This window comes from Niveispirillum sp. SYP-B3756 (assembly GCF_009495745.1).
Classification (GTDB): domain Bacteria; phylum Pseudomonadota; class Alphaproteobacteria; order Azospirillales; family Azospirillaceae; genus Niveispirillum.
On record NZ_WIDQ01000009.1, the window covers coordinates 1 to 57671 of the forward strand.

Here is a 57671-nt window from a genome sequence, read left to right on the forward strand (position 1 = left end):
TCGAAGGCTACCATGGTGAGGCCAAGACCTGGCACGGACTGGGCCGCGCCGTCCGCCGCGGTCTCGACAACATGCAAATCCAGGCATACCTCGCCGCCGCTGCGGTCAACCTCAAGCGCCTGGCCGCTTATCTGCTGCTGATGCTGCGCTGTTTGCTCCTGCCAAACAGCGCTCTGAACACATTCACCATCTGAACAGACCGCAAATCCTCAGATCACCAATCGGATTTCTCAACAGGCCCGGTCATAATTAATGACCGTTGGTATTGCTGCGACCGCCGCCGCGCCGCTCATGCGGCGTAGCCAAGTCAGCGGATGCTGGCGCCGGCGATTGAGCGGCACGAAAGCGCGACCATCGGTCATGATTTCATGCCGCTGGTATAAGTCCCTGTTCAGCGAGCGGCTTCACACTCCAAAGCGATTCCGCTTTTCCGCGATTCGCCCTAGCCCGAATTATGCACCGTGGTCGTGATAGTGCCGGGCCGGCGTAGCGGTTGTTCTGGGAAGGGTTGTATGGACACCCCCCTCCCCGTGCCGCTGGTTGGCGAGTATCCGGATGGTGTTTTTGCGGTTGGCGGGACGGGTTCTGGCTGGGCACGCTGCCCTGTGTTTCAGGTGACGAGGCGTGTTGTCCTTGTCAGAACAATGGCGAGCACAGGCTGGACGGTGCAGGCGGTTGGCAGATGGACGCGCAGCCTGGTCTTCATCTCGACGACGCGGGCGGCAATTTTCAGCAGACGCAGGCGGATCGTGTCGAACTGGGCGGTGCGCCATGGGGAGATGAAATCCACGCCCGAGGTCCGGCCGAGGTCAAACACCTCCGGTGCTGCATAGTGGCTGTCGGCCCGAACCAGGATCTCCACCCGGGGCCAGTGGGCCCGGATCATCCGGACCAGGCAACGCAGGTGGAGGCTATCTCCCGACCGCTGGGGCGGCGGGCGGGCCGCAGGAGGGCTGCAACGAACCGGCCCTCTCCATCGAACACGATGATGGGCTGGAAGCCATATTCGTCGTAATGGGCGTTGAACAGCCACAACTGTTGGTGGTCATGCGTGGCGTCGAACGCGTCATCGATGTCCAGCACGATGCGCTGCGGCACCTGGCGGAAACTGGCACAGTAAAGCGCGATCACCGCCCGGCCCATGCGCAGCAGGGCACGGGCGTCCGGCCGGTTCTCCAGGCGCGAGATGGTGGATTGCGAACAGAGGTCCGCCGCCGACGGCAGCCGGCCGAGTGCCATCTTGAAAGCCGGATCGCCGTCATCGCTGTTGAGCATATTGACCTGTCTGTCATCCAACCTGCCCCCCTCCGGGAACCCTACGTGACGGTGTGATGGCAGGTCGCGGTCCGCCAATGACTCCCTTTTTTGGAGGATTTGGCGTCAAGTGAACGCTGTTCCCCCGTTGAGCCATAGCCATCATTTTATATTGTCGGCCAGGGCGGCGCGTTTGATGCCGACGGTGGGCTTCCCTTTGTCGTGTCAACGGGATGCGCTATGCTGTTGCAACCCGTTACCATTATCGCTTTAACCGTTTCTAACTTGTGGAAAAAGGGGAAACTTTCGTCAATAAGCCAGGGAATATTGGGTACCTTGGGGACATTGAATGATATCGCGCCTTAAGAATTGTTCTTTCATCGTTCTGATCGGCGGCATTTTTTTCATCGGACAGGGTCGGGCGGAAACCGGGGGTGACACGAGCTTTTCCATAGGTGAGATCATCGTCACCGGGGTCAAGGACCGCCCGCTGCGGAATATTCTCACCTCCGTCGACATTATGGGGGCAGATGTCGCCCAGCGGCAGAATGTCGATTCCACCTTCAAACTGCTGTCCCGGATGCCGGGTGTCCTGGTCACTGATTTTCACCAGGGCGGCACCAATGGTGCGGTGTCTTTCCGCGGCTTCAATGCCGAAGGCGGCATCATGGCGGTGAAACTGCTGATCGATGGCGTGCCCAGCAATGCCAATGATGGCTATATGTGGATGCTGGATGGTGTGCCCCCCATCGATATTGAACGGGTTGAAGTGGTGCGCGGCACCTCCGATGCACGCTATGGCCTCCATAATATTGCTGGCAATATTGCGATCTTCTCCCGCGTCGGTGGCACCTATCTTGATGCAAAGACGACGGTGGGGGCCTGGGGCACCTATGAAGGCCAGCTTGCCCTTGGCCGAGAGTCCGGTGCGTTCACGCAGAACTATTCCTTCGACTATCGGGAAAGCGACGGCTACCGTGATCGCGGCACCTTGCGGCGCAAGAACGCGGCGGGCAAATGGTTCTACAATGGCGATGATGTGCGCTTCGGTCTGATCGCGCGTTATTTCACATCAGATGGAAATGACAGCGGCTTCCTGTCGGGCGCAGATGCCGCGACCCGACCGCGCTATTCCCCGCCGCTCAACGCCGATGACGGACGGGATCGGGAAGGCTACTCCTTCACCCTTCAGGGAGAGGCAACGCTTACCGACGCGCTGACAACAAGCGGCAATATCTATATGACCCGCTTCGACGATACGCGTTTCTTCCGCATCGCCCCCACCGTATCCCAGCAGGAAAGACACCTGAACGAACAGCAGGAGGGTGCCAGCCTGACCCTGCATTATAATCCGGAGCAGAGTTTCCTTCACGACCTCCGGATCGAGAGCGGCGCCAATCTGGACCGGCAGGATAATCACCATCAGCGTTGGCTCGGCTCCGCCCGGGTCCGCAGCTCACGCGTGTTCGACCGTCGTTTCATCCTCGACGTCTATGGCGGTTATGTGCAGGCTGTCATCGAACCAACCCCATGGCTGAAGGTGACGCCCGCCTATCGCATTGACCGGGTTGACGGTCACTATCTCAATGTTGCCAATGACACGCGCTATCCCGTCAATGATTATGGCACGATTGAGCAACCGAAAATCAGCGCGGTTGTGACGCCGTTACCCGGGCTCAGCGTCTACGGCAATTATGGCCGGACATTCCAGATCGGTCTCGGTGTCGGCAGCTATATCGTGCCGCCCCAGGTGTCGAGCCTTTCCGCCTCGGTGAATGACGGCTGGGAAGCCGGCGTAAAATATAATCTGGGTTCACAGGTCGAGAGCCGGGTTGCCGTCTGGCAGCAGACGGCCTCGGATGAGATCGTGCTGCGCAATGCCACGGGCGATTTCATCAATCTGGGCCGAACCCGGCGCAGGGGTATCGACGCCCAGATCAACGTCCGGCCCTCGGCGCTGGTGAATGTCTGGGGGGCTTTTTCCTGGCAGAAGGGCATCATCGTGGTACCAGATCCGACGACACCCGGCTTTGCGGGCAACCGGATCGATCATGTCCCCGCCTATCTGGTGTCGGGGGGCATCGAATACCGCCCGATCGAACCGCTCCGTCTTGCGGCGACTTTCTATGGTCAGTCCAAATATGAACTGGATGCCTCCAACAGCCATGGCCGTTTCGGCGATGCCGCTCTTTTCAACATCGAAGCGGGATACCAGCTCACGGCGAATATTGAGGTGAGCGTGGAGGTCCGCAACGTTACCGACCATCGCACGGCCTATGTCTATTACGACCGGATAACGCAATCCCCGCTCCATTCCCCCAATGACGGGCGTGCGTTCTATGGCAGTCTCCGGCTGACCTACTGACCGGGACCGGGGGATTTGCCATGAAATTGGCGCCGGCCATGCCATAAAATGAAAGGGCGGAAGCGATGAAGGGTGGCTGCACACGGCGTGACATGCTGCTGGGCGCAGTTGGTCTGGGGGGGCTGCTTTGCGGCTGTTCCCCCGGCGAACAGACGGCTGATCGTGAATTCCTGATCGTTGAAGCCTCACACCCCACCAAACGCGAGCCGACCAGTGCCGGAAAATTCTATGCGCTGATGGGCATTGCGGAGACGTTGGTGAATGTTGACGACCGGGGCCATATCTCCACCGGCCTTGCCCTGCATTGGGAAATGTCCGCCGATGGGCTGGAATGGCGGTTTGATCTGCGCCCCGGGGCCCATTTTCATGATGGAACCCCCGTCACCGCGGAACCGGTCGTCCGGATGCTGGAGCGTGCCCGTAAGCGGCCGGGGGTGATGCATGTTGTTCCCATTGCCGCTATTGCCGCACATGAAGGGCGGGTGATCATCCGGCTGGCCACGCCGTCTGCGCTGCTGTTGCCCGTGCTGGCGCATGACAGCACCATCATCCTCGCCCCCGCCTCCTTCGATGCGGCAGATCAGGCGGTCCAGGTCATCGGCTCTGGCCCTTATCGCATAACCGGGATAACCGAGCAGGAGGTTGCTGTCGAAGCCTGGGAACGGTGGGGCGGTGTGCCCCCGGCAATCCATCGGGCACGCTACCTTTCCGCCGCTCGTCCGGAAACCCGCGCCTTACTCTCGGAAAGTGGGCAGGCGAACGCTGTCTTCGACCTTGATTGGCCGAGTGAGCGCCGGTTGCGCGACGCCGGCCATGTTCATATCGTCGATATTGCCAGCCCCCGCACGACCTTGCTCAAACTCAATGTCGGGCATCCATTTCTTGCCGATCTCCGTGCGCGCCAGGCACTCAGCCTTGCTGTTGACCGGCTTGCCATCGCCACCGGGCTTTTCGGCAATGCCGATCGCGCGGCGACGCAGTTGCTGCCGGAATTTTTCACAGACTGGCACGACAAGAACCTGCCCCGGCTCCACACCGATGTGGCACAGGCACAGCGCCTGCTGGCGGAACTGGGGTGGCAGCCGGGGGCAGATGGTATCCTTCTGCGGGGCGACGAGCGTTTTGCCCTGAAACTTCTGTCGCTGGCCACCCGCACAGATCAGCCGCTCATCACCGCCGCGCTCCAGCAGCAATTTCGGCGGATCGGTGTGGAAATCAGCGTCATCCCGTGCTCCCCGGCGGAGATCGTTGCGGCGCATCGTGATGGCACCCTGGAACTGGCGATGTTTGCCCGCAACCACATGATGGTTGCCAACCCGGTGGCCGTCCTGATGCAGGATTATGCAAAGGGCGGTGCGGACTGGGGCGCGATGGGCTGGAATAATCCAGACATGATTGCGGCGTTGCAGACATTGGCATCCGGCGCGGCACCGGAACGGGCCGCAGCCCTGCGCCAGCAGATCGTGCAGACCTTACAGGCGGAGTTGCCGGTCATTCCCCTTATCTTCAACAGGCGTATCGCAGCCTTTGACAAGCGGCTGGCCAATGTGCAGGTCGATGCACTTGAGCGCAGCTATAACATGGCCGCAATGCGGTGGGCTGACTGATGCGATCCATCGCCTCCCTTCTGGGTCGCAGGGTTCTGCAGGCTTTGCTTGCCGCCCTCTTCGTGTCGAGCCTGTGCTTCTTCATGGTACGTTTCCTGCCCGGCGACATCGCCTTCGACATTGCGAGTGGCCGCTATGGGCAGGAAATGACGACACAGGCTGCGGCGGCGGAGGTCCGGGCGGAACTGGGCCTTGATAAGCCCATGGCCGCCGCGTGGCTTTCCTCCGTCAGCGCCCTGGCGCGGTTCGACCTTGGCCGATCCTATACGCTGGGCAAGCCGGTCTGGGGGCTGATCCGGGAACAGCTTGGCCATACGCTGCAACTGTCAGGGTTGGCGATGTTGTTCTCCCTGCTCATCGGGCCGCCCATCGGCATCATCGCCGCACTGCGCCCGGGTGGCTTGGTTGATCGGCTCAACCTCCTTGGCTCGGCCCTCCTGCGTGCGTTACCGCCCTTTGCCACCGGTATTATCCTGATCATCATCTTTGCCGCCAGCCTGCACTGGCTGCCGGCGGCGGGGCATACGCAGCGGGGCACGATCATTCTACCCGCCCTCACGCTTGCCCTCGGGCTTGCCGCCGTTTCCAGCCGGGTCGTCCGCTCGGCGATGATCGATGTCGCGCGGTCGGCATATTTTCATTTCCCCCTGACAAAGGGATTGCCGCTCAGCACGGTCGTGCTGCGGCATGGTGTACGCAATATGGCAGTGCCGGTGATCGCGCATCTTGCCATGCAGTTTGTCTATCTGATTGAAGGGGCGATCGTCGTGGAGACGCTGTTCGCCTGGCCTGGCATCGGCCATGCCCTCAGTCATGCGGTACGGGAGCGCGACATCCCGCTGATACAAGGTGCCGTGCTTGTCATGGCGATCCTCTTCGTCCTTTTCAACATGGTCATTGACCTGGTGCTGGTTGCCCTCGACCCCCGGATGCGCGCAGGATGATGGGGGGCTGGCCACGCCGTATCGCTGCGGCATTGTTGATCGCCATTGCCGCCTTTGCGCTGGCCGGCCCGGTGCTGATCGGCCTTGATCCGGCGCAGCAAGACCTGGGCCGTACCCTGATGCCGCCCGGTGGCGGTGATTTGCTGGGCACGGACAATCTGGGACGGAGCCTGCTGGCGCGTCTGGCACAGGCGGCGCAGATATCCTTTCTGCTGGCACTGCTCTCCGTCTCATCTGCGGCGATTGCCGGTGTATCGACCGGTCTGGCGGCGGCGTGGTGGGGCGGCTGGATGGAGCGCATTCTTGTTGCCATTGCCGACATGATGCTGGCCATTCCCGGCCTGTTGCTGGTTTTCCTTCTCATCGCCTTTGCACCTGGCGAGGTATGGCTCATCTATGCCGCCATCTCGCTTACCCTTTGGATTGAGTATTTCCGCGTCGTCCGGGCGACAGCGCGACCGATCCTCGCCGGATCGGAGGTGCAGGCCGCCCGTCTGCTGGGTTTCGGCGCAACCTACATCATCCGGCGCCATGTGCTGCCAGAGGTGGCACCGCTGCTGCTGACGCTTATGGCTTACGGTGCCGCGACGACGGTGCTGGCTGTCGCATCCCTTGGCTATATCAATGTCGGTATTCATCCGCCAACCGCGGAACTGGGACAGATGATGTCGGAATATTTCCCGTATTATCGCGCCGCCCCCTGGCTGATCGCGGCGCCCATCACCCTTCTGGCAACGGGCCTGCTGTGCCTTGCCCTTCTGGCCTCCAGGGACAAGCCGCAATGAGCATGGCGTTGGTGGTCGATGGTCTTAATATCCGGTCGCGCCAGGCACATCTGGTGCGCCATGTTTCCTTCGCGGTGGAGCGCGGTCACAGCCTGACGATCCTGGGAGAGACGGGTTCGGGCAAGTCGCTGGTATCGCAGGCGATCATGGGCACGCTGGCCGCAGGATTGAATGCGACCGGCACCATCGTCATCGATGGTGTGGCGGGGCCCGCCACCACCCCGGACCGGCACCGCCTTTGGGGGCGTACCCTTGCCACGCTCCCCCAGGAGCCCTGGCGCTCACTGGACCCGACGATGAAGGCGGTCGATCAGGTGGCGGAGGGATACCGGAGCCTGTCCCGCCGCAACGCGCGTGGCGTGGCGGGTGACGCGCTGCGCCATCTTGGCCTTGGCGGAGCGGAGCGCCATTACCCCTTCATGCTGTCCGGCGGCATGGCACAACGGGTCGCCTTTGCCGCCGCCACCGCCGCCGGTGCGAACATTCTGCTTGTCGATGAACCGACAAAGGGTCTGGACATCGCGCTACGTGATGCCGTTGTCGCCCTGCTGCGGGCAGCCCTGGCGGAGGGGCGGACACTGGTTACCATCACCCATGACATCAATGTCGCCCGGGCCCTGGGCGGTGAGGTGATCATCATGCTGGATGGTGAAATCGTGGAGCAAGGCCCCGCCAGCACAATCCTGTCTGCACCGGCCCATGAATATACCAGGCGCCTGCTGGCCGCCGAACCCGCCGCCTGGCCGGCGCGCCGGCCTGCACGCACCGATGGCGCAGCGATCCTGACAGCGCATGGGCTGACCAAGCGCTATGGACACAAAACGCTGTTCAAGGACATCAACGTCGTCATCAAGGCAGGTGAATGCCGCGCCATCGTCGGCCCCAGCGGTTCCGGCAAGACGAGTTTTGGGGATGCCCTGCTTGGTTTGACCCCGGTGGACGCGGGTGAGGTCACCCGCGCACCTTGGATCGCCACAATGCGCTTTCAAAAACTGTATCAGCATCCAACCGCCGCTTTCGCGCCACGCATCCCCCTTGGGCAGGCGCTGAACGATCTGATCAGTTTACACCGCCTGGACCTCGGCAGAGTGGCGCCGATGATGGCCGGGCTGCGGCTGAACCCCGACCTTCTGCAGCGCCGTCCGGATCAGGTTTCGGGTGGCGAGCTTCAGCGCATCTCCCTGCTGCGGCTTCTGCTTCTCTCACCGGCCTTCATTTTTGCCGATGAGCCAACGTCGCAGTTGGACCCGATCACGCAGCAGGAGGTGATGGATTTGCTTATGCAGCATGTCGCAGAACATGACACCGCCCTGCTGCTGGTGACGCACGATCCCGCCATCGGTGCAAATGTGTCCGGTGGATTGCCACTGCTGCCCGATCATGGTCGCTCATTGCTGGCGGCCTCTGGTCAGAATTGATAGGTCACGGGCAGGCTCTTATGCCCGCTGACGAAGACGGACTGGATGAAGCTGGACCGCATCCCCCGCCGGGATGGTCTGCCCTGGCCATTGGTGATGGTGGAGATGATATCGCGCGCCGGATGCTGCCGGCGGTGAGCGGCCAGATCGTGGAAATAGGCGGCGAAATCCGCCACCACACCACCACCGCGCACCTTCACCTGACCATTCGCCCCCTGTTCAGCCCTGTGCGCCTTCAGCGATTTGTCGGCCGGGCTGAGCAGCCGTTGCGTCAGGCGCAAAACCTCCGCCTCATCCTCGCGCGGGCCCCCCATCAGGGTCAGGATGACGCGCAGGGGATACCAATAGGCGATGTCACCCGCGCAGTCACAGGCCCCGCCCTGATCCTTCATCCGATCCACGAATTCCTTGGCCGAAGCCGTCAACGGTCTCTACAAGGTGGAGGTCATCCACAGGCGAGGGCCATGGAATTAGTGGATCGGGGGGAGGTGCCGGTGCTGGAATAACCGGTCGCCGGCAACCAAGCCGCCGGCGACACCGTCCGGATACAAGGGAGATTGGTATTAGAACCGGGCCAGATAGACCAGCGGATAGGGCTTGCCGCAATGGTCCAGGTCGGTGCGCCCGACATAGCGGAAGCCCTGTGCCACATAGAAGGCAATGGCACCCGGATTCTGTTCGTTGACATCGACCAGCAGGTTCGGTTGCAAGCTGGCTGCATGGGCGATCAGCCGTTGCCCGACACCCTGGCGGTGAAAGCTGGGATCGACGAACAGGCAATCAATCCTCGGCCCGCCAAGTCCGATAAAGCCTGTTATCTTCCCCGCCGCATTGGTGGCCAGCCAGACCCTGAACCTGGGCAGATAGAGCGTGCGCAGCAGCTCTTCATAATAATCCAGATCCGCTGGACTGATGAAGCCATGCGTGGCATCGACCGAGGCGCGCCAGACATGATTGATCTCGGCTATATCGGCGTCGGTAGAAAGCCGGATCGGCGGCAGGGCAGTGGCTTGGTTCGGCATAGGCGCGATCCGAAGAAGAAAAGGGCCGGCGCATTTGTCGCCGGCCCTTGTTCATTTACCAGACCTTACAGGCCTTGTCGCCCCGGACCATCGGGTCGGTCGGCTTGCAGTTAAAGGCCGCCGCAAACTCCTTCATGTTGGAGACCGTGCCATTGACGCGGAATTCCGGCAGAGAATGCGGATCGGTCAACGCCTGCAGGCGCCGTGCTTCCGGCCGGCTCTGCGAGCACCAGATATGGGCCCAGCCATAGAAGGCCCGCTGTTCTGCCGTCAGCCCGCCGATCTTTTCCGGTACCTTCGGGCCCAGATGCTTCTTCAGGGCGGCCAGCGCGATGGACAGGCCGCCATTATCGGCGGTGTTTTCCCCCAACGTCTGCTTGCCGTTCAGGTTCACGCCTTCAACGGCGGTGTAACCGCCATACTGGTCGACCAGGCACTGGGCCTTATCCTCGAACTTCTTGCCGTCATCCTCTGTCCACCAGTTGGACAGGTTGCCATCGCCGGCATATTTGCGGCCCTGATCATCAAAACCATGGGTGATTTCGTGGCCGATCACGGCACCGATGGCGCCGTAATTATAGGCGTCATCGGCGGAGAAATCGAAGAAGGGTGGCTGGAGGATGCCGGCCGGAAAATTGATATTATTCTGTTGCGGGGAGTAATAGGCGTTCACCGTCGGCGGCGTCATGCCCCATTCGCTGGGGTCACGCGGCTTGCCGATATGGGACAGGCTGTCGCGCCGATCAAAGGCGGCAGCGCGGAACACATTGCCCAGCAGATCATCCGGCGCCACGGACAGCGCGGTGTAATCCTGCCATTTTTCCGGATAGCCGATCTTGGTGGCAATGGCGCCCAGCTTTTCGCGCGCCTTCACCTGGGTCGCCGACCCCATCCAATCCAGCGCGCCGAACCGGTCGGTGAAGGCATCCAGCAGGTCTTTCACCATGCCCTGCATCCGGGCCTTATGTTCCGGGCCAAAGGTTTTGGCGACGAAATACTTGCCCAGATCCTCCCCCAGGGCGCCGTCAGTGGCAGCCACGCAGCGCTTCCAGCGCGGGCGCTGCTCCTTGGTGCCGGACAGGGTGCGGCCATAGAAGTCAAAATTCTCTTCCGCCACCGCCTTGGGCAGCCAGGGGGCGGCGGCGCGCAGGGTTTGCCAGCGCAGATAGGTTTTCAACTCGTCCAGCGGCGTGCTTTTCAGCACCTGTTCCAGTGACTTGAAGAAGCCGGGATTGCCGACATTCATGTCGGTGAAGGCGGGCGCGCCGCTGGCCTTCACATAGGCAGCCCAGTCGAACCCTTCATGCTTCTTGGCAAAGGCCTTGAAGGTGGTGGGGTTGTTACGCTTGTTGGGATCGCGCCGTTCCACCCGCGTCATCGACGCGTCCGCCAGTTTGGTTTCCAGCACCATTACGGTATTGGCGCGGGCAGCGGCGGTGGTCGGCGTATCGCCGGCCAGGGTGAACATGCGGGTGATGTGCGCCAGATAGGCTGCCCGCTGTTCCTTGGATTTGGGGTCATCCTTGAAATAGAAATCACGGTCGGGCAGGCCCAACCCGCCTTGGTCGGCAACGGCGATGGTCTGCACCGCGTCGCTGAATTTCTGCATCCGACCGAAGCTGAAAAAGGCACCGACGCCCTGGTCATGCAGTGTGCCCACCAGAGCGCCCAGCTGCTGCTTGTTGCGCAGCGCGTCGATCCGGCTCAGTGTCGGCTGCAAGGGGGCCAGCCCCTTGGTCTCCACCGCCGCCTCATCTATGCAGGCGGCATAGAAGGCGGCGATCTTCGCCGTCTCCGGCTTTGGATTGGCGACCGCATCCTCCAGGATGGTGCGCAACACGCCCTGGTTCTGATCCGCCAGCCGCTGAAAGGTGCCCCAACGCGATTGATCCGCCGGGATCGGGTTTTCCTTCATCCAGATGCCGCAGGCGTGCAGATAGAAATTATCGCAAGGGGAGACAGTAGGGTCCAGCACCGGCAGACCGGGGGCCGGCGGCTGCGGCTTTGCGGGTGCCGGCGCTTCCGCCACCCGGGTTGGTTTCGATGTGCAGGCCGTCAGGCCCACCAACAATGCCAAACCGATCGCCCCCAAATGGGACGTGCCCCGCAAGCCTTTCAGCTTCATGTAAACCCCGACGGTCGCCGATGCTGGATGGTACGCGTATGGATGCCCGTTTTTTCGGGCTTTTAGCGTGGGCGCAGATTAGCACGAAGCCGTGCTGTAAAAGCTAAGTGCTTTTTGTAACGGATTGGTAACTGGTATCTCCCGCCTGCGGCCAACCGTTCCAAATGGGACGATTGGCCGCAGGCAACCCAGAGTTACCAGACCTTGCAGGCCTTGTCGCCACGCACCATCGGGTCCGTCGGCTTGCAATTAAAGGCCTGGGCGAACTCCGCCATGTTACCGACGGTGCCATTCACCCGGTGACGCGGGGCGGAATGCGGGTCGGTCTTGGCGCGCAGGCGTTCGGCTTCCGGCCGGGCAGAGGAGCACCAGACGCTGGCCCAGCCATAGAACAGCTTCTGTTCCGGCGTGTAACCATCGGCCCCCTTGGTGGTCAGGGCTTTGTCGCCGCCAACGCGCTGCTTCAGCGCCATCAGGGCCAGCCGCAACCCGCCATTATCGGCCGTATTCTCACCTAGGGTCAGCTTGCCATTCTGGTTGGTGTCACCGGCCACCTGATAGGAACCGTACTGATCCACCAGACACTGGGCCTTGGCTTCGAACTTCTTGGCGTCGTCGGCGGTCCACCAATCCTTCAGGTTGCCCTTGGCATCGAAGCCGCGGCCTTCATCATCGAAACCATGGGTCATCTCATGCCCGATCACGGCACCGATGGCTCCGTAATTCAAACCATCATCGGCCTGGAAGTCGAAGAAGGGCGGCTGCAGGATGCCGGCGGGGAAGTTGATGTTGTTCTGGCTGGGATCGTAATAGGCATTCACTGTCGGCGGGGTCATGAACCATTCGTTCTTGTCCACCTTCTTGCCGATCTTGGACAGGTGATAGCTGTTCTCGAACCCGGCGGAACGGAACTGGTTGCCCAGCAGATCATCCTTCTTCACGGTCAGGGCCGTGTAATCACGCCACTTTTCGGGGTAGCCGATCTTCTGTTCCATGGCGGCCAGCTTTTCCAGCGCCTTGGTCTTGGTTTCCGGACCCATCCAGTCCAGTTCCTTGATATCGGCGGCATAGGCGGTGCGCAGATCGTCCAGCATCACCAACATGCGCTTCTTGTGTTCCGGGCCAAAGGCCGTTTCCACGAAATGCTTGCCGAGATCTTCGCCCAATGCATTGTCGGCGGCATCGGTGCAGCGCTTCCAGCGCGGGCGCAGTTCCTGGGCACCCGACAGCGTCTTGCCATAGAAGGCAAAATTCTCATCCACGAAGGGCTTGGCCAGCCAAGGGGCGGCGGCGCGCAGCGCGTGCCACTGGAAATAGGTCTTCAGGTCGGCCAGATCGGTGTCGCCAAAGGCCTTGTTCAGCCCCGTGAAGAAGGCCGGGTCGTTGACATTCATATCCGCGAAGGCGGGTGCCTTCACGTCGCGCACATAGGCTGCGAAATCGATGGCGGGGGCCGATGCGTTGAAGGCCTTGAAGCTGGTGGGATTGTTCAGCTTCTGGGTGTCGCGCCGGTCCTGCTTGCTCATCGTCACGCGGGCCAGCTTGGTCTCAAACGCCATGACGGCGGCGGCCTTCTTGGCGGCCACGTCCGGCTTGTCGCCGGCCAGTGTGAACATGGCGGTGATGTGCTTTTCATAGGCACCGCGCAGGGTGGCTGACCGCTCATCATCATTCAGGTAATAATCGCGGTCGGGCAGGCCCAGCCCGCCCTGGTCGAAGGCGGCGATGGTGTCTTCCGCTTTGGCAAAGCTCTGCTGCGGGCCAAACCCGAACAGCACATCAATGCCGGACTGGTGCAGGCTGGCCACCAGGGCGGCAAGCTGCTTCTTGTCCTTCAGCGCGTCGATCTGCGACAGCACCGGCTTCAGCGGCGCAATGCCGGCCTTGTCGACAGCGGTTTCATCCATACAGGCGGCATAGAAGGCACCGATCTTGGCCGTACCCGGTTCCCCGCCCTTGGCGGCCTTTTCCAGGATATCGTGCAGCGTGTTCTGGTTGCGCTGGGCCAGCTCGTGGAAGGTGCCATAGATGGACCGTTCCGGCGGCAGCGGGTTGGCCTTGATCCAGGGGCCGCAGGCGTGCAGGAAGAAATCCTGGCACGGGCTGACGGAATTATCGACCTCCGGTACCTTCGATTGCGCCGCGTTGGCGGCGTTCAGGGGGGCCAGACCCAGGGTCAGGGTCAAACCAATGGCACCCAGGCATGAACCGGCCAGCAAGCCCTTCATCCTCGCGTACTCCGACAATATGAACAGTTTCAGGGTCGGGTCGCTGTCCGGGCGGCCCTTAGGGGCAGACCCTAGCACCACCGCTCACGGGTTGAAAATGGCGGCGTGTAACGCTTCTGTAACCGCGCGGCGGTTGCCGGCCGGCAGCAACAGGGCGATATTGGCCGCCAGCGCCAATTCCGGTGTCGCTTCAAGACGTTGCCGTGGGGGAAATGCCTGGAGCATCTGCTGCTGCTGGCGTTCGGCCTCCAGTTCCGCCGCTTGCACCTGTTCCCGCAGGGCGGCGCTGTTGGCATTGGGGGCCGGTGGGGGCCCGCTTTTCAGTCGGCGGCGCACGGCGCGCAGCGGCTGCACCACCTCCCGCCGCCAGGCATCGCTGGCACTGGCGGCGGCGGCCAGTTCCGCACTGGTCAGACGGTGGCCATTGGCCCCCAGCCAGGCCGCCCACAGGATCAGGTTCACATCCAGCCCATGCTGATCCTGCGCGCGCAGGCACGCCTCCGCCACATCAGGGGCGGCATAGACGGTGAGGGAGAAATCCCACAGGCTGTTCCAGGGGGTAGGGGAGGCCACCGGGGCCGGCGGCCAATCATCGTCAGGCATCATCACCGACATAGATGCCAAGGCCGCGCGCCGTCTTCACCAGCGTGCCGGCAACATCGACGGCGGCATAGGTCTTGATGGCATCCTCGATCGGGATATCAATGACGCAGCGGTTGGACCAGGCCAGCAGCCGGTCGGACTTGTCCGCTGCTAACAAATCCACCGCCGCCACGCCAAAGGCCGACGCCAGCAGCCGGTCACGATAGCTGGGCGGGCAGCCGCGCTGCACATGGCCCAATACGGTGACGCGGGTTTCCGCCCCCGTCGCTTCGGCGATCAGGTGGCCGACATAATTGCCGATGCCGCCATAGCGCTTTTGCCCATCGCTGAATTCCTGCTGGGCGGCGGCCCCTTCCATGGTCTTGACCGCCTCCGACACCACGACCAGGGCGAAATTGCGCCCGCCGGCCTGCACCTTGCGGATCTTCGCGGCGATGCCGGCCACCGACCAGCGCAGTTCCGGCAGCAGGATGACATCCGCCCCGCCGGCAATGCCGGCAGACAGGGCGATATGGCCGGCATCGCGGCCCATCACCTCCAGTACCATCACCCGGTCATGGCTGGCGGCAGTGGGCTGCAAACGGTCCAGCGCCTCCGTTGCCACGGCCACGGCTGTATCGAACCCGACAGAGGTTTCGGTGATGCCAAGATCATTATCGATGGTCTTGGGAATGCCGATCAGCTTGAACCCGCCCTGCTGGGCCAGCCGCCGCAGAATGGCCATGGAGCCATCGCCGCCAATGCCGATCAGCCCATCCACCCCCAGTTCGCGCAGGCCGCCGATAATCTCCTGGCTGCGATCCTTCTTGGTTCCATCTGCCATGGGATAGGCGAACGGGTCACCCTTGTTGGTGGTGCCCAGAATGGTGCCGCCCTGGCGCATCATGGCGCCATCCACCATGTTGGTATCCAGCTTCACATAACGCACCGGACGGGTCAGCAGCCCCTGGGTGCCATCTTCGATCCCCACCACTTCCCAGCCATAATATTGGGCGCGGTGAACGGCGGCCCGGATCACCGCGTTCAGGCCGGCGCAGTCGCCGCCGCTGGTCAGGATGCCGATGCGCTTGTTGCCGGTCATTGTTTCCTCGCTTTTACCTGTTGCCGGCAAGGTGCCAGGAAAGCGGGGGCGGTGGCAAGGTTGGAGGAGGTCCAGCAAAATGGGGGAGAGCCCCAGACCACCGGCGACCAGCCTTCATCCGATGTTTTCGTAAAGAAAAAACACAAAAGTAAATAAAATTTAGCAAAATCAATAATAAAATTGTGACTAATAGCGCCCAATCTCCCTCCCCCTGAAATCTCTTATAGCAACTTTCCCTGCAGTTCCGAGGTGGGCATGTGTTTAATTACATCTTCGATCACGTACTCGGCGACTAGGCGGCCGTTCGCTCGCTTTTGCATGGCCCGAAGGCGAACCAAAAGAGCATCACCTTTTCCGAACCGCTCCTCTCCTCGCTCGACTCGATCAAGGAATACCTGATCTTCAATCCGGGCTGAGAAAGTATCTCGACCATCGTGGAATCGCCACTGGGCATGTCCCTCGAAGACTGTTGTTGCAATAGTCAGGTAGATTTCTGATTTGGTTTCGGTAAGTAAATCGGTGGAATCAATAGGGAAAAAGTATTGAGATTCCTCCCGGTTAATATTTGCTATTTCACGACCATCTGCCTTGATAACCAACGTATCGGCGGATCTTCCAAGCGGCTTTTTGATGAAACTCTGAACGGAGCGTCCTGTTTTTTGATCAAGCGCGATATTTACAGTTGATTGATTAAATACAAGAATTGTTCCACTATTGTTTTCAACCAAGACGCTGCCGTTTTCGGCTTTCTTTATGCTGGCGGGCTTTTGTCCCTGGAGGTGCTTAAATAGCTTGATGCATTCGCCGATAACCTTCAGGACGGATGGGAGGTGCTCGTACATTGTGACGAGCAACGCCATGTTCTCCGAGGACAGGATTCGGGTAAGGAATTCAATCTCGACCGACCCGTGGCGGATATCTCGGACCGATGTCCGAATTTCCATCTTCCGCCCGTACACACCTTCCGAGACCCGGCGGGAGAAATCTGCAAACCCCCGGAGGGCATCGGCGACATCATAGGCATCCATTTCACCCATGGTGGCGGAAAGCCCATCATACTTCAGTAAAAATATATCTTCCATTCAACACCTCTCGAAAGGAGAGTGCCATATTCGTCAGCTAAGGCAAGGGGGTTATATTGATAGAATTATCCCATGAATAGAAGAATGCTTATGAGGCAATCACCCCTCAGGAACTTTTTCGGGCTGGTTCGACCATGGGGTAGGCGAACGGGTCGTCCTTGTTGGTGGTGCCCAGAATGGTGCCACCCTGGCGCATCATGGCGCCATCCACCATGTTGGTATCCAGCTTTACATAGCGTACCGGACGGGTCAGCAGCCCCTGGGTGCCGTCTTCGATCCCCACCACTTCCCAGCCATAATATTGGGCGCGGTGGACGGCAGCCCGGATCACCGCGTTCAGGCCGGCGCAGTCGCCGCCGCTGGTCAGGATGCCGATGCGCTTGTTGCCGGTCATTGCTTCCTCGCTTTTACCTGTTGCCGGCAAGGTGCCAGGAAAGCGGGGGCGGTGGCAAGCGGAGGCATTGATCCGGCATGGCAAAACCCACCACAGGCAAGCTGGGTGGGTTTTGTTTTATAAAGGTGTTTGAGATCAGGAGGCGGGGCCGAACCACATGCTGTCCAGCTTGCCATTCGGTGTCACCAAGACCCACCAATCGCGCACGCCATGGGCATAGGTGGCGCGGTAGACATCCATGCCGCCTTCATCGACGCGCTTGAACTGCACTGATTGCAGATCGCCCAGCGGCAGCATCTCCGCCTGGATTTTCGGCAGCAGGGAGATGACGGCATCGGCCTTGTCCGCCACCAGGCTGTCGCGGTCGATCTTGCCGGCCTTGATCTGGGCGATATGGGCGCGCAGGGCGGCCTCGCTGCCGGGCAGTGGCTTGTTGGATTTGACCCGTTCCGCCAGGGCCTGTTCCAGCGCCTTGCCGCGGGCATCTTCAATACGGGCGGCGGGCAGGTCGTGGCCATTCTGGTGCAGCACCACGCCACCGACCACACCCTGGCCATTCACCTGAAAACTGCCCTGAACCGGCATATCGCGGGAGAAGAAACTGGTCGGGCTTTCCGGATAGAAGGCCATGGCCGGCTGGCCGATGACATGGGCCAGCAGATGATCGCCCTCCCGATAAACTTTCAGCGGCCGGTTGGCCATCAACGGCGTCTCATAATAGCCGGTGAACTTGTCCATGGCTTCCGGTGCCAGGGCGATGGCGGTGCGCGGCTTGGCCTGCTCGGCCATCCTGGCTGCCACGGCGGGATCAACCTTGTCCGTGCCGGTGGCGCCGGCACTGATGACGCTGGCGGGGGCCAGCAGGGCCAGCACCAGCGCCCAGCGCCGGGCATTCATCCGCAGCGGCAGGGCGCCCCCCTGCAGGATACGCTCAACGCGGGCGGTGACGGTGGCCGGGCGCGCCATGGCCAGACCGGCGGGAAGGCGGCGGGCCTTTACAGCCATGGCCACCAGGATTTCGGCATAGGTCAAGTGATCCTCCATCTGTTCAAGGGCGGCCGTGTCGCTATTGGCTTCCGCCAGCAGCGCCAGCCTGTTGTCGAGCCACCAGGCGGCCGGGCTGAACCAGAACAGGGCCCGATGCAGGGTGGAGAGAAGCAGCATGTAGTAATCGTGCCGTTCGATATGCGACGCTTCGTGCGCCAGCACGGCCTTGCGGGTGGCAGCACTCCAGCCCGTAAAGTCAGGGGGAAGCAGGATGGTGCCGGCAATGGTCAGCGGTACGGTGATATCCTTGCTCACCCGGATATCATGCGGCTGCGTCCAGCCATGGCGCAGCCGCTGCGCCCGTGCCCGCAGCCGCAGGCCGGCAAGGGTGCCAAGGGCCAGTCGCAGCAGCAGGGTGCCGGTCACCAGCAGATAGAGCCCCAGCCCAAGATCGGACCAGCCAATGTCAAGGGTGGGCGGGCTGGCGGCTGCCAGGGTCGCCTGGGCTGCCGGTTCAGCCCGGGCGACCAGCTGTGTCGCCGGCTGCAGCCAGAACCGGATACCGTCCAGCGGTACGGTCAAGCGATCTGCGGGGGCCAGTTGCATCAGCAGCGGCATGGCAAACGACGTTGCCAGCACGCCGTCCCAGACCGCCATCTGGGTGAAAGGGTTGGTGACACGCAGCAGGCGCAGAGCCAGCCACGCCATCCCGATCAGGGCGGCTGAACGCAGGGCCGCCTCCGCCAACAGTGCCAGCATCATTTCCCCCGTTTGCGGGCCTGTTCGATCTTTTCGGCCAGGGCTTGCAGTTGTTCCGGCGTCAGCATGTCGGTTTCGACCATGCCGACGACGACATCTTCGGCCGATCCACCGCAAAACCAGTCGACGATGCGCTTCACGGCGCGTGCCGCCACCCGGTCACGGCCCTGTGCTGCCTGATAGATGAAGGTCCGTCCTTCTACCTCATGGGTGAGATATCCTTTCTCCTCCAGCCGTTTCAGGACCGTGCGAACCGTGGATTCCTTCAACGGGCGGCTAAGCATCTCTCGCACCGCATCAGCGTTGACCGGTCCACGTCGCCAGACCAGGTCCATGATCTCCCGTTCGAGATCGCCCAAGTCTGACGGATTGTGATCGTCTGTAGCGCTATCGTTCATAGTGCTACAGTGTGTAGCATTTAAGGGGTGAGGCGGCAAGCGCCATCTCTGCGGGGTGAAAAACAAAAAGCCCGCCGCGGCGGGTGCCGGGCGGGCTTTTGCTGACTTCCCCGGTAAAGGGAGGCCTTTTGGGTACCTTACTTGAAGGCGATGCCCACAACCTCGTAGCTCTTGGAGCCGCCGGGTGTGGTGACCTCCACATTGTCGCCAACGGATTTACCGATCAGCGCACGAGCCAAGGGGCTGGTGATGGCGATCAGGCCCTGCTTGATGTCGCTCTCATCCTGACCGACGATCTGATAGGTCACCTCTTCATCGGTGTCCTCGTCAGCCAGGGTGATGGTGGCACCGAACTTCACGGCATTGCCGGAAAGCCGGGTGGGGTCAATCACCTCGGCACGGCTGATCTTGTCTTCCAACTCCATCACCCGGCCTTCGATGAAGCTCTGCTTCTCGCGGGCCGCGTGATATTCCGCATTTTCCGACAGATCGCCGTGTTCACGGGCTTCGGCGATCGCCTTGATCACCGCCGGCCGCTCAACGCTCTTCAGATGCTTCAACTCATCCTGCAGCCGGTTATACCCCCGGGCCGTCATGGGAACCTTTTCCATCGTACCTTTTTCCCAAGAGATTAGGTGGCGCCGAAATAAAAAACCCCGACGGTGCGGCCATGGGGCCGCACCGCAGACCAACCTTCTTAATAAGACCCGCTCAGATAGGACTGAAGCGGAGCCACTTCAAGATTGCCGGTCTTCAGGCCTGAGATGGCTTCGACCGCTGCCTCAGCACCCGCCACCGTCGTGTAGTAGGGGATGTTATTGGTCAGGGCCGTGCGGCGCAAGCTGAAGCTGTCAGACATCGCCTGCGGTCCTTCAACAGTGTTAAACACCAGTTGGACCGCGCCATTGATCATTTCATCGACAATATGGGGCTGGCCTTCCAGCACCTTGTTCACCGCCCGTACCGTAATGCCGGCATCGGTCAGGAACTTGGCGGTACCCTTGGTGGCGATGATCTTGAAACCCAACCCGGCCAGGGTGCGGGCAACCGGCACCATGGCCGGCTTGTCACGCTCCCGCACGGAGATGAACACTGTGCCTTCGCGCGGCAAGGTGACGCCGGCGCCCAGCTGGCTCTTGGCGAAGGCCATGGCAAAGTTCTTGTCCAGGCCCATCACCTCGCCGGTGGAACGCATTTCCGGCCCCAGCAGGATGTCGACACCGGGGAAACGGTTGAACGGGAACACGGCTTCCTTCACCGCCATATGCGGCGGGAACGGGCCGTTCAGCTTGAAGTCGGCCAGCTTTTCCCCGGCCATGACACGGGCGGCCACCTTGGCGATGGCCGTGCCGGTGGCCTTGGCCACGAACGGCACCGTACGGCTGGCACGCGGGTTGACTTCCAGGATGTAGATGTCGAAGCCGCCGGGGCCGGAGCCATCGGCTGATTGCTTCACCGCGAACTGGATGTTCATCAAGCCAACAACATTCAGCCCCTTGGCCAGCTTCACCGCCTGCACCGACAGTTCATCCACCACCGGCTTGGACAGGGTGTAGGGCGGCAGAGCGCAGGCGCTGTCGCCGGAATGGATGCCGGCTTCCTCGATATGCTCCATGATGCCGGCGACATAGACCTCACCCGTGGCATCGGCCACGGCATCCACGTCCACCTCGATGGCATCTTGCAGATAGCTGTCGATCAGCACCGGGTTCTTGCCCGACACCTTCACGGCGGTGGCGATATAACGGTGCAGGCCGGCCATATCATGGACGATTTCCATCGCCCGGCCGCCCAGCACATAGGAGGGGCGGATGACGACGGGGAAGCCGATCTTGTTGGCAACGGCCACCGCCTCTTCCAGCGAACGGGCCAAGCCGTTAGCCGGCTGGCGCAGGTCCAGCTTGTGCAGCAACTGCTGGAACCGTTCCCGGTCTTCGGCCAGATCGATGGCGTCCGGCGTGGTGCCCAGGATGGGGATGCCGGCGGCTTCCAGATCGCGGGCCAGCTTCAGCGGCGTCTGGCCGCCGAACTGCACGATCAGGCCCAGCACCTCGCCATTCTCCTGCTCCTTGCGGACCAGTTCGATCACGTCTTCGGCCGTCAGCGGCTCGAAATACAGGCGGTCGGCGGTGTCATAGTCGGTGGAAACCGTTTCCGGGTTGCAGTTGACCATGATCGTCTCATAGCCCGCTTCCTGCAGGGCATAGACGGCATGGACGCAGCAATAATCGAACTCGATCCCCTGGCCGATGCGGTTCGGCCCGCCACCCAGGATGATGACCTTCTTCCGGTCCGTCGGGGCGCTTTCGCATTCCGCCGGTTCCAGCCCGTTGCCTTCATAGGTGGAATACATATAGGGCGTGCGGCTGGCGAATTCGGCAGCACAGGTGTCGATGCGCTTGAACACCGGCACAATGCCCTTGCCCCGGCGGGCGGCGGCAACGGCCTCTTCGCTGTTGTCCGTCAGCTCGGCGATGCGGGCATCGCTGAAACCCATGGACTTGATGCGGTTGAAGCGCTCGGCATCCAGCCCGGCCAGACCGGCCGCCTTGATGGTGACTTCCTCGGCAACGATGTCCTGGATCTGACGCAGGAACCAGGGATCGACCTTGCAGGCCTCAAACACCTGATCCACCGTCAGCCCATGGCGGAAGGCCTGGGCGATATACAGCAGCCGTTCACTGGTGGGGCGCGACAATGCGGCGCGGATCTTCAGCGGGTCGACCACGCCGCTGCCGCCGGTCAGGTCCACTTCGTTGAAGCCGGTCAGGCCGGTTTCCATCGACCGCAGGGCTTTTTGCACCGACTCGGCAAAGGTACGACCGATGGACATGGCCTCGCCAACCGACTTCATCGACGTGGTCAGCGTGGTGTCAGCACCGGGAAACTTCTCGAACGCGAAGCGCGGCATCTTCGTGACGACATAATCGATCGTCGGTTCGAAGCTGGCCGGCGTCGTGCCGGTAATGTCGTTGGTCAGTTCATCCAGCGTATAGCCGACAGCCAGCTTGGCGGCGATCTTGGCGATCGGGAAGCCGGTGGCCTTGGATGCCAGCGCGGAGGAGCGCGACACGCGGGGGTTCATCTCGATCACGACCATGCGGCCGGTATCGGGATGTACGCCGAACTGCACGTTCGACCCGCCGGTATCCACGCCGATCTCGCGCAGCACCGTCAGGCTGGCATTGCGCATGATCTGATATTCTTTGTCGGTCAGCGTCAGGGCGGGGGCCACGGTGATGCTGTCGCCGGTATGCACGCCCATCGGATCGATATTCTCGATGGCGCAGATGATGATGCAGTTGTCGCGGCTGTCGCGTACAACTTCCATCTCATATTCCTTCCAACCGAGGACCGACTCCTCGATCAGAACTTCGCTGACCGGGCTGGCGCGCAGACCGCCGCGGACGATATCCTCGAACTCAGCCCTGTTATAGGCGATGCCGCCGCCGGTGCCGGCCAGCGTGAAGCTGGGGCGGATGATGGCGGGCAGGCCGACAAAGGCCAAACCTTCCAGCGCCTCCTCATAGGTCTTCACCAGCAGGGAGCGCGGGCTTTCCAGCCCGATCTTGTCCATGGCGTCGCGGAATTTCAGGCGGTCTTCCGCCTTTTCGATGACGTCGGCCTTGGCGCCGATCATCTCCACACCCAACCGGTCCAGCGTGCCGTCGCGGAACAGGGTCAGCGCTGTGTTCAGCGCGGTCTGGCCGCCCATGGTGGGCAGCAGCGCGTCGGGGCGCTCCTTTTCCAGGATCTTTGCAACCATGGCCGGGGTGATCGGCTCAATATAGGTCGCGTCGGCCAGACCGGGATCGGTCATGATGGTGGCCGGGTTGGAATTGACGAGGATGACCCGATAGCCCTCCTCCTTCAGCGCCTTACAGGCCTGGACGCCGGAATAATCGAATTCGCAGGCCTGGCCGATAATGATCGGCCCCGCGCCGATGATGCAGATGGATTTGATGTCGGTGCGTTTCGGCATGTTCAGTCGGACCGTCGTCTTACGGGCGGGAAGGGCGATATGGTCGCACGAAAACGCCCCTTGCACCCACTACAGGTGCGGGGGACGTCCAGCTGAGGGGCCTATATAGAGGGGTCGGCCCGGTTGGGGAAGTGCCGAGCTTGGGGCGCTGGGATGCGTCGGGCGGGAGGCATGGGCCGGATCGTGTCCAGAAAGGGGATTTGCACGCAACAGTAGGAAAATCCCGGGCCACAACGATAATTTGCGCGAAATCGGTTTTTGCTTCCGGTGAAAGCGCGTAAAATTAGATCGCTTCGTATTCTTACTCCATCGCGGTGGAGGGGTCTGCTTGATCGAGTCCCTGACTGGCATCGCCGATCTTTTTTCCTCTTTTCCGCTTCCCGTGCTGGTGTTGCGCGATGATGGTGCTCGGCTTGTCGTCGCCTTTGCCAATGAAGCGTTCGGCACTCTGGCCGGGCTGGATGCGGCGGGGATGGAGAATATGTCAGCGGCCTTGTTGCAGCGGGTGGAGGGGCAGCCCGACCCCGGCCCCGCCATCATGCGGGTGATGCACCAGGGATCGGTGCTGGATATCGAGGTCGGGCTGATGCGGCGGGGTGGGCGGGTGTCGCTGCGGCTGGTCGGCCAGGGGCTGCGGACCATCGATGATATTCCCATTTTTCTGGGTGTCGCCCGCGATAACGGGGAGTTCCACAAGCTGGCGCAGGCCCGTGCCTCCTCCGAGCTGATGTTGAGCGCTGTCATCGGCAATATCGATCTGCCGATGCTGATGTTGAGCGATGACGGGCGGATTGTGCTGGTGAACCCGGCCATGCTGCGCCTGATCGAACGCCCTATTGATGAAATCGCGGGCCGGCATTTCTCCGTACTGGTGCCGATTGATGACTGGCCGGCACTCTCCCCCCGTTTCCATGAAGCGCTGCAAAGCGATGAGGAGAGCCGGCGGGCCCTGCGCCTGCTGACTGGCCGGGGCAAGCCCATCCATGTGGAAATTCAGGGCAAGCCGGTGCGACAGATCAGCGGCCGGCGGCTGCGGATGCTGACCTGTGCCTCGCTGGAGGATCTGCTGCCCGGCCCGCGCGGCAGCCTGAGCGAGTTGCCGGAACGGGCGGCGGCCGACCCTTCGCGCCCGCTGATCGCCGGGCGGCTGCAACTGATCGGGCTGAATGATGTGCGCACCGCCCTGGGGGAGCGCTGGGGGCAGGTGCGCGTGCAGGCACTGGCCATTGCCGAGGGGGTGATTCGCCGCCATCTGGGGGCGGAAGATATGCTGGAGCGCACGGCCGATGACGGCTTTGTCATTTTTTTCGGCGAGTTGCCGGAGGCGGAGGCGTCTGTACGGGCGCGGGAGATTGCCCAGCAGATTCGCAACCGCCTGCTGGGCAACAGTACCGCGTCGCTGGAAGCCCAGGTGGAAAGCTTTGCGGCTGAGGTAGAGGTGGCGGATGACGGCTTTGACGGTGGCGGCATCGCCGACGTGCTGCTGGCCAAGCTGGCGCAACGGCGTGAAGAAAGCCGCCAGCAGGTATCACGGCTGCTGAAGAATGCCCTGCAGAAGGCGACACTGGACCCCATCCAGGTGACCCAGCCCGAGGGTTATCCGATTCCCTTCTTCATCGCCGATCTGGCCCATCCCTGGCGGGATGATATTGCCAACGCCCTGATGTCCATTGCCGATGATCTGAATGTCAGTTTCGAGGCGGATCTGGTCACCCTGTCGGTGGCGATGGACTGGCATCGCCCCGGCAAGCGCGATGCCACGTTGATCATGCCGGTGCGGTTTGAAAACCTGATGCTGCCGCGCCTGCTGGACCGTTATGTGGAGGTGTCGCGCAACCTGCCGGTGGAACTGCGCCGGCAGCTGATGTTCCATCTGGTGCAGATGCCGGCGGGCACCGCCGGTTCGCGCATTTCCGGCATGGTGCAGACCCTGGGCCCGCACTGCAAAGGCATCGCCATTGAACTGAATGGCGTCGATCATGTGCTGGACCCGCTGGGCACCCGCGTTTCTGTTGTGTCCATCGACTATGAATTGCTGGGTCCGTTGGATGGGCCGGGTCGGGCGCGGCTGCAACGGCTGCTGCGCACCTATCATCTGCGCAAGATGCGGCTTTTGATCACAAAAGTGCCGCGGGAAGAGGATGCCTTCCGGCTGGCCAGTGACGGGGTGGATATGGTGGCGCTGGCGCGCTGAAATGGGGGCCGGATCAGGGGCGGATGAAATAGCGCCCGATATCCTGCAGCCGCGCGGTGAAAACCTGACAGCGGCCTGTATCCTGATCCTTGAAGAAATAGACCCGGTCCGGGCTGCGCCTTTGCCCCGGATCATAGATATTGAAGGAGAGCGAGCCGAACCCCACCCCCATCGGCCGTTCCCCCGGCCCGAAGGCGCGGTAGTGCAGATTGATCTGCTGCACGAACAGGTTCCGCCGGCAAAGCTGGCTCAACTCCCGGCTGGGCGTCAGCAAGCTGTTAGACGGCTTGTCAAAGGCGAAGACGATGCGCTGTTGGTATTGCGGGGCCGGACGCGGTGGGGCGATGGCCCCGTCATGCCAGCTCTGCCAGGGCAGCCGCCCCAAGGCACCTTCTGGCTGTGGACGCGGGCGCTGCTGAACCTCCGCCCCGACCGGCAGGGCGGCAAATCCCGCCAACAGCAGGAAGGGCAGGGCACGCAGCAGCTTTGGCACCGACAGACCTCAGCGGTTGATCATGTAGCGCGCCAGGAAGCGGGCCACCGCCTGTTTACTGGCATCGGGCAGACTGGTGAAGTTGATCTTGGCCGTCTTGCCATCCACCGTGGCGACGGTGCCGGTCCCCTTCAGCGCCAGATTCTGCTTGGGATCCTTCAGCGCCAGATCAAAAGTGACGCTTTGCCCCACCTTCAACTTGGTGCCGGTAACGGTCACGCTGCTGATGCCCAGGTTGGCCACGGATAATTGTTTGCCATCAATATGAAGATGGGCCGTGTAATTCGGTACGGAAACCTTTTCCGTGACATTTACTTTAAGGAAATCAAACATGCCCATCGGCGGTCTCCGCAGCCTGAAAGGCTAGTCTAAGGCAATTTACCTTTCCAAGATACAAGCCAATACGTGTCCATAGGGATGGGGTGCGTCCATAATCTCGCGTGAATGAAACCTCCGGCGCTGATCGGTGTTGCTGCAAGGGGCCGGCATGAGACGGGCCCGATGGCGGTGAAAAAAGCGGAAAGGGGATCAGAATGGCCGGCAGCACCAATGAGATTGAGCGGGAAATTGAACAGGCCCGAGCCGGTATGACCCGCGCCGCGGCGGAGATTGAGCGGCGATTGCAACCGGAAACCCTGGTGGACAATGCGCTGGGCCTGTTCCAGCGCAACGGGCAGGCCCGCGCCATTGTGGATGAGGTGACCGATCTGGCCCTGCGCAACCCGGTGCCAGTGCTGATGATCGGGCTGGGCCTGGCCTGGCTGGCCCTGGATTTCAGCCGCCACCGCCCACCAGCACCGCCGGTGGCAAAGGCCCGTCCCTGACCCTTCGGCTGAGGGACGCGGAACGGAGCCCGGCCTGAAGCGGCAGCGACATCCGCCGGCCTATATCCACCGCGTCTGGCGAGAAAGGGACAAAAGCGCGCTGAACTGCAAAGCCCGTTCCCCTTACGCCGCTGTCGCTGCTGCCCTGTCTTCGCTCCCCGGTTCGTAATTCAGGTTGGGGGCCAGCCAGCGTTCCATGTCGGGCGGGGAAATGCCCTTGCGCTGGGCATAATCGGCCATCTGATCGCGTTCCACCTTGGCGACGCTGGACGGTGCGCGCGGCTTGCAGCCCTGAGCGGCAGCGCGGGCTGGGATGTCCGGCCCTACGCAACACTACGCAACAGATAAACGCTTTGTGTTGCGTAGAGGGCGTGTGGGGGAGGGGTGTGTTTTCAAAGGGTTGCGGGTTTTGGGCCGGAGTGGGGGCGTGCGCCTGCTCCGAATGAATGCCGCTGCGGGCTCTGTGCTGGGGGCGGATGGGCAGCGGCATGGCGGTGGCCGGTGGGAGGTTTTGGGGAATTAAATCCTATATTGGGGCGGTTGGTTTGGCAAGGCGTGCCTGCCACAGTCGGGGGGGGGCACGCGGGGGTTCAGGGATGCCCCTCCCAAAGGGCAAGCTCTTCTGCGTCCAGGGGGTCCAGAAAGTCGGGGGCGTCGCCTGCTTCCCCTTGCAGGATGCCGATCTTGAACCCGGTATGGGGTGTGGATGCCAGGGGGGCGATGGGCGTGCAGTCCTTGGCGATGGCCAACCTGTCACCCGGCACCGCCGGCCCGGCGGCGCCGGGTGACAGGTTGGGGGTGGCGCTGGCGGGGGGACGTTCTGGCATGATGGGGGCACCGTGCCGGGGATTGGGAAGAAGGATTGCCCTATGCTATCTTATTGCCCGTCACTCTGCGGAGGAAATTGCGATGGCTCTGTCAGCAACGCGGTCCGTGCCGGTGCCCGAGGATATGGGCAGCTTCGTGGACGATCTGGTGGCGCGCGGGGATTACGCCGACGCGGCAGATGTTATCCGGGCTGGCCTTCAGGCCCTGCGCGACCGGGAATAGACAGTTGAAAATGGCGGTATGATTAGGTATTTCTAACTTTGAACATAATGAATACCAACCCGGTGTGTGTGATCGAAACCGCCGATGTGTATAAGACAAAAATGGAGTATCATGCTCCGAAAGTTACAGTAAAATTTTAACAAATCAAAAGTGGAGTTTGTTTTGTGAATAATTTTCAATATACAAATACCGGAAAACTTAAAATATTTTTTTCTCATGCTCATTTGGAAAAGTCAATTGTTCATAAAATCCAGAATGCCATAGATGTCGAATTTGGCGGTTTTGTCGATTTTTTTGTTTCTTCTGATGGAGAATCAATCAGAAGCGGAGAAAATTTTCTCCAATCAATTGAAAGAAATCTATTTGCTAGCAATTTTTTTATATTCTGCGTCAGTCCATCATCTATCAAAAAGGAATGGATAAATTTTGAACTTGGTGCGGCGTGGTATCGGAAAGTATCTTCTACAGGGAACCAGAATTTTCTTACAGTCCCTTTGTGTCATTCAGGTTTGAAGCTGGCTGATCTTCCACTTCCTTGGTCTCTGTTAAATGCTATAGAGGCAACGGACCCATCTGGCTTGAAGGGATTATTTGCAGATATTCAACATGCGGCTGGTGTAAAAGGAATCCTTAGAGCTGAATTCGGTAAATTATCGGAAGAAATTAAATTAGAAGAAAGCAAAATTCTTGCAATTCCAACTATAAAAGAAATAGTAAATAAAATCATGGGGAGTGATTTAATGGATTATATTGTAAATCATGTATTAAATAATCCAAAAAACTTTGCTGGAAGTGAGTTTCATGTTTTTTCTGCTGTGGAGTTAAATCTATCAGATTATGAATACATAAATAGAAAAATTATCCAAGCGGGGCTTCAAGGTGTCTTACGGTTGGAACGGGGACAAAATTTTTCACCAAATGGATTTAATAAGAGTGTAGTGAATTTATATTTTCAAAAAGATAAATTTTTAAATATAATAAAAGGTGATTGAGAAGCCATCAAACCAAAAACAGACGTCTATCAAACGGAACCTTTAAGACATGCTCTATCCTGAACCCGTCCGCTTCCGGGTGAAGCGGGTTCAGGAGGAGGTTCCAGACGCCGGGGATGATGGCACTGGGCACACGTAGCAAGCAGCTTTCTCCGCTGGCCAGCCAGTCATCACCGACCCGGCGGGTTATTTGCGGATTGTCCAGCCACCCCTCCGCCAACGTGGGACAGGTGGCGATGGGGGCATCGCCGGATACTTTCAATAGGGTGTAATGGCTGGGCAAATCTTCCAGCCTTGTCACCTCAATATGGACCAAAACTTCCAGCAAGGCACCGGGTTGGCTTTCCGCCAGATAGACCACGGGGCGGCCCCGATTGTGCCAGCGACCGGCAGCCTTCAAGCCGCCAATCCCGCGCAGATCGGCATGGTTGCTGATCCGCCAGAGGATCACGCGAAGTAACCTTCATCAATGGCGTAAAGCAGTTCCTCCACCGCCCGTGCGCCGGGTTCGGTGTCCAGCAGGTCCATCGGTGTTTCCCCGCCAAGGCTACGCTTAGGCGCGGTCAGCCAGGAGAGGGCCCGGGTGCGATCCCCCATCACGGTTTCAGCCAGGGCCAGGATGTTGGCAACGCGATAGGCGCGTTCGCTTTCTTCCTGCGTCAAGGATTCCTGCCGCTGGCGGCGATGTTCCAGGGTGCGGCGTGGAATGACTCGGTGCAAGACATCCGTGCTGATGCCCGCCCGGCCCAGCCGGGCGATTACCTCCGGCTGGAAGCGCTTGCGTACCAATCGCACGGCATCAAGATCGGACAATGGCTGTTCCGACACTCCCAGAAGGGTGCCGACAATTTCCCACTGGCGGGATTGCAGGGACAGGTCGGTCATGGGGTGGCTCCACACAATGCGCAGTTAAATATGGCATCTTGCGAAGGGGTGGACAAGGTGGGGCGGGCGTGGGGTGAGTCAGGTGGCGCGCAGACGCGCGCGCTGGATCCCGGCCTTCGCCGGGATGACGGGGAGGAGGCGGGATGGGATTGGGAGATTAAGGGCTTGGTGCCTGTGGCCCCTGGACCCCCGTGTTCGCGTGGGAGGCAGGTAGAGAGGGTGGGGCAGAGGGGCTAGCGGTCAAGGGCGTGGACGTGCCCAGCCCCCCTTACGCCGCCGTCACTGCCGCCCGATCCTCCGTCCCCGGTTCGTAATTCAGGTTGGGGGCCAGCCAGCGTTCCATGTCGGGCAGGCTCATGCCCTTGCGCTGGGCGTAGTCGGCCACCTGATCGCGTTCCACCTTGGCCACACCGAAATATTTGGCGTCCGGGTGGGCGAAGTACCAGCCGGACACGGCGGCGGTGGGCATCATGGCGAAGCTTTCCGTCAGGGTGATGCCGGCCTGCTCCGTCGCCCCCAGCAGGCGGAACAGGGTGGATTTTTCCGTATGGTCGGGGCAGGCGGGATAGCCCGGCGCCGGGCGGATGCCGCGATAGGCCTCGGCAATCAACTGCTCGTTGGTCAGGCTCTCGCCCGCCGCGTAGCCCCACAGCTCGGTCCGCACCCGTTCATGCAGGCGCTCGGCGAAGGCTTCGGCCAGGCGGTCGCCCAGGGCCTTCAGCAGGATGGCGCTGTAATCATCGTGCGCCGCCTCAAACGCCTTGGCGCGTTCTTCCAGCCCATGGCCCGCCGTGACGGCGAAACCGCCCACCCAATCGGCCAGACCGCTGGATTTCGGCGCCACATAATCGGACAGGCAGAGATGGGCACGGTCGCGGCCCGGATCGCGCGCCATCTGCTGGCGCAGCATATGCAGCCGTTCCAGCACCGTGCCCCGGCCTTCATCCGTGTATAGCTCAATATCATCGCCCACGGCATTGGCGGGCCAGAAGCCGACAACGCCGCGCGCCGTCAACCATTTCTCCCCCACAATCCGCTGCAACATGGCCTGAGCATCGGCCCAGAGAGCGCGCGCACTCTCGCCCACCTTTGCATCGTCCAGGATGGCGGGGAAATTGCCGTGCAGTTCCCAGGCCTGGAAGAAGGGCTTCCAGTCAATCCGGGCCACCAGTTCGGCCAGATCGTAATCCTCCAGCACCGTCAGGCCGGGTTTCAGCGGCTGGGGCGGCTGGTAGCTGGCCCAATCCAGTTTCAGCGCGTTGGCGCGTGCCTGGGCCAGGGGCAGGCGGGCGCGGGTCAACTGGTTGCGGGCGTGCGCCTCCCGCATCGCCGCGTAATCGGCCTTGATGCCGGCGGTATAGGTGGGGCCATTTTCGGCATGAAGCAGGTTCTGCGCCACGCCCACGGCGCGGCTGGCATCCAGCACATGCACCACCGGCCCGTCATAGTTCGGGTCGATCTTGACGGCGGTATGCACCTTGGATGTGGTGGCCCCGCCGATCAGCAGCGGCATTTTCAGGCCCAGGCGCTGCATTTCGCGGGCCACGAACACCATTTCATCCAGCGACGGGGTGATCAGGCCGGACAGGCCGATAATGTTGCAATGATGGGCCTTGGCCTCATCCAGAATTTTAGCGGCGGGGACCATGACGCCCAGATCCACCACCTCAAAATTATTGCATTGCAGCACGACGCCGACAATGTTCTTGCCGATATCATGCACGTCGCCCTTCACCGTGGCCATCAGCACGCGGCCGGCGGGTTCGGACTTGCCGCCGCCCTTCTCCGCCTCGATATAGGGCAGCAGCCAGGCGACGGCCTTCTTCATCACGCGGGCGGATTTCACCACCTGGGGCAGGAACATCTTGCCCGCCCCGAACAGGTCGCCCACCACATTCATGCCATCCATCAACGGGCCTTCGATGACATGCAGGGGCCGCTCGGCGGCCAGCCGCGCCTCCTCCGTGTCGTCGTTGATAAACTCGTCGATGCCATGCACCAGGGCGTGGGTCAGGCGCTCCGTCACCGGACGGCTGCGCCAGGCAAGGTCGGCGGCCTTCTTCTTCTCGCCACCCTTATATTTGTCCGCCACCTCCAGCAGCCGGTCGGTGGCATCCTCGCGGCGGTTGAGGATGACATCCTCTACCCGCTCGCGCAGCTCCTCCGGGATATCGTCATAGACCGGCAGTTCGCCGGCATTGACGATGCCCATATCCATCCCCGCCGGGATGGCGTGATAGAGGAAGACTGAATGCATCGCCGCGCGCACGGTATTGTTGCCGCGGAAGCTGAAGGAGACGTTGGAGAGACCGCCGGAAATATGGGCACCGGGGCAGTCGCGGCGGATATCGCGCGTCGCCTCAATAAAGTCGACGGCGTAGTTATTATGTTCCTCAATGCCGGTGGCGACGGCGAAGATGTTGGGATCGAAGATGATGTCTTCCGGCGGGAAGCCAACCTTGTTCACCAGCACATCATAGGAACGCTTGCAGATTTCCAGCTTGCGGGTGCGGGTGTCGGCCTGGCCCTTCTCGTCAAACGCCATCACCACCACGGCGGCACCATAGCGGCGGATCTTCTTGGCCTGGGCGACAAACAGGTCTTCGCCTTCCTTCAGGCTGATGGAATTGACGATGGCCTTGCCCTGGACATTCTTCAGACCCGCCTCGATGACGCTCCATTTGGAGCTGTCGATCATCACCGGCACGCGGGCGATATCGGGTTCCGAGGCGATCAGGCGCAGGAAGCGGACCATCGCCGCCTCACTGTCCAGCATCGCCTCGTCCATGTTGATGTCGATCACCTGGGCGCCGTTGGCCACCTGCTCCCGCGCGACATCCAGCGCCGCCTCGTAATTGCCCTCCAGCACCAGTTTCTTGAACTTGGCCGAGCCGGTGACGTTGGTGCGCTCGCCAATATTGACGAAACTGGCGGTGCGGGGGGCGTTGGTCATGGCGGCGGCTCGGGGGTTGGGGTGCTTGGGGGGAAGGAGGGGGCGTGTTATATTTTAGCGGCTAAAATGCTGAACAGGAGACCGCGATGGATAATCATCTGGTGCTTGACCTGGAACCCAATGTTCGGGACCGGCTGGAACAGCGGGCCCGTCAGCATGGGCTGACATTGGAGGAAGAGGCGCGGCGGCTGCTTGCCGCTGGCGCGGGCATCCTTGACGATGATCCCACGCTGCCTGCCGGGGAGCGTATTGCCCGCCAATGCGCCGATTCAGGCGTCGGGTTCCTGCCTTGCGAGGTTGAGGAACTGCGTGGAGGTGGCTTTCTGATCCCGGATTTCGGCGAATGATCATTCTAGATACAAACGTACTGTCCGCGCTGATGTCGTGGGAACGTAACCCGATAGTCGTTTCCTGGGCAAACCAGTATCGGGTGGAAGATTTCTGGACAACCACCATCAATATTTTTGAGCTGCGCCACGGGATTGAGCGCGTCAAAGATCCGGTACGGCGCGAAGACCTGAATGCCATGTACAGGCGCGTCATGGTGGGCATGATCAGTGGCCGTGTGTTGGCCGTTGATGAGGCTGCCGCCCATGCTGGTGCTGTACTCAAAGCAAGACGGGAAAAAGATGGGATAGTCCAGGAAATCAGGGATACTTTGATTGCAGGCGTTGCTGTTGCACGGGAAATGCCGCTCGCCACCCGCAACATCCGGCATTTCGCCGATGCGGGGCTGGTGTTGATCGATCCTTGGGGCGAGGCGGCGGGCACCTGACCGGTTCCCCCTTAAAACGCCGGCATCGTAAACGGTTCCAGCCCCGACAGGCGCATCTGCCGTTCCGGCTGGGCAGGCGCGCGGGGGGGCAGGCCCTTCACGCTCTCGGCAATGGCGCGGATATGGTCGGGCGTGGAGCCGCAGCAACCGCCGACAATATTCACCAGCCCGTCCTTGGCCCAGCCCTGCAGATCGCTGGCCATATGTTCGGGCTTTTCATCATACTGGCCGAACTCATTCGGCAGGCCGGCATTGGGGTAGGCTGAGACATAGACATCAGCGATGCGGGCCAGTTCCTGGATATAGGGGCGCATCAGGTCGGCGCCCAAGGCGCAGTTCAGCCCGATGGAGAAGGGCTTCACATGGCGCAGGCTGTTCCAGAAAGCCTCCGTCGTTTGGCCCGACAGGGTGCGGCCGGAACGGTCGGTGATGGTGCCGGAAATCAGCACCGGCAGCACCAGCCCCTTTTCCTCCAGCACTTCCTCAATGGCGAACAAGGCCGCCTTGGCGTTCAGCGTGTCGAAGATGGTTTCCACCATCAGCAGGTCGGCCCCGCCATCGATCAGGCCGGCGGTCTGTTCCTTATAGGCCAGCCGCAGCTCATCAAAATCGACATTGCGGAAGCCGGGGTCGGTGACCACCGGGCTGATGCTGGCCGTGCGGTTGGTGGGGCCGAGCGCGCCGGCGACATAGCGCGGGCGGGACGGGTCGGTCGCCTCCGCGGTGTCGGCGGCCTGGCGGGCCAGCTTGGCCCCTGCGAAATTCAGCTCATAGGCCAGATCTTCCATGCCATAATCGGCCATGGAAATGCTGGTGGAGTTGAAGGTGTTGGTTTCAATGATATCGGCACCGGCATCCAGATATTGCTGGTGGATACCCCGAATGATCGCCGGCTGGGTGATGGAGAGCAGGTCGTTATTGCCCTTCACATCATGCGGCCAGTCCTTGAACCGGTCGCCGCGATAATCTTCCTCTTCCAGCTTGTGGCGCTGGATCATGGTGCCCATGGCGCCATCAATCACCAGGATACGCGTGCGGGCAATATCATCCAGGCGCCGCAGCCGTTCTTCCCGTGTCATGATCCAAAACCTCCCACCCTGCCGGAACCGGCCGCCAGTACAGGCGGCCATGCTTTTCGTTTTTACGCCCAACAGATAACGCATGTAAACATAAAGATATCTTTATGTGAGCATGGCGGTTGCGCCCTTTGCGAGGGGCAGGGGGGCTTCCGGGTCGGTGGTCGGCAGGCGGATCAGGGCGCTGGTGCCGCCGCCGGGCCGATCATCAATATGGATGCTGCCCCCCAGCACCCCGGTTGCCAAGGTAAAGGCCATGTGCAGGCCCAGCCCGGTGCGGCCCGATGCCCGGTCGGTGGTGGCAAAAGGTTCAAACAGATGGGGCCGGATATCCGCCGCGATCCCGACCCCATCATCTTCCACGATCAGGTCCAGCCACCCCCGCGGGTCCAGCGTGCTGCTGAGACGGATGGTGCCTTGCCGGCGATCCGGGAAGGCATGGTTGATGCAGTTGGAAAAGAGCTGGCTGATAAGCTGAGTCAGAGCCCAGCCGTTGCTGACCAGCAACAATCCCGGATGCGTATCGATCAGCAGGGTCAGGTGGGCGGCCTGCGCCTGCATCTCCATCGCCGGGCGCAGCTCCGCCAGAAGATCGTGCAGATCCAGGCGCGTCGGTGCCTTATCCATGCCCTCCGTGCCCATTTGCCGGAAGCCCCGCACAATGGTGGCGGTCCGTTCTACCGTGGAGGTGAGGAGCCCCGTGGCCAGCTGCGCCTCTTCCAGGAAATCCACCAGATTGCGGCGGGTCAGGCTGCCGGCCGTCAGCGCCTGTGCCGCGCTGTTCACCTGTTGGGAAAGATAGGTCACCGTGGTCAGGGCGGTCCCCACCGGGGTGTTCACCTCATGCGCAACGCCGGCGACAAGACGCCCCAGGCTGGCCAGCTTTTCTGACTGCACCAAACGCTTCTGCGTCACTTGCAGCCGATCCACCGTTTCCGACAGGTGGCGGGTGCGGTCGGCCACCTGATCTTCCAGCGCATCATTCAGGGCGGCCAGCCGGGTATTGGCGTCTCTCGCCTGGTCCAGCATCTGGCGCAGTCTGTTGATCAGCATCACGGCCTGGAAGATCAGGATCAAACAATAGACCGCCTCCACAATCCCTTTGAAACCAATGCCCACCACCATGGCGGCATTCGCAAGGCACAAGATGGTGACCGTGAGGATGGTCGGCATTGTTTCTGAACGTCTGCCACCGGCAATGGCCGCTGAAATCAGCATCAGCATGATGGATGACAGGCTGGCCGAAATGGCCAGAGGCATCAGCCAGGGAGATGAAAGCGCCCATAGATTGGCAAAGGGAACAGCAGATGTTAAAAGGATGGACAATATAACTAGCTTGCGATTCAAAACACGATTAAATTTTACGACAATATTTGAGATGTTAATTAAAAATATCAAACTAAACATAGCGACGTTTATATTTGATAATAATCGTCCGGAAAAGATGCTGTATATATCATTTGCAAGGGGGGTGTTTCCGGTCAATTGGGCCAAGGCAAATAATCCAGACATGACCGCAAAGACCAGACATTCCCGATCCGCCGGTCTTAGAATAAAGAGCGCCAGATATAAAATGCCAATCGACAGGCAAGCCGAGAGGAAGGCCGTGCGCAAGGCCAGCTCATTATGCCAATCCCCATATATTTGCTCCACGTCCCCCAACCGGAGGGTGCCGGGTATCCCGCCATAGCCCCCGAAGGCGGCCACCTGCATCGTGATCTCCAACACGCCTTGGGAGGGTGAAACAACGCTGATGGCGCGGTTACCAAAGGTGTCGGTGCTTTGCGCATCAATACCGACCGTGCCGCTGTAAAGCGCCCGCCTGCCGTTAATCAGCATATTGTAGGCGATGAAACGCTGTCGGTGGCGTATGGCCAGTTCGGGCGCATCTGCGGGCAATAATACCCGCAGATGATAGGTGCCCACCCCCTCCGGCGTCAGCGGGATACCATCCACACTTTGGCTGGTCCAGCGTCCGGGAACGGCCAACAGACCAGGGGGTGGGGCCGTACCGGTTTGGATCGCCTTTGTGTCCACCAACTGATCGCGCCAGAAATGCCAGTCGCCAAACAGCGAAATGTCCCCGTCACGCTGGAAATCCCAGTGCCGCAGATCCAGAACGCCATTGACTGCCACCGGCTGTTCAGCTTTGCCGGTTGAGCTGTCTTTCTTAACCGATGGCAGCACCACCTGTGCATTGGCGGCTGGTATATTTACCATGGTTCCTGCCAGAAACAGCAGGGGCGCCAAGGCAGCGAACAGCCAATGCATGGCAAGGGTATATCGCCGGTACCAGCGCTTCATGGCATCGTGTGACAGGGCAGTTGCCGGGAAAAGGGGCATCCGCACCATAGCCGTGGGCGCTGGCAATGTCATTCGGCCAGCGCAGGCGTCGTTTCCGTAACCTGCTCCCATTGGATACCGACAGGAACCAGCGGCCAATACACGCTGAAAGGGTTGTGGTTTCGCGCCCCGTTCAGAACGGGGAAGAAAAATATCGTCATGTGGGCATGGCGGGTGGTGGGGGCAGCGGGGCTTCCTGATCGGCGGCGGGCAGGCGGATGATGGCGCAGGTGCCACCGCCGGGCCGGTCGATAATGCTGATGTTGCCCCCCAGCAGGCCGGTGACCAGCGTATAGGCCATGTGCAGCCCCAGGCCGGTGCGGCCGGCAGCCCGGCCGGTGGTGGCAAAGGGTTCGAACAGGCGGGGCTTGATGGCATCGGCAATGCCCACCCCATCATCCTCCAGCCGGATTTCCACCCAATCATCGGCGGTGGCGCTGGCGGTTATCTGGATGTGGCCGGAACGGGCTTCGGGAAAGCCATGGTCCAGCGCGTTGGAAACCAGTTGGCCCAGCACCTGGGCCAGGGCACCGGGATAGGTTTCCAGCAGCAAACCGGGCGGTATCTCTACCGCTGCGGTTACCGGCCGGTTGGCCAGCCGTGTCTCCAACGTGGGGCGCAGGTCGCGCGCCAGATCGGCCAGATCGAAGCGGCGGGGCCGATCATCAGTACGGTCCGCCATGGCTTGTTTGAAGCTTTGCACAATGGCAGCGGTGCGTTCCACCGTGGCCGTCAGCAGGCTGGCGGCTTCGCGCGTCTCCGCCAGGAAATCCGCCAGTTGCCGCCGGGTCAGGGTGCCGGCACGCATCGCCTGCTCGGCATCGTGCACCTGGGTGGACAGGTGGGTGGCGGTGGTCAGGGCTGTGCCGACAGGTGTATTCACCTCATGCGCAACACCGGCCACCAGTCGGCCCAGACTGGCCAGCTTTTCCGACTGGACCAGCCGTTCCTGGGCCAGCCGCAGCCGGTCCACCGTATCGGTCAGGTGGCGGGTGCGGTCCTGCACCTGATCTTCCAGGTCGCCATTCATCGCCGCCAGCCGGGCGTTCGATTGCTGCGCCTGATCCAGCATATGGCGCAGATGGTCGATCAGCATGGAGGCCTGCATCAGCAGCATGAAACAATAGCCCGCTTCCATCACCCCATTGAAGCCGACCCTGTGGGTCAAGGCCAGATTGGCCAGCCCCAGCACGGTCCAGGCCAGGGCCATGGGCATGGCCAGGGCAACCTGTCGCCGGAAAGCGACGAAGGCGGCCGTCAACAGCGTGGCCATGGACAGCAGCAGGCCCAGCGTGGCAGCCGCCGTCAACAGCCAGGGCACCTGCAGGGTGAACAGGCTGACCACGGGAACGGCGCAGATGGCAGCCACCGTTGGCCAGACCATGGCCCGGCGCAGACAGCCGGGAAACAGCAGGGCGGCACCTGCCAGACAGGAAAGCCAGACGGCGGGGAACATGATGTTGTTCAGCAGCCCCAGCAGCTTGCCCGACTGGTCGCCCAGCAATTCACTGCTGAGCGGGGTGTTGGAGGTCACCTGCACCAGGGCGATGGCCGTGGACATCACGGCAAAGACCAGACAGATCCGGTCGCGCGGGCGCAGCAGGAACAGAATCAGATACAGGATGCCGATGGAGAGGCAGAGGCTGAGAAAGGCGGCCCGCAGCGCCAGTTCCACCTGCCAGTCGCCATAGACACTGTCGGCATCGCCCAGCAGCAGGGCGCGGGGAATGCCGCCATAGCCGCCAAAGGCCGCCACCTGCACGATAATATCCAGTTCCCCATTACTGGGGGCGATGGCGGCGATGGCCCGCTGGCCGACGCTGTCGGTACTGTCGGCATCGGGGCCGACATGGCCGGCGCGCAGCACGGACTCGCCGTTGATCAGGATGTTCCAGGCGACGAAACGCTGATTATGCCGCATGGCCAGGGCGGGCGCCCCCGCCGGCAGCAGCACGCGCAGCCGATAGGTGCCGATGCCCTCGGCCGAGAGGGGACGGCCGTTGAGTGTCTGGCTGGTCCAGCGGCCGGGCACGGCCAACCGTGCCGGGGGCGGGGCACTGCCATCGGCGATGTCCTGCGGCCCGATCAACTGGTCGGGCCAGAAATCCCAGTCACCTTGCAGGGATAATTGCCCCTGCCGGCCAAAATCCCAGCCGCGCAGATCCAGCACGCCATCCCTTGCCAGCGGCCGGCTTTCCAGGGCAGCACTGATGCCCGACCAGAGCAGCGAGAATAGCAGCAAGCCGATGAGGGGCAACCCCGCCCATCGCATCAACCCTGCCCGGCCCGTCCGGCCCCATGCCCGCATGATCCTGCACGCCCTATCCCGTCCCATTAATACCGGAATGTGCGTCAGCGGCGCGGAAGACGCAAATGATGCGTTCAATGACCCGGTATTCTTTCCATCTTTGCTTGGGTCCGGGTGGGGGCGAAGCTGCGGAAAGGAAACCTTCCCCCATTGGCAGAACGGGTCCGGCTGCTTATCTTCGACTTCATGCATAAATTCAAAAATAAACTCCCTTTCATCGCCCTGGCTCTCCTGTTGCTGCCGTGCCTGGCTGGTCCGGCCCTGGCGGCCTGTACCGACCCGGCAAAGGCGGCGGTGAACTGGCGCCGCTGCTATCTGGACGGGCGCGACCTGAAAGGGGTGGTGCTGACCGATGCCATGCTGCGGGAGGCCACCTTCATGCGCAGCGACCTGTCCGGCGCTGACCTGACCGGCAGCGATGCCTATCGCGCCAAATTCTTCAGCGCCAAACTGACGCAGACGCGGTTGGACCGGGCCCGGCTGATTGAGGCGGATTTCACCAATGCCGATCTGACGGGGGCGACGCTGGCCGGGGCCGACCTGCGCAATGCCAAGTTGGTGGGGGTGAAGCTGGTGGGGGCCAACCTGAGCGGGGCGCAGATCGGTGGGGCCGATCTGCGCAATGCCGACCTGAGCGGTGCCACCTGGGCCGACGGGACCAAGGTTTGCGGCCCCGGCTCCATCGGGCAATGCCATTGAGGGGAAGGCAGCAGGGTTGAGCCGCCATCGACCCTGCTTTAAGGTCGGTTTCGGCATACGCCCAACATGCCATGACATTTCCGGGCCATAATTGTGAGGTTCCATGTCGGCCGTGATGACACGCCCGCACCCCACCACCCCGCCCCAAGCCGCCCGTTCTGTCGCCGCTGCCCGCCCCATGGCGGTGTTGCTGGCGGTAACCGTGGCCCTGGGGGCTACCGCGCCGGCCCTGGCACAGGCGGTTCCTGCCGCAACCAAACCGGCGGCCCAGCGCGCGCCGCTGCCGGTGCCAAAGAGCCCGGACCTGAATGTCGCCCCCCTGCCGGCACCGGCTGATCAGGGGGACATACCGGCGGCGGCACCCTATACGCTGCCGCCACAGCGCCTGCCCGTCAGTGCTGCTGTGATGGAGGCTGGGGTTCTGCCCGCGCGGGTGGCGCAGGGGAACCTGACCCTGCTGTTCCGCGCCGGGGTGGAGGCCCTGGATGATAGCATGATGCCCGCCTTGGTCGATGTGGCGGCAAGGTTGAAGGCCCGGCCCGGCGAACGGCTGGATGTGCACGCCCATGCCACCGGCCCGGCGGACCGGGCCACCGATGCTCGCCGCACCGCCCTGTTGCGGGCGCGGGCCGTGCGGGACCGGCTGGCTTCCAGCGGGATCGACCCGCTGCGCCTGAACATTTTCGCCGATGGTACGTTGGTATCCACACCGGCCGCGGGCCAGCCGCTGCCGGTACCCGACCCCAAGGCCCCGTCCCCTGACCGAGTCGATCTGGTGTTTCGCCCATGACGAACCTGTCCGCTGACCAACGCCGCCCCCCACCGCCGCAGGCCCCGGCCCTGCCGCCGGCCACCCCGCCGCAGCGCTACCTGACCCGGATGGGGGGCTTCACCTTGATGGTGGCGGTGGTCGCGGCGGTGTTGTCGCCGACATTGCTGGGCGCCTTTCTGGCCAATCCGGCGCTGAACGCGCTGATCCTGTTCACGCTGCTGCTGGGCATCTGGTTCATTTTCCGCCAGGTGCTGGTGCTGCGCCCGGAAGTGGCCTGGCTGGATGCCTTCCAGGCTGGGCGCCAAGCCCCCACGCCGCGCCTGCTGGCCCCGATGGCCCGCATGTTGGGCGAACGCCACGGGGGGCGTTTCACCCTGTCGGCGGTGGCCAGCCGGTCGCTGCTGGATGGGGTGGGCAGCCGGCTGGATGAAGGGCGGGAAACGTCCAAATACCTGATCGGCCTACTGATTTTCTTAGGACTGCTGGGCACCTTCTGGGGCCTGCTGCACACCATCTCCTCCATCGGGGGGGTGATCGGCGGGCTCAGCATGGATGGGGCTGGCGACGCGGCGGACATGTTTGCCAAATTGCAGCAGGGGCTTTCCGCGCCGCTGGGCGGCATGGGAATGGCCTTTTCATCGTCGCTGTTTGGCTTGGCCGGGTCGCTGGTGCTGGGCTTCCTGGAATTGCAGGCCAGTCAGGCACAGAACCGGTTCTATACGGAGCTGGAGGACTGGCTGGCCGGGCTGACAAGGCTGTCCAGCGGTGCGCTGGCGGAGACGGGGGAGGGTGGTGCCCCGGTGCCAGCCTATCTTCAGGCCCTGCTGGAACAGACGGCGGAGAATATCGAACGGCTGCAATATACCATGGCCGGGGCAGAGGATGGCCGCAAGACGCAGAACCAGCATCTGATGCAGTTGACCGAGCGGCTGGCCACCCTGACCGACCAAATGCGCACCGAACAGTCGTTGATGGTGCGGCTGGCGGAAAGCAACCTGCAAATGCGCCCCATCCTTGAAAAGCTGGCGGATGGGCTTTCCGGCGGTGGCAGCCTGGGCATTGACGATGCCACCCGCACCCATATCCGCAACCTGGAAATCTACACGGCCCGCATCCTGGAAGAGACGGTGCAGGGCCGCCAGCAGACAACCCAGGAACTGCGTAACGAGATCAAAATCCTGGCCCGCACCATTGCCGCCCGTCAGGCGGAAACGGATCGCTGATCATGGCAAGGTTCAGCCGTTCCCGCGACAGGGTAGATATCTGGCCCGGCTGGGTGGACGCGCTGTCCAGCCTGATCATGGTCGTGGTCTTCCTGTTGATGGTTTTCGTGTTGGGCCAGTTCTACCTGTCCAACGCGCTGGCGGGCCGTGACCGGCAATTGGCCGACCTGAACAGCCGCATCGCCGCCTTGGCTGAGGCGCTGGCGCTGGAAAAGGATAATTCCGCCAAGCTGCAAGGCGACGTGGCGGCCCTGACCGACCGGCTGCGCGCCACCCTGTCGGAAAAAGAACAGCTACAGGGCCAATTGAATACGCTGGGTGGCGAACGCGACCAGTTGGCCGCCCAGATGAATGGGGCCGAAAGCGACAAGGCGGCGCTGTCGGCAGCACAGGATCAGGTGGCGCTGCTGAACCAGCAGATCGCCGCCCTGCGCCAGCAACTGGCCGATCTGGCCACCGCCCTGGAAGCATCGGAAACCAAGGCCAAGGCGCAGGACGTGCAGATTGCAGACCTGGGCAAGCGGTTGAATGCGGCGCTCGCCGGCAAGGTGGCGGAACTGGCTAAGTTCCGCTCGGAGTTTTTTGGCCGCCTGCGGGAGGTGCTGGGCAACCGCGATGATGTGCGCATCGTCGGCGACCGCTTCGTCTTCCAGTCCGAAGTGCTGTTCGACAGCGGCAGCGCCGATCTGGGCGAGGCGGGGCAAGTGCGGCTGGGCAACCTGGCCCGCACGCTGCTGGATATTGCCGGCAAATTGCCCAAAGATCTGAACTGGATCTTGCGGGTGGACGGGCATACAGACGTGGTGCCTATCCGCTCCCCCCGCTTTGCCAGCAATTGGGAACTGTCCACTGCGCGCGCTATCTCCGTGGTGAATTTCCTGATCAGCCAGGGCGTGCCGCCGGAACGGCTGGCGGCCACCGGTTTTGGTGAATATCAGCCGCTGGAGCCGGGTAACAGCGCCGACGCGCTGGCCCGCAACCGGCGCATTGAGCTGAAACTGGACAGCCGGTAGGGGCTTACCCCTGATGGTTAGGGGCGGGCCGGGTGGTTGACCGACGTGGTTATTTCCACAACCATGTCCGGCTCAACTGCGAAAGCCGCAAGCAATGGCCGGTACAGATTTCTCCCTCTCTTTCCTCATTCTGTTGTTCCTGGGCCTTGTTATCTGGGTCGCCGCCAGGCAGCAGAAATTGTCGGAAGAAGTGCAGCAGCTTCGCCGCGCGTTGGAGAAACTGACACAGGAGGGGCTGCAACCGGCGTCTGCTGCACGTCCGCCGGTTGCCAGTGCGGTTATCGATTCTGCGCCGGTCCTGGCGGATAGGGTTATGGGTGCCGTTGTTGAACCGCCCAAGCCCCTGTCTCCCCCCTCGCCGGAACGCCCGGTAAATTTGGACGCCCAGCCGCCAATGACGCCATCACCACCAAAGGTGGACGCGGAAGGCCAAGGGTTTGAGAAGATGTTCACCACCCGCTGGCTGGTCTGGCTGGGCGGGGTGACGCTGGCGCTGTCCGGTCTGTTCCTGGCCCGCTATGCGGTCGAAAATGGCGTTCTGGGGCCGGGACCCCGCATGGTGCTGACGGCACTGCTGGGCTTGGTCCTGATGGGGGCGGGGGAATGGTTGTCCCGCCGGCCCATGGCCCGCGCGCTGGGCTTCCTGAAACCCGATCAGGTGCCCGTGGCCCTGGTGGCGGCGGGCCTGTCCGTGTTGTTCGCCGCCATCTATGCCGGCTATGCGGTGCATGGCTTGATGACCCCTGGCACCACCTTTGCCCTGTTGGCCTTCACCTGTCTTGCCGGGTTTCCGCTGGCCCTGCGCCATGGCCCCTTTGTCGCGCTGCTGGCCTATGCCGGTGGGCTGCTATTGCCGCTGTTACTGGGCCATGGCCAAACGCTGGGGGATGCGGCCTGGGTCGCGCTGCTGCTGGCCAGCCTTTATGGGGTGGCGGCACGGCAGGGAAAGGGTTGGCTGCTGCTGGTTGGCGGCTTTTTCCACTGGCTGCTGACCGGCAGCATGATCTTTGACCTGCCATCCCCGACAGAGCCGGTGATGGGGGTTCTGGCCTATTGGGTCGTCGGCGGGTTGACCCTGTTGCCGCTTATGTTGCTGGCGGCGGTTGAACGGGGGCGCTGGCCGGTGCGGCGCAGCTTTGAACTGGCCTGTGTGACCATGGCGGTGTTGACCGCCATGGATCTTTTGTTGATCACAGTTTTTGAAGGTATGCCGCTGGCCATTTGGATAGCGATTGCCGTGATGGCCGGGCTGTGCGCCTGGCTGGGCCGGTGGGGGCGGCTTTGCCTGGCCTTGTGGCCGATCGCGGCCGGTACGGTGCTGCTGACCTGCCTGTGGGCGCTGGCATTCAAACAGGTGGAACTGGCACCCATGCTGCCGCTGGTGCTGGTGCATCTGGCCTTGACGCTGGCCGGTGTCCGCTGGGTGCGCCGGCCGATGATGGTGGCCTTGTCGGGGGCGGTGGTGCCGGCGGTGCTGGCCCTGGCGGCGCTGCGCCTGCTGTGGCTGGAGGAGCGAAGCTTTGCCGCTTTGCCGGCTGTTGTGCTGCTGCTGGCGCTGGCCGGGTTGGCGTTGGGATGGCCCACGGTACGGGCGCGACTGGTGGCGATAGCGCGGGCACCCGTGCGGGCCGGGCCGGCCCTGACCATCTATGCGGCCATGGGCCTGTTGCTGCTGGGGGTGATGCCCGCCTTCTGGCTGGAAGGACCGGCCCTGACCCTGGCTGTCGCCCTGCTGATCCCGCTGGGGGTGGTGCTGGCGCAGAGGCTGGCGACACGCAACCTGTTGCGCGCCACCAGCCTGCTGACCGGCACAGTATTGGCGCGGTTCATGTTGAATGAGGCGGTGTTGGATTATCCGCTTTCCGGGCCGCTGCACTGGCCGGTCTGGGCGATGGGGGGATCAGCGGCCCTGATCTATCTGGCGTCGCGGCTGGCCCGTAAGGGGCAGGGGGAAAGCTGGGCCGATGGGTTGCTGGTATCATCCCTGGTGCTGGCCGTGGCGGCGGCCACGTTGGAAATCCGGGTTCTGACCGATGGGACGCTGCGCAGCCCGGACCGCGATGACCTGATGGAAATGTCCCTGCGCAGTGTGGTCTGGCTGGTGGCCGGCCTCAGCAGCCTGATGCCGGGTCGGGGCCGCTGGGTCCGCTGGTTTGGTGTGGCGATGACGGGGCTGGCGCTGCTGCATATTTTCGCCCTGCAGGTGCTGGCGCTGAACCCGCTTTGGAGTGGGGATGCGGTGGGGGCATGGCCGGTGCTGAACCTGCTGTTGCTGGCCTATCTGCTGCCGGCCGCCATGTTGCTGCTGGTCCGCCGCCGCCTGCTGTCGCATCTGCCGATCAAGGGGGTGGTGATCGACGCGCCGGCCTTGCTGCTGCTGCTCACCTACGCGCTGCTGGCGGTGCGGCAGCTTTTCCACGGCACGATCATTTCGATCGCCGTGGCGGGCTGGCCAGCGGGGTGGGAGCTTTATGCCTATTCCGGGGTTGGGTTGCTGGCCGCGGCGGGCCTGATCCTGGCGGGCATCCGCACGGGCCGGGCGGACATCCGCTATACGGCCATGGCGGTATTGCTGGGGACCGTGGCCAAGGTGTTCCTGCTGGACATGTCGGGGTTGGACGGGGTGCCGCGTATCCTGTCCTTCCTGGGGCTTGGGTTGAGCCTGATCGGCGTCGGCTGGGTCTATCAGCGCTTTGTCTTCCAGCGCCCGGGGGCAGCGCGGTCCTTGGCAGATTAGAAACAGCGACCGCCTTTCGCTCCGCCTCAATCGCGCACATTTCGGGGTGAGGAGCGGCGAAAGGCGGGTACGCCATTATGATTTATTATACCATCGGTCAAAATTCTTGACCGATGGTAATGCTGCGACTGCCGCCGCGCGGCCCATGTCGCTGGTATTATGTGTTTTTCGTATTGCAGGCCTGATTTCGAAGCCGGAACCCGCCGGCTTTACAGGGCCGGCAAACACTTCTATAGCCAGAAATAGATATTAATAGTAATTCGCATTATTGATTGATGATGCGAGTGATCGGGATTGGGTGAGGGGTTGATGATACAGCAACGGAAGACGGTTCGGCGTGGCTGGCTGATGTCCGGTGTGGCGCTGGCGGCAATGGGTGTGGCGACGGTGCCGGCGCTGGCCGAGATGGCGACCACGACGGATGAAGTGGTGGTGATCGGCCACAAGGTGCAGGCCAGCACAGGCACCAAGAGCGATGCGCCGCTGGTGGAAACACCCGTCTCCATCAGTGTCATTGATGGCGAACGCATGAACCTGCTGGGGCAGGTCACGGTCAATCAGGCCCTGCGCTATACGGCCGGCATTACGCCGGAAACGCGCGGTGGCGTCGTCACCCGCTATGATCAGTTCACCCTGCGCGGTTTCGCGGTGAACAATGCCTTTTATAACGGCCTGTCCGGCATGTATGCCGGCTGGTACGCCATGATGCAGCCCGATGTCTCCACCCTGGAGCGGATCGAGGTGCTGAAGGGCCCGGCATCGGTGCTGTACGGCACCAGCGGGCCGGGCGGCCTGATCAATCTGGTGGGCAAGAAGCCGGTGGCCGATCCGGTCAATTCGGTGGAACTGTCCATCGGCACCCGTGCCTATCACCAGCTTTCCGCCGATCTGGGCGGTGCGCTGGATCAGCAGGGCCAAGTGCTCTATCGCCTTGTCGCCACCGGGCGGGAAGGCAATGGGCAGGCCCTGCATACGGAAAATGAACGGTTCGCGGCCTCCCCCTCGCTAAGCGTGAAGCTGGATGATGATACCAGCGTCACCCTGCTGGGGCTTTATCAGCGCGACCCGAAATCCGACGGCTATGGCGGCGTGCCGGCCGTGGGGTCGGTGTTGAAGAACCCGCTGGGCAAGATCTCCGTCCGCTTCTATGACGGCGAACCGGCATTTGATCGCTATAACCGCACCCAGGTGATGGCCGGTTATCAGGTGGAACACCGGTTCAGCGACATTTTCAGCGTTGAGCAGAATCTGCGCTGGCAACAGGTCGATGCCAATTATCAGCAGGTCTATTCCGGTGATTTGGGGACCGATAACCGAACCCTCTCCCGTGGGTCGATCTATTCCATCGAGGATACGTCGGGGGTGGCGGTCGATACGGTGCTGAAGGCCAAATTCAATACCGGCCCCATCAGCCACAGCGCCCTGGCCGGACTGGATTATCAGAAAACCGATGCCGACATGGAAATCGGCTATGGTACGGCCGGCAGCATTGACGTGTTCAAACCGGTCTATCGCACCAGCTTCACCCGGCCGGACACCAGTGCTGTCATGAAGATGGACCAGAAGCAGACCGGGCTTTACCTGCAAGATCAGTTGAAGCTGGATAATTGGGTGTTGCTGGCCGGTCTGCGCCATGACTGGTACAAGCTGACCACCAACTATACCTTGCCGGCCCCGGCGAAAGAGAAGGTGGATCAGGGCAAGACCACCTACCGTGTCGGTCTGCTGCACCGTTTCGACAGCGGTTTTGCGCCCTATATCAGCTACAGCCAGTCGTTCGAGCCGGAAAGCGGCGTCGATTTCAGCGGCAAGACCTTCAGCCCCACCAATGGGGACCAGTTGGAAGGGGGCGTGAAATATGAAAGCCGTGACCAGCGCACCCTGGTGACGCTGTCGGCGTTCGAGCTGACCCGCGACAAGATCAAGACCAACGACCCGGCCCATCCCGGCTTTTCCATCCAGACCGGGGAGGCGCGGTCGCGCGGGGTGGAGCTGGAAGGCAGGCTGGGCCTGACGGAAACGCTGGAGGTGAATGCCGCCTACACCCATCTGGATATGGAATATACAAAGGATAATAGCGGCCTGAAGGGCAAGACCCCCGTGGCCGTGGCCGATGATACGGCCAGCCTCTGGCTCTATAACCGGTTTGAAGAAGGCGCCTTGCGCGGGCTGGGCCTGGGCGGTGGTGTTCGTTACGTCGGCAAAAGCTGGGGCGACCCAGCAAACAGCTTCCGCGTGCCCTCCTATACGCTGGTGGATGTGGCGCTGCGCTATGATCTGGCCAACCTGTCGGACCGGTTCGAGGGCTGGCGGTTTGATGCCAGCATCAACAACCTGTTCGACAAGGAGCATGTATCGTCCTGCTACTCCGCCTCCTGGTGCTGGTATGGCGCCACCCGCGTGGTGCAGGCAGGCTTGCGCAAGAGCTGGTAAGCAGCGTTCGGGTACAGAAAAGGCGCCGGGGGAGCGATCCCCCGGCGCCTTTTTTTGCTTTCAATGCCGGCGTTTAACAGCAGCGGTTGACCCCGCTCCAGCGTCGGTCCAGTTCCGACAGGTAGAATGCCTCCCGGTCCAGCGCCGGCTGGTCCGGGTGGCGTTCCTGATGGCGGGCGAGATAATTCTCGTATGCCGCATCGCCGGATACTTCCCGCAGCACGGTCCAGGCCGTTTTCAGGAAGCTGGCAGGCCCCGCCATCATGATCAGTGGCCCCCCACGCCGGTTGGATGCGGCAGGGTCGCCTCGTTGACATAAGGCACTTCCGTCAGGGCCGGCACCGGCTTGCCCTGCAGGTGGCGGATGGAAATCCGCGCCATTTCGATGATCACCACCCACAGCACGATGATGAAGAACACCGTCAGCCCGGCATCCAGCCGCTGATTGAAGATCAGATGCGGGGCCGATTCCAGCGCTTTGCCGGTCAGCGTACCGGCCTGCAGCTTGGCTTCCAGCGTGTTGGCCCCAGCCAGAAAGCCGACGCGCGGATCGGCATCGAACAGCTTCAGCCAGGCGGCATAGCTGGTGGTGACGGCCAGAAAGACCATGGGCAGCCCGGTCACCCAGGCATAACGCGCCTGACCCTTCTTCACCAGAATGGTGGTGACGATGGCCAGCGCGATGGCGGCCAGCATCTGGTTGGAGATGCCGAACAAGGGCCACAGGATGTTGATGCCGCCATAGGGATCAATAACGCCGATATAGAGGAAATAACCCCAACTGGCGACGAAGGCGGCGGAACAGATGATTGATGGCAGCCGGGCGGACGTGTTGCCCAGCGGCTTCCAGATATTGCCCAGCAGATCCTGCAACATGAAGCGGCCCACGCGGGTGCCGGCATCCACCGCCGTCAGGATGAACAGGGCCTCGAACATGATGGCGAAATGGTACCAGAGTGCCAGCATACTCTGCCCGAAGGCACCGGCGAAAATCTGTGCCATGCCGACCGCCAGCGACGGCGCGCCACCGGTACGGGCCAGCAGTGTGGTTTCCCCCATCTCCTTGGCCAGATCCATCATATGCTGGGCTTCCACCGGGAAGCCCCAGGAAGAAATGGTGGCCGTCGCCTGTTCCAGGGTGGAACCGACAATGCCGGCAGAGCTGTTGATGGCGAAGAACACGCCGGGGTCCAGCACGCAGGCGGCAATCAGTGCCATCATGCCGACAAAGCTTTCCATCGCCATGGAACCATAGCCGACCAGCCGCAGATCCCGTTCGGACATGATCAGCTTGGGCGTGGTGCCGGCGCTGATCAAGGCATGGAAGCCGGAAACGGCACCGCAGGCGATGGTAATGAACAGGAACGGGTACAGCCCGCCCGCCACCACCGGCCCGGTGCCGTCGGTGAACTGGGTCAGCGCCGGCATATGCAGTTCCGGCCGCAAGATGATGACCGCGAAGGCCAGCAGCAGGATGGCGCCGATCTTGATGAAGGTGGAGATATAATCACGCGGGGCCAGCAGCAGCCAGACCGGCATGATGGCGGCGAAGAAACCATAGGCGATGACCAGCAGGGCCAGCGTGGTGCCGTCGAAATCGAACATCGGCCCCAGCGCCGGATGATGCGCCACCCAGCCGCCACCCGCCGTGGCGGCCAGCAGCAGGAACAGGCCGATCAGGGAGCCTTCCAGCACCCGGCCCGGCCGGATATTGCGCATATAGATGCCGACCAGGATGGCGATCGGAATGGTCATGGCCACGGTGAAGGTACCCCAGGGGCTGTGCTTCATGGCGTTCACCACCACCAGCCCCAGCACCGCCACGATCAACACCATGATCATCAGCGTACCGACCAGGGCGGCACCACCGGCCACCGGCCCCATCTCATCCCGCGCCATCTGGCCCAGCGTGCGGCCATCGCGGCGGGTGGAGGCCCACAGCACCACCATATCCTGCACGCAGCCGCCGATGACGGCACCGGTCAGCAGCCAGAGCGTGCCCGGCAGATAGCCGAACTGGGCCGCCAGCGTCGGCCCGACCAGCGGGCCGGCACCGGCGATGGCGGCGAAATGGTGGCCGAAGGTGATCCAGCGATGGGTAGGCACATAATCGCGCCCATCATTGATGCGCAGCGCCGGTGTGGCGCGGCTGGGGTCGGTCATCAGCACCTTGGTGCAGATCCAGCCGGCATAAAGACGATAGGCCACCGCATAGATGCCGAAGGCAGCCGCGATGAACCAGAAGGCATTGATGGTTTCACCCCGATGGATGGCGATGCCGCCCAGACAGGCGGCCCCGAAAACCCCGATGGCGATCCAGATCAGGTTTTGGATGGATTTGGGCATTCAGTCTCTCCCAGGTGCCGGGGGTGTTTCTCCCCCTTTCCTCCCGTTCTCCATGAAACGCTGAACGGCGCGGAAAGGCCAGAACACCCCGGCACTTGACCGGTGCAGGTGCAAAGCCTGATGGCCACCCCTGGGGCGCGCGCAGGGCCAAACACCTGTTTTCACGAATATAATCGGATCAGGCATGGCAGGACCGAGCCTGGCTGGAAATGAGACCTAGGTCGTGCGACAGGCTGCCGCAGGCGGGCCGTCAGGTCGACTCGATAGTTCCGATGGAGAAATGATGCCGGGGGACAAAGCAAAAACCCCACCCGGTTTCCCAGGTGGGGTTCGGCACATATCGTGCAAATCTTGGATCGGATGGTGGGCGCGGCAGGGATTGAACCTGCGACCCCCGCCGTGTGAAGGCGATGCTCTCCCGCTGAGCTACGCGCCCATCCGTCCGTCTGACGCTTCGTTCGAACCGTTTCGTTCGTTCGTCGCCGTCGGTGGAGCGGGCTTATAAAGAGGGTTGGCGGGGGTGTCAAAGGGAAAAAACAGGGTGTTGCGATTTTTTTTGGCGGCCGGGCGGTTGACCCGGTGGGCAACGTTGCCATCCTTGTCAGCAATGGCTGCCATGGACGAACAGGAAACCTGCCCGATGCGTGCAACACGTTCCCGCCTGCTCGCCCCGCTTTGCCTTGGCGTCGGCCTGCTGGCCTTTGCCGGGGGTAGTGCCGGTAACCCCGCGGTTCCGGCCCTGCCGCCGCCGACCGCACCCGCCACCAGCGCCCAGCCGGGCGATCTGGGGCTCAGCTACGCCATCTATGTCGGTGGGGTGCATGTGATTGATGCCAGCGCCCATATCGGCCCGCTGGCGGAGATGTATCGCGTGGGTCTGTCTTTACAGACGGATGGGTTGTTGGGTCGGATCGCCAACTGGAAAACCGATGTGCGTGCCTATGGTCGGTTGGATGGGACGGGGATGCCGCAGCCGGTGCGTTTCACCGCCCATGGGGCCTGGCGGGATGAACCGCGCCTGACGACGCTGGATTATCCGGTGGGCGGGGCGCCCCTGCTGTCCCTGGCCGACCCGGCACCGGAAAAGGACCGGGAGCCGGTGCCCGATGAACTGCGCCAGGGCACGCTGGACCCGGTATCGGCCATTGTGGCGGTGCTGGACCGGGTGGGGCGGGGTGGTACGTGTGACCTGACCGTGCCGGTCTATGACGGGCGCCAGCGCTATGACCTGGCTTTCAGCGACCGGGGACAGGATCAGGTGGCGGCCAGCGATCTGTCGGCCTTCAGCGGCGCGGCGCGGCGCTGTGCGGTGACGTATAAGCCGCTGGCCGGTAAGTGGAAGGAAAACCGGCCCGACCGGCGTGACCGCGACGGGGAAGGGGCACGGCGTGCGGGGCGAGAGGTGACGCTCTGGATCGCCTCCGCCATGCCGGGCGGGCCGGCGGTGCCGGTGCGGCTGGAAATGGACAGCCCGCTGGGGCCGGTGATGGTGCATCTGGCCAAGCTGGATAGGGTGGGGTGAGTGGGGGAGGCTTAGCTATCTGCCGGTAAAAGGGTGTGAACAAGTGCATTTGGTTCAAGTATTGTTTCTGATCATCGGATGTATTCTACTTGGGTTTAATGCGCCAGCACGTTATCGATGGAGAATTAGGTGAAGCTAATGATCGTTGAGTTAGCTGAGGGGGCGCCTCAGTTGGGCAGGGAGGGATTATGGGTTCGCCATTTGGTGGATAACGTCTATGTTTTGGATAATATTCCATTCTACGCTTATGGAATTGCTTGCAATGATGAGGTTTATGCAGAACCTGTCGGAAGTGACCTTGTATTTAAAGGGATAAGAGGTCGGAAAGGGCACTCCGTTTACAGGGTTGCTTTTGACATGGAAAATCTTGATTCACCAAATGACATAAATGAATTTCTTGAGAATATAAAGAATTTTGGCTGCTCGTTTGAAGGGTGTGATGGTCGTCTGTTTGCGATTGATGTTCCGCTTGGGGTTGATGTTCACTCTCTATATAAATATTTTCAGAATGGTGAGGATAAGGGGCTCTGGGAATTTGAAGAAGGGCATTACGGAACGCGATCATAGGTTGCTGTGTCTAATTCTGTAATCACCATCACCCCGGCTGCGGTATGCGTGACGGTGAGGATACAGTAAGACTTTGATAATGAATAAAACCTTCCAGACAGACATTGACGGCACAGCCAGCAAGATCGGCGTTTACAGCATCGCCAAAAGTCCTCATATTGAGGACGCGTCAGGGCGGTCATGCCCGGCTTAAAGAGGGATAGACCCTGTGACCGACACCACGCAGAATACCGCTACCGTGCTGGCCGAACTGAATGTCCAGGAATTAATCGCCCGGATCAGGAAGACTCAGGCCGAGACCGACAAGTTGGTCGAAGAAGGCCGGAAGTTTGCCGTCGAGCAGCACAAACTGACGGCAGAAGCGCAGAAGCTGCAACGTGATCATGGGCTTGCCCCCTGGAGCATGACCATTGCCCTGGTGAGCGCTGGCGCTGCATTGGCGGTTGCCATTACGGCGCTGTTGAAAAGCGCGGGGATCTTATGACCCCCACCCACTTTAGAAAATGCCTGGACGCGCTGCATTGGTCGCAACGCGAATTTGCCGCCATCATCAATCGCAATGACCGACAGGTCCGACGGTGGGCCGCCGGTCAAGCTGAAATACCGCCAGAGGTGGCCGCATGGCTGGAACGGTGGGCCGGTAGAATGCACAGCGATCCGCCCCCCTCGCGCCTGACCCCAGCAGAGTAAAGGCAGTCGAGCGGGAGCGGGGTAGCGAACCCTCACAACCCCGCCAATGCCGCCGGCAAATCGGCAAAGCGGTCAATGATGCAATCGGCCCCCAGATCGGTCAGCGCCATGCGTGGATAGCCATAGGCGACGGCGATCACCGGTATGCCTGCCGCTCGGGCGGCGGCCACGTCATTGCCATTGTCGCCCACCATCACTGCCTGATCGGGCCGGCAGCCGAGATTGTCCAGTGCCCAGAGCAGCGGATCGGGGTGGGGTTTGCGGCGGGGGGCAGTGTCGCCGCCGGCCACCACATCGAACTGACCGCCCAGCCCCAGCGCCGGCAGCAGTTCCAGCGAAATGCCCGCCGGCTTGTTGGTGCAGAGCGCCAGACGGTGGCCGGATTGCTTCAAGGTGGCCAGGGTCTCGGCCACGCCGGGATAGACGCAGGCCGGATCGGCCGGCAGGGCGCCGTAAATCTCCAGATAGCGCGCGGTCAGCCGGGCCAGATCGTCGCCGGCCCCCGGCTGGCCGGTCACGGCCATGGCCTGTTCCACCAGCCGGGGGGCCCCGTCGCCGATCAGGCCCTTTACCTGGTCCAGGGTCAAGGTCGGGCGGTTGGATTCGGCCAGCAACTGGTTCAGCGCCAGGGCGATATCGGGGGCGCTGTCGATCAGCGTGCCGTCGAAATCGAACAATAAGGCGGGAAAGCGGTCGGCCGTGGGCATGGCGGATAAAACCTCTGTTCAGATCGCAGGCATCTTGTCGGAAGCGGGGTGCCCTATGCTACACCCAGCAGAACCTTCCCCTATCGCAGCCATGGGCGGATTGCCATGACCGAACGACCGATCGCCTGCATCATTCTTGCCGCCGGCAAGGGTACACGCATGAAGTCAGCCCTGCCCAAGGTGCTGCACCCGCTGGGCGGCCTGCCCATGGTGCGCCATGTGCTGGATGCCGCCCAGGCGCTGGCACCCGAACGCATCGTCGTCGTCGTGGGGCCGGGGATGGAGAATGTGGCCCAGGCTGTGGCCCCCCATGCCACCGTGGTGCAGGAAAACCAGTTGGGCACGGGTGATGCCGTGAAGGCCGCCTTGCCGCTGCTGGACGGGTTTGCCGGTGATGTGCTGGTGCTTTATGGCGACACGCCGCTGATCACGGTGGAGACGCTGCGCGCCATGGTGGTCACCCGCAATGGGGCCAGCAACCCCGCCGTGGTGGTGATGGGGATGCGCCCGGCCGATCCCGGTGCCTATGGTCGGCTGGTGCAGGGGGGCGATGGCGGGCTGGAACGGATTGTCGAATTCCTGGATGCCAGCCCGGCCGAACGCGCCATCGGCCTGTGCAATGCCGGCTTCATGGCCTTTGACGGTGCCCGGATGCCAGGGCTGATCGGTGCCATCGGCAATGACAATGCCAAGGGCGAATATTACCTGACGGATGCCGTCTCTGTCGCCCGGTCCCAGGGCCATGCCTGTGCCGTGGTGGAAGGACCGGTCGACGATGCGCTGGGCGTCAATTCCCGGGCCGAACTGGCGGGCGTGGAAAAGATTTTCCAGAACCGCCTGCGCCTGGCCGCCATGGCCAATGGTGCCACTCTGCTGGACCCGGACACAGTGTGGTTTGCCGCCGATACATTGCTGGGCCGCGATGTGACGGTGGGCCAGAATGTGGTGTTCGGCCCCGGTGTGACGGTGGAAGACGGGGTGGAAATCCGCGCCTTCAGCCATCTGGAAGGGGTGATTGTGCGCAAAGGCGCCATCATCGGCCCCTATGCCCGGCTGCGCCCCGGCAGCGATGTGGGCGAGGGGGCGCATGTCGGCAATTTCGTGGAGCTGAAGAATACCAAGATGGGGCCGGGGGCCAAGGCCAATCACCTGACCTATCTGGGCGACAGCGATATTGGCGGCGGCAGCAATATCGGTGCCGGTACCATCACCTGCAATTACGACGGCTATCTGAAGCACCGCACGGTGATCGGCGAGAATGTGTTCGTCGGCTCCAACAGCACGCTGGTGGCGCCGGTGGAACTGGGCGATGGGGCCTATACGGCGGCTGCCAGCGTGGTGACCCGCGATGTGCCGGACGATGCCCTGGTCATCACCCGCCCGGACGAGGTGGTGAAGGAAGGCTGGGCCGCGCGCTATCACAAGGCCAAGGCGGCGCTGAAGGCGCGGAAGGGGTAACACCACACCGGTAACGGTTAACTCGTTGGACGCTGGGTTACGGAACCTGGGGGGAATTGGGTGTAACCGTTACCGCCCTGCGGTCGCCCCTGTGCTGTGCCCTTGCCATGCCCACCTGTAAGGGGCCTATGTCTTCACGACAGCAAGGCCGCCCTGGCGGCCCCACCATCAAAATTGCAGGATGGAAACAACATGAGCAGCAGCACCGGCCTTCCGGCCCTGAAAGACCCGTCGCTTTTCCGCACCCAGGCGTTCCTGGCCGGCGAATGGGTGGGGGCCGATAGCGGGCGCACCCTCAATGTGACCAACCCGGCCACCGGTGCCCTGATCGGCACCGTGCCGGAGATGGGGGCGGCGGAGACCCGTCGCGCCATTGAAGCCGCCAACAAGGCCTGGCCGGCCTGGCGGGCCAAGACCGCCAAGGAACGCGCCGCCATCCTGCGCAAATGGTTCGAGCTGCTGATGGCGAACCAGGAGGATCTGGCCGTTCTGATGACGGCTGAGCAGGGCAAACCCCTGACGGAAAGCCGGGGCGAAATCGCCTATGCCGCCAGCTTCATCGAATGGTTCGCGGAGGAGGGCAAGCGCGTCTATGGCGACACCATCCCCACCTTCAAGCCCGATGCCCGCATTGTGGTGACCAAGGAACCGATCGGGGTGACGGCGGCCATCACGCCTTGGAACTTCCCTGCCGCCATGATCACCCGCAAGGCCGGCCCGGCGCTGGCCGCCGGCTGCCCCATGGTGATCAAGCCCGCCACCGCCACGCCCTTTAGCGCCTTTGCCCTGGCGGTGCTGGCGGAACGGGCGGGCGTGCCGGCGGGTGTGCTGTCGGTGCTGACCGGCTCGGCCCGCGCCATCGGCGGGGAGATGACCGGCAACCCCATCGTGCGCAAACTGTCCTTCACCGGCTCCACCGAAATCGGCAAGGTGCTGATGGAACAATGCGCCGGCACGGTAAAGAAGGTCTCGATGGAGCTGGGCGGCAATGCCCCCTTCATCGTGTTCGACGATGCCGATCTGGATGCCGCCGTGGTCGGGGCCATGGCGTCGAAATATCGCAATGCCGGCCAGACTTGTGTCTGCGCCAACCGGCTGTTGGTACAGGATGGCGTCTATGACGCCTTTGCCGCCAAGCTGGCCGAGGCGGTTTCCCAGCTGAAGATCGGCAATGGTTTGGAAGAAGGGGTGACCACCGGCCCGTTGATCGATGATGGGGCCGTGGCCAAGGCGGAAGAACATATCGCCGACGCCGTGTCCAAGGGCGCCAAGGTGACGCTGGGCGGCAAGCGCCATGCGCTCGGCGGCAGCTTCTTTGAGCCCACCATCCTGACCGGCGTGACCACGGAAATGAAGGTGGCGAAGGAAGAGACGTTCGGTCCGGTGGCCCCGCTGTTCCGCTTCAAGGACGAGGAAGAGGCCATCGCCATGGCCAATGATACGGAGTTCGGCCTGGCCGCCTATTTCTACAGCCGGGATATCGGCCGGGTCTGGCGGGTGGCGGAAGCGCTGGAATATGGCATTGTCGGCATCAATGAAGGCATCATTTCCACCGAAGTGGCCCCGTTCGGCGGGGTGAAGGAGAGCGGCACCGGCCGCGAAGGCAGCAAGTACGGGATCGAGGATTATCTGGAGATCAAGTACATGCTGATGGGCGGGTTGAAGCGGTAAGGCTGTGATAGGGGCGGGTGTTGGGCATCATGGCGGAAGGGGCTTTATACCAGCGGCATGAAATCTTGACCGTTGGTCAATCTTTCCTGCCCCTCAATCGCCGGCACCAGCATCCGCTGGCTTGGCTACGCCGCACGAGCGGCGCGGCGGCGGTCGCCGCCGTACCAACGGTCATGAATTATGACCGTTGGTATTAGTGTGGCCCTTTCCGGCGCTACAACACCCGGCCCTTCCCGTTGCCAAAGATCAGCCCCCATGAGCCAGCATAGTTTCATTGATGCGTTGCTGCCGCCCGGCATTGGCCGGGTGGCTGTGCTGGAACGCGTTGCCGCCCTGGTGGATTGGCGACGGATTGAGGGGCAGGTGAACAAGGTGCGCCACGCCGGCACGGGGCGGCCGCCCTATGCGCCGTTGACGATGTTCAAGGCGCTGCTGCTGGCGCAATGGTACGGGCTGTCCGATCCGGGGCTGGAAGAGGCGTTGCTGGACCGGATATCGTTCCGCCGCTTCTGCGGCTTGACGCTGGATGGCGGCACGCCGGATGAAACGACGCTTTGCCGTTTCCGTCAGACCCTGCGGCAGGCGGGGCTGGCCGATCACCTATTTCAGCAGGTGCTGGACCAGTTGGCGGTTGCCGGCTTTCAATTGAAGCCCGGCACGCTGGCCGATGTATCATTGGCGAGGCTGCCCGCCAGAACCGCCCCGCCGGAAACCGACGGGGCGGGCGGATAAGGCTTTTACTTCTGCGCAGCAGGGGCGGCGGCCTTGGGCTTGCCGGCGTTGCGCAGCACCACGGCCAGATGCGAATGCAGGTTGGCGTTGGCGGCCAGGATGGAGCCGGAGGTCAGCGGGCTCTTGCCCTGGCCGATCTCGCTGACAAAACCACCGGCCTCCGTCACCAGCAAC

The 57671-nt window shown here is 62.2% G+C and carries 49 protein-coding genes, 1 tRNA gene and 3 pseudogenes (1 of these 53 running past the window's edge); 25 read left to right on the forward strand and 28 right to left on the reverse strand.

Annotated features, from left to right (window positions below; translation table 11 throughout):
• Positions 1 to 194: transposase (locus tag GE253_RS17190; protein ID WP_173012692.1), on the forward strand; the 194-nt coding region annotated here is incomplete at its 5' end.
• A gap of 416 nt (positions 195 to 610) precedes the next feature.
• On the opposite strand, the pseudogene GE253_RS26320 reads toward GE253_RS17190, so the two are convergent.
• Positions 611 to 1254, reverse strand: a pseudogene (locus tag GE253_RS26320) (transposase); the annotation flags it as partial.
• A 349-nt stretch (positions 1255 to 1603) separates the two neighbouring features.
• Between GE253_RS26320 and GE253_RS17205 the strand changes: the two are divergent.
• From GE253_RS17205 to GE253_RS17225, 5 genes are all read left to right on the forward strand, one after another.
• Positions 1604 to 3619 carry a TonB-dependent receptor gene (locus tag GE253_RS17205; protein WP_153205386.1) on the forward strand — a complete coding sequence of 672 codons (2016 nt, stop codon included), beginning with the start codon at positions 1604 to 1606 and terminating at the stop codon, positions 3617 to 3619.
• Between the two features lie 65 nt (positions 3620 to 3684).
• Positions 3685 to 5226, forward strand: a complete 1542-nt coding sequence (locus GE253_RS17210) for an ABC transporter substrate-binding protein (protein WP_153205387.1) — start codon at positions 3685 to 3687, stop codon at positions 5224 to 5226.
• A complete protein-coding gene (locus GE253_RS17215; protein ID WP_153205388.1) occupies positions 5226 to 6170 on the forward strand; it encodes an ABC transporter permease in 945 nt (314 codons plus the stop codon). Before GE253_RS17210 ends, GE253_RS17215 begins: the two co-directional genes overlap by 1 nt.
• Positions 6167 to 6955, forward strand: coding sequence for an ABC transporter permease (locus GE253_RS17220; RefSeq protein WP_153205389.1), 789 nt, complete (start codon positions 6167 to 6169; stop codon positions 6953 to 6955). The genes GE253_RS17215 and GE253_RS17220 overlap by 4 nt, the downstream gene beginning before the upstream one ends.
• Positions 6952 to 8373, forward strand: a complete 1422-nt coding sequence (locus GE253_RS17225) for an ATP-binding cassette domain-containing protein (RefSeq protein WP_153205390.1) — start codon at positions 6952 to 6954, stop codon at positions 8371 to 8373. Before GE253_RS17220 ends, GE253_RS17225 begins: the two co-directional genes overlap by 4 nt.
• On the opposite strand, the gene GE253_RS17230 is transcribed toward GE253_RS17225, so the two are convergent.
• The 12 genes and pseudogenes from GE253_RS17230 to carB all read right to left on the reverse strand — a co-directional run bounded on the left by GE253_RS17230 (position 8364) and on the right by carB (position 23034).
• Complete coding sequence (locus GE253_RS17230) at positions 8364 to 8765, reverse strand: hypothetical protein (protein WP_153205391.1); 402 nt, start codon at positions 8763 to 8765, stop codon at positions 8364 to 8366. The two genes, GE253_RS17225 and GE253_RS17230, sit on opposite strands and share 10 nt — an antisense overlap.
• 171 nt (positions 8766 to 8936) lie before the next feature.
• A complete protein-coding gene (locus tag GE253_RS17235) occupies positions 8937 to 9395 on the reverse strand; it encodes an acetyltransferase (RefSeq protein WP_153205392.1) in 459 nt (152 codons plus the stop codon).
• Positions 9396 to 9450: 55 nt separating this feature from the next.
• Positions 9451 to 11520, reverse strand: a complete 2070-nt coding sequence (locus tag GE253_RS17240) for a M13 family metallopeptidase (protein WP_153205393.1) — start codon at positions 11518 to 11520, stop codon at positions 9451 to 9453.
• 194 nt (positions 11521 to 11714) lie between these two features.
• Positions 11715 to 13748 carry a M13 family metallopeptidase gene (locus GE253_RS17245; RefSeq protein WP_153205394.1) on the reverse strand — a complete coding sequence of 678 codons (2034 nt, stop codon included), beginning with the start codon at positions 13746 to 13748 and terminating at the stop codon, positions 11715 to 11717.
• An 84-nt stretch (positions 13749 to 13832) separates the two neighbouring features.
• Positions 13833 to 14354, reverse strand: a complete 522-nt coding sequence (locus GE253_RS17250) for a TIGR02444 family protein (RefSeq protein WP_247878722.1) — start codon at positions 14352 to 14354, stop codon at positions 13833 to 13835.
• Entirely contained in the window at positions 14344 to 15432 is a 1089-nt protein-coding gene (locus GE253_RS17255; RefSeq protein ID WP_153205395.1) for an ATP-dependent 6-phosphofructokinase, read from the reverse strand. Before GE253_RS17255 ends, GE253_RS17250 begins: the two co-directional genes overlap by 11 nt.
• A gap of 221 nt (positions 15433 to 15653) precedes the next feature.
• Positions 15654 to 16514 carry a hypothetical protein gene (locus tag GE253_RS17260; protein ID WP_153205396.1) on the reverse strand — a complete coding sequence of 287 codons (861 nt, stop codon included), beginning with the start codon at positions 16512 to 16514 and terminating at the stop codon, positions 15654 to 15656.
• Positions 16515 to 16641: 127 nt separating this feature from the next.
• Positions 16642 to 16908: pseudogene (locus GE253_RS17265) on the reverse strand (6-phosphofructokinase); the annotation flags it as partial.
• A 135-nt stretch (positions 16909 to 17043) separates the two neighbouring features.
• Positions 17044 to 18657 carry a M56 family metallopeptidase gene (locus GE253_RS17270; protein ID WP_153205397.1) on the reverse strand — a complete coding sequence of 538 codons (1614 nt, stop codon included), beginning with the start codon at positions 18655 to 18657 and terminating at the stop codon, positions 17044 to 17046.
• The gene (locus tag GE253_RS17275) at positions 18654 to 19052 is read right to left on the reverse strand and encodes a BlaI/MecI/CopY family transcriptional regulator (protein ID WP_153205398.1); all 399 of its coding nucleotides are present in this window, start codon (positions 19050 to 19052) and stop codon (positions 18654 to 18656) included. The genes GE253_RS17270 and GE253_RS17275 overlap by 4 nt, the downstream gene beginning before the upstream one ends.
• Positions 19053 to 19189: 137 nt before the next feature.
• Positions 19190 to 19663, reverse strand: coding sequence for a transcription elongation factor GreA (gene greA, locus GE253_RS17280; protein WP_089286602.1), 474 nt, complete (start codon positions 19661 to 19663; stop codon positions 19190 to 19192).
• Between the two features lie 86 nt (positions 19664 to 19749).
• A complete protein-coding gene (carB, locus tag GE253_RS17285; RefSeq protein ID WP_153205399.1) occupies positions 19750 to 23034 on the reverse strand; it encodes a carbamoyl-phosphate synthase large subunit in 3285 nt (1094 codons plus the stop codon).
• A 328-nt stretch (positions 23035 to 23362) separates the two neighbouring features.
• Between carB and GE253_RS17290 the strand changes: the two genes are divergently transcribed.
• Positions 23363 to 25228, forward strand: a complete 1866-nt coding sequence (locus GE253_RS17290; RefSeq protein ID WP_153205400.1) for a PAS domain-containing protein — start codon at positions 23363 to 23365, stop codon at positions 25226 to 25228.
• A gap of 13 nt (positions 25229 to 25241) precedes the next feature.
• Here the strand turns inward: GE253_RS17290 and GE253_RS17295 are convergent, their stop codons facing one another.
• Together GE253_RS17295 and GE253_RS17300 are read right to left on the reverse strand one after the other, a co-directional pair.
• Positions 25242 to 25721, reverse strand: a complete 480-nt coding sequence (locus GE253_RS17295; protein WP_153205401.1) for a hypothetical protein — start codon at positions 25719 to 25721, stop codon at positions 25242 to 25244.
• Between the two features lie 9 nt (positions 25722 to 25730).
• On the reverse strand, positions 25731 to 26060 hold the full coding sequence (locus tag GE253_RS17300) for a hypothetical protein (protein WP_153205402.1): 330 nt from the start codon (positions 26058 to 26060) through the stop codon (positions 25731 to 25733).
• 194 nt (positions 26061 to 26254) lie between these two features.
• Between GE253_RS17300 and GE253_RS17305 the strand changes: the two genes are divergently transcribed.
• On the forward strand, positions 26255 to 26545 hold the full coding sequence (locus tag GE253_RS17305; RefSeq protein WP_153205403.1) for a DUF3618 domain-containing protein: 291 nt from the start codon (positions 26255 to 26257) through the stop codon (positions 26543 to 26545).
• Between the two features lie 590 nt (positions 26546 to 27135).
• Here the strand turns inward: GE253_RS17305 and GE253_RS17310 are convergent.
• Positions 27136 to 27372: a type II toxin-antitoxin system prevent-host-death family antitoxin gene (locus GE253_RS17310; protein WP_153205404.1), complete on the reverse strand. Its 237-nt coding sequence runs from the start codon at positions 27370 to 27372 to the stop codon at positions 27136 to 27138.
• Between the two features lie 82 nt (positions 27373 to 27454).
• On the opposite strand from GE253_RS17310, the gene GE253_RS25885 reads away from it, so the two are divergent.
• Complete coding sequence (locus GE253_RS25885) at positions 27455 to 27595, forward strand: type II toxin-antitoxin system ParD family antitoxin (RefSeq protein WP_173012694.1); 141 nt, start codon at positions 27455 to 27457, stop codon at positions 27593 to 27595.
• 164 nt (positions 27596 to 27759) lie between these two features.
• A complete protein-coding gene (locus tag GE253_RS17320) occupies positions 27760 to 28587 on the forward strand; it encodes a toll/interleukin-1 receptor domain-containing protein (protein WP_153205405.1) in 828 nt (275 codons plus the stop codon).
• A 7-nt stretch (positions 28588 to 28594) separates the two neighbouring features.
• Here the strand turns inward: GE253_RS17320 and GE253_RS17325 are convergent, their stop codons facing one another.
• The 3 genes and pseudogenes from GE253_RS17325 to metH form a co-directional block, all read right to left on the reverse strand.
• On the reverse strand, positions 28595 to 29038 hold the full coding sequence (locus tag GE253_RS17325; RefSeq protein WP_211101497.1) for an RES family NAD+ phosphorylase: 444 nt from the start codon (positions 29036 to 29038) through the stop codon (positions 28595 to 28597).
• Complete coding sequence (locus GE253_RS17330; protein ID WP_153205406.1) at positions 29035 to 29472, reverse strand: antitoxin Xre/MbcA/ParS toxin-binding domain-containing protein; 438 nt, start codon at positions 29470 to 29472, stop codon at positions 29035 to 29037. The genes GE253_RS17325 and GE253_RS17330 overlap by 4 nt, the downstream gene beginning before the upstream one ends.
• A 268-nt stretch (positions 29473 to 29740) precedes the next feature.
• A pseudogene (metH, locus tag GE253_RS17335) lies at positions 29741 to 32404 on the reverse strand (methionine synthase); the annotation flags it as partial.
• Between the two features lie 107 nt (positions 32405 to 32511).
• Here metH and GE253_RS17340 point away from each other — a divergent pair.
• Together GE253_RS17340 and GE253_RS17345 are read left to right on the forward strand one after the other, a co-directional pair.
• Positions 32512 to 32772, forward strand: coding sequence for a toxin-antitoxin system (locus GE253_RS17340; RefSeq protein WP_153205408.1), 261 nt, complete (start codon positions 32512 to 32514; stop codon positions 32770 to 32772).
• Positions 32769 to 33200 (forward strand): PIN domain-containing protein, encoded by a 432-nt coding sequence (locus tag GE253_RS17345; protein ID WP_153205409.1) that lies wholly within the window; start codon positions 32769 to 32771, stop codon positions 33198 to 33200. The genes GE253_RS17340 and GE253_RS17345 overlap by 4 nt, the downstream gene beginning before the upstream one ends.
• Positions 33201 to 33211: 11 nt before the next feature.
• Here GE253_RS17345 and GE253_RS17350 read toward each other — a convergent pair whose 3' ends face one another.
• Positions 33212 to 34279, reverse strand: coding sequence for a homocysteine S-methyltransferase family protein (locus GE253_RS17350; protein ID WP_153205410.1), 1068 nt, complete (start codon positions 34277 to 34279; stop codon positions 33212 to 33214).
• A gap of 102 nt (positions 34280 to 34381) precedes the next feature.
• Positions 34382 to 35449, reverse strand: a complete 1068-nt coding sequence (locus tag GE253_RS25890) for a HAMP domain-containing sensor histidine kinase (RefSeq protein WP_173012695.1) — start codon at positions 35447 to 35449, stop codon at positions 34382 to 34384.
• Here GE253_RS25890 and GE253_RS25895 point away from each other — a divergent pair.
• On the forward strand, positions 35439 to 35966 hold the full coding sequence (locus GE253_RS25895) for a hypothetical protein (RefSeq protein WP_173012696.1): 528 nt from the start codon (positions 35439 to 35441) through the stop codon (positions 35964 to 35966). The two genes, GE253_RS25890 and GE253_RS25895, sit on opposite strands and share 11 nt — an antisense overlap.
• 810 nt (positions 35967 to 36776) lie before the next feature.
• On the opposite strand, the gene GE253_RS17360 is transcribed toward GE253_RS25895, so the two are convergent.
• A complete protein-coding gene (locus GE253_RS17360) occupies positions 36777 to 38891 on the reverse strand; it encodes a sensor histidine kinase (protein WP_173012697.1) in 2115 nt (704 codons plus the stop codon).
• A gap of 270 nt (positions 38892 to 39161) precedes the next feature.
• Here GE253_RS17360 and GE253_RS17365 point away from each other — a divergent pair, with 270 nt between their 5' ends.
• From GE253_RS17365 to GE253_RS17390, 6 genes are all read left to right on the forward strand, one after another.
• On the forward strand, positions 39162 to 39626 hold the full coding sequence (locus GE253_RS17365) for a pentapeptide repeat-containing protein (RefSeq protein WP_348770888.1): 465 nt from the start codon (positions 39162 to 39164) through the stop codon (positions 39624 to 39626).
• Positions 39627 to 39729: 103 nt separating this feature from the next.
• Positions 39730 to 40416 carry a hypothetical protein gene (locus GE253_RS17370; protein ID WP_153205414.1) on the forward strand — a complete coding sequence of 229 codons (687 nt, stop codon included), beginning with the start codon at positions 39730 to 39732 and terminating at the stop codon, positions 40414 to 40416.
• Complete coding sequence (locus tag GE253_RS17375; RefSeq protein WP_153205415.1) at positions 40413 to 41621, forward strand: flagellar motor protein MotA; 1209 nt, start codon at positions 40413 to 40415, stop codon at positions 41619 to 41621. The genes GE253_RS17370 and GE253_RS17375 overlap by 4 nt, the downstream gene beginning before the upstream one ends.
• 2 nt (positions 41622 to 41623) lie before the next feature.
• Positions 41624 to 42634 carry a peptidoglycan -binding protein gene (locus GE253_RS17380; RefSeq protein ID WP_153205416.1) on the forward strand — a complete coding sequence of 337 codons (1011 nt, stop codon included), beginning with the start codon at positions 41624 to 41626 and terminating at the stop codon, positions 42632 to 42634.
• A gap of 445 nt (positions 42635 to 43079) precedes the next feature.
• Positions 43080 to 45371, forward strand: coding sequence for a DUF2339 domain-containing protein (locus tag GE253_RS17385; protein WP_211101498.1), 2292 nt, complete (start codon positions 43080 to 43082; stop codon positions 45369 to 45371).
• A 309-nt stretch (positions 45372 to 45680) separates the two neighbouring features.
• Complete coding sequence (locus GE253_RS17390) at positions 45681 to 47804, forward strand: TonB-dependent siderophore receptor (RefSeq protein ID WP_153205418.1); 2124 nt, start codon at positions 45681 to 45683, stop codon at positions 47802 to 47804.
• A gap of 73 nt (positions 47805 to 47877) precedes the next feature.
• Here the strand turns inward: GE253_RS17390 and GE253_RS17395 are convergent, their stop codons facing one another.
• The 4 genes from GE253_RS17395 to GE253_RS25900 all read right to left on the reverse strand — a co-directional run bounded on the left by GE253_RS17395 (position 47878) and on the right by GE253_RS25900 (position 50768).
• Positions 47878 to 48069 (reverse strand): YbdD/YjiX family protein, encoded by a 192-nt coding sequence (locus GE253_RS17395; protein ID WP_153205419.1) that lies wholly within the window; start codon positions 48067 to 48069, stop codon positions 47878 to 47880.
• Between the two features lie 2 nt (positions 48070 to 48071).
• On the reverse strand, positions 48072 to 50150 hold the full coding sequence (locus GE253_RS17400; protein WP_153205420.1) for a carbon starvation CstA family protein: 2079 nt from the start codon (positions 50148 to 50150) through the stop codon (positions 48072 to 48074).
• A gap of 361 nt (positions 50151 to 50511) precedes the next feature.
• Positions 50512 to 50586: transfer RNA gene (locus GE253_RS17405), tRNA-Val, on the reverse strand.
• The gene (locus GE253_RS25900; protein ID WP_173012698.1) at positions 50577 to 50768 is read right to left on the reverse strand and encodes a hypothetical protein; all 192 of its coding nucleotides are present in this window, start codon (positions 50766 to 50768) and stop codon (positions 50577 to 50579) included. The genes GE253_RS17405 and GE253_RS25900 overlap by 10 nt, the downstream gene beginning before the upstream one ends.
• A 22-nt stretch (positions 50769 to 50790) precedes the next feature.
• Here GE253_RS25900 and GE253_RS17410 point away from each other — a divergent pair, with 22 nt between their 5' ends.
• From GE253_RS17410 to GE253_RS17420, 3 genes are all read left to right on the forward strand, one after another.
• Complete coding sequence (locus tag GE253_RS17410; RefSeq protein ID WP_173012699.1) at positions 50791 to 51672, forward strand: DUF3108 domain-containing protein; 882 nt, start codon at positions 50791 to 50793, stop codon at positions 51670 to 51672.
• A 138-nt stretch (positions 51673 to 51810) separates the two neighbouring features.
• Positions 51811 to 52239 carry a DUF4265 domain-containing protein gene (locus tag GE253_RS17415; protein WP_247878726.1) on the forward strand — a complete coding sequence of 143 codons (429 nt, stop codon included), beginning with the start codon at positions 51811 to 51813 and terminating at the stop codon, positions 52237 to 52239.
• A 208-nt stretch (positions 52240 to 52447) separates the two neighbouring features.
• Entirely contained in the window at positions 52448 to 52723 is a 276-nt protein-coding gene (locus tag GE253_RS17420; protein ID WP_211101499.1) for a hypothetical protein, read from the forward strand.
• Positions 52724 to 52961: 238 nt separating this feature from the next.
• On the opposite strand, the gene gph is transcribed toward GE253_RS17420, so the two are convergent.
• Entirely contained in the window at positions 52962 to 53636 is a 675-nt protein-coding gene (gene gph, locus GE253_RS17425) for a phosphoglycolate phosphatase (protein WP_153205423.1), read from the reverse strand.
• 105 nt (positions 53637 to 53741) lie between these two features.
• Here gph and glmU point away from each other — a divergent pair, with 105 nt between their 5' ends.
• The 3 genes from glmU (at position 53742) to GE253_RS17440 (ending at position 57497) form a co-directional block, all read left to right on the forward strand.
• Positions 53742 to 55094, forward strand: a complete 1353-nt coding sequence (gene glmU, locus GE253_RS17430) for a bifunctional UDP-N-acetylglucosamine diphosphorylase/glucosamine-1-phosphate N-acetyltransferase GlmU (protein WP_153205424.1) — start codon at positions 53742 to 53744, stop codon at positions 55092 to 55094.
• 192 nt (positions 55095 to 55286) lie between these two features.
• Positions 55287 to 56765 carry an NADP-dependent succinate-semialdehyde dehydrogenase gene (gene gabD, locus GE253_RS17435; protein WP_153205425.1) on the forward strand — a complete coding sequence of 493 codons (1479 nt, stop codon included), beginning with the start codon at positions 55287 to 55289 and terminating at the stop codon, positions 56763 to 56765.
• A 255-nt stretch (positions 56766 to 57020) separates the two neighbouring features.
• On the forward strand, positions 57021 to 57497 hold the full coding sequence (locus GE253_RS17440; RefSeq protein WP_173012700.1) for a transposase: 477 nt from the start codon (positions 57021 to 57023) through the stop codon (positions 57495 to 57497).
• A 5-nt stretch (positions 57498 to 57502) separates the two neighbouring features.
• Here the strand turns inward: GE253_RS17440 and GE253_RS17445 are convergent, their stop codons facing one another.
• On the reverse strand, positions 57503 to 57671 hold the final stretch of the coding sequence (locus tag GE253_RS17445; protein ID WP_153205427.1) for an inositol monophosphatase family protein. Its footprint extends 659 nt past the window's final position; the window shows 169 of its 828 coding nt (coding positions 660-828); the start codon falls outside the window, past its right edge — the gene reads right to left on this strand; its stop codon occupies positions 57503 to 57505.

Excerpts from the sequence above, each read along its gene's own strand:
- GE253_RS17205 (WP_153205386.1), top strand. The coding sequence starts at position 1,604 with ATGATATCGCGCCTTAAGAATTGTTCTTTCATCGTTCTGATCGGCGGC.
- GE253_RS17210 (WP_153205387.1), top strand. The coding sequence starts at position 3,685 with ATGAAGGGTGGCTGCACACGGCGTGACATGCTGCTGGGCGCAGTTGGT.
- GE253_RS17215 (WP_153205388.1), top strand. The coding sequence starts at position 5,226 with ATGCGATCCATCGCCTCCCTTCTGGGTCGCAGGGTTCTGCAGGCTTTG.
- GE253_RS17220 (WP_153205389.1), top strand. The coding sequence starts at position 6,167 with ATGATGGGGGGCTGGCCACGCCGTATCGCTGCGGCATTGTTGATCGCC.
- GE253_RS17225 (WP_153205390.1), top strand. The coding sequence starts at position 6,952 with ATGAGCATGGCGTTGGTGGTCGATGGTCTTAATATCCGGTCGCGCCAG.
- GE253_RS17230 (WP_153205391.1), bottom strand. The coding sequence starts at position 8,765 with ATGAAGGATCAGGGCGGGGCCTGTGACTGCGCGGGTGACATCGCCTAT.
- GE253_RS17235 (WP_153205392.1), bottom strand. The coding sequence starts at position 9,395 with ATGCCGAACCAAGCCACTGCCCTGCCGCCGATCCGGCTTTCTACCGAC.
- GE253_RS17240 (WP_153205393.1), bottom strand. The coding sequence starts at position 11,520 with ATGAAGCTGAAAGGCTTGCGGGGCACGTCCCATTTGGGGGCGATCGGT.
- GE253_RS17245 (WP_153205394.1), bottom strand. The coding sequence starts at position 13,748 with ATGAAGGGCTTGCTGGCCGGTTCATGCCTGGGTGCCATTGGTTTGACC.
- GE253_RS17250 (WP_247878722.1), bottom strand. The coding sequence starts at position 14,354 with ATGATGCCTGACGATGATTGGCCGCCGGCCCCGGTGGCCTCCCCTACC.
- GE253_RS17255 (WP_153205395.1), bottom strand. The coding sequence starts at position 15,432 with ATGACCGGCAACAAGCGCATCGGCATCCTGACCAGCGGCGGCGACTGC.
- GE253_RS17260 (WP_153205396.1), bottom strand. The coding sequence starts at position 16,514 with ATGGAAGATATATTTTTACTGAAGTATGATGGGCTTTCCGCCACCATG.
- GE253_RS17270 (WP_153205397.1), bottom strand. The coding sequence starts at position 18,657 with ATGATGCTGGCACTGTTGGCGGAGGCGGCCCTGCGTTCAGCCGCCCTG.
- GE253_RS17275 (WP_153205398.1), bottom strand. The coding sequence starts at position 19,052 with ATGAACGATAGCGCTACAGACGATCACAATCCGTCAGACTTGGGCGAT.
- greA (WP_089286602.1), bottom strand. The coding sequence starts at position 19,663 with ATGGAAAAGGTTCCCATGACGGCCCGGGGGTATAACCGGCTGCAGGAT.
- carB (WP_153205399.1), bottom strand. The coding sequence starts at position 23,034 with ATGCCGAAACGCACCGACATCAAATCCATCTGCATCATCGGCGCGGGG.
- GE253_RS17300 (WP_153205402.1), bottom strand. The coding sequence starts at position 26,060 with ATGGGCATGTTTGATTTCCTTAAAGTAAATGTCACGGAAAAGGTTTCC.
- GE253_RS17305 (WP_153205403.1), top strand. The coding sequence starts at position 26,255 with ATGGCCGGCAGCACCAATGAGATTGAGCGGGAAATTGAACAGGCCCGA.
- GE253_RS17310 (WP_153205404.1), bottom strand. The coding sequence starts at position 27,372 with ATGCCAGAACGTCCCCCCGCCAGCGCCACCCCCAACCTGTCACCCGGC.
- GE253_RS25885 (WP_173012694.1), top strand. The coding sequence starts at position 27,455 with ATGGCTCTGTCAGCAACGCGGTCCGTGCCGGTGCCCGAGGATATGGGC.
- GE253_RS17330 (WP_153205406.1), bottom strand. The coding sequence starts at position 29,472 with ATGACCGACCTGTCCCTGCAATCCCGCCAGTGGGAAATTGTCGGCACC.
- GE253_RS17340 (WP_153205408.1), top strand. The coding sequence starts at position 32,512 with ATGGATAATCATCTGGTGCTTGACCTGGAACCCAATGTTCGGGACCGG.
- GE253_RS17345 (WP_153205409.1), top strand. The coding sequence starts at position 32,769 with ATGATCATTCTAGATACAAACGTACTGTCCGCGCTGATGTCGTGGGAA.
- GE253_RS17350 (WP_153205410.1), bottom strand. The coding sequence starts at position 34,279 with ATGACACGGGAAGAACGGCTGCGGCGCCTGGATGATATTGCCCGCACG.
- GE253_RS25895 (WP_173012696.1), top strand. The coding sequence starts at position 35,439 with ATGGTCGGCATTGTTTCTGAACGTCTGCCACCGGCAATGGCCGCTGAA.
- GE253_RS25890 (WP_173012695.1), bottom strand. The coding sequence starts at position 35,449 with ATGCCGACCATCCTCACGGTCACCATCTTGTGCCTTGCGAATGCCGCC.
- GE253_RS17360 (WP_173012697.1), bottom strand. The coding sequence starts at position 38,891 with ATGCGATGGGCGGGGTTGCCCCTCATCGGCTTGCTGCTATTCTCGCTG.
- GE253_RS17370 (WP_153205414.1), top strand. The coding sequence starts at position 39,730 with ATGTCGGCCGTGATGACACGCCCGCACCCCACCACCCCGCCCCAAGCC.
- GE253_RS17375 (WP_153205415.1), top strand. The coding sequence starts at position 40,413 with ATGACGAACCTGTCCGCTGACCAACGCCGCCCCCCACCGCCGCAGGCC.
- GE253_RS17380 (WP_153205416.1), top strand. The coding sequence starts at position 41,624 with ATGGCAAGGTTCAGCCGTTCCCGCGACAGGGTAGATATCTGGCCCGGC.
- GE253_RS17385 (WP_211101498.1), top strand. The coding sequence starts at position 43,080 with ATGTTCACCACCCGCTGGCTGGTCTGGCTGGGCGGGGTGACGCTGGCG.
- GE253_RS17390 (WP_153205418.1), top strand. The coding sequence starts at position 45,681 with ATGATACAGCAACGGAAGACGGTTCGGCGTGGCTGGCTGATGTCCGGT.
- GE253_RS17395 (WP_153205419.1), bottom strand. The coding sequence starts at position 48,069 with ATGATGGCGGGGCCTGCCAGCTTCCTGAAAACGGCCTGGACCGTGCTG.
- GE253_RS17400 (WP_153205420.1), bottom strand. The coding sequence starts at position 50,150 with ATGCCCAAATCCATCCAAAACCTGATCTGGATCGCCATCGGGGTTTTC.
- GE253_RS25900 (WP_173012698.1), bottom strand. The coding sequence starts at position 50,768 with ATGGCAGCCATTGCTGACAAGGATGGCAACGTTGCCCACCGGGTCAAC.
- GE253_RS17410 (WP_173012699.1), top strand. The coding sequence starts at position 50,791 with ATGCGTGCAACACGTTCCCGCCTGCTCGCCCCGCTTTGCCTTGGCGTC.
- GE253_RS17415 (WP_247878726.1), top strand. The coding sequence starts at position 51,811 with ATGATCGTTGAGTTAGCTGAGGGGGCGCCTCAGTTGGGCAGGGAGGGA.
- gph (WP_153205423.1), bottom strand. The coding sequence starts at position 53,636 with ATGCCCACGGCCGACCGCTTTCCCGCCTTATTGTTCGATTTCGACGGC.
- glmU (WP_153205424.1), top strand. The coding sequence starts at position 53,742 with ATGACCGAACGACCGATCGCCTGCATCATTCTTGCCGCCGGCAAGGGT.
- gabD (WP_153205425.1), top strand. The coding sequence starts at position 55,287 with ATGAGCAGCAGCACCGGCCTTCCGGCCCTGAAAGACCCGTCGCTTTTC.
- GE253_RS17440 (WP_173012700.1), top strand. The coding sequence starts at position 57,021 with ATGAGCCAGCATAGTTTCATTGATGCGTTGCTGCCGCCCGGCATTGGC.